This is a genomic window from Halomonas sp. G11 (assembly GCF_001663515.1).
In the GTDB taxonomy this organism is placed as follows: Bacteria; Pseudomonadota; Gammaproteobacteria; order Pseudomonadales; family Halomonadaceae; genus Vreelandella.
The window spans coordinates 1-56,299 of sequence record NZ_LYXG01000015.1 but is presented as its reverse complement, the minus strand read 5'-3'; the positions used below and the strand labels follow the sequence as shown (position 1 = coordinate 56,299).

55 protein-coding genes and 2 pseudogenes (1 of these 57 cut by a window edge) are annotated in these 56,299 nt (G+C 59.1%); 38 read left to right on the top strand and 19 right to left on the bottom strand.

The window, feature by feature from the left end; translation table 11 throughout:
• Positions 1-618, top strand: partial view of an efflux RND transporter periplasmic adaptor subunit gene (locus ADS46_RS08470; RefSeq protein WP_066318801.1) — the 3' portion only. 567 nt of this gene lie to the left of the window's left edge; the window shows 618 of its 1,185 coding nt (coding positions 568-1,185); the start codon falls outside the window, past its left edge; the stop codon is at positions 616-618.
• A gap of 6 nt (positions 619-624) precedes the next feature.
• Positions 625-3,813 (top strand): efflux RND transporter permease subunit, encoded by a 3,189-nt coding sequence (locus ADS46_RS08465; protein WP_066318799.1) that lies wholly within the window; start codon positions 625-627, stop codon positions 3,811-3,813.
• On the opposite strand, the gene ADS46_RS08460 is transcribed toward ADS46_RS08465, so the two are convergent.
• Positions 3,786-4,727 (bottom strand): sodium-dependent bicarbonate transport family permease, encoded by a 942-nt coding sequence (locus tag ADS46_RS08460; RefSeq protein WP_066318798.1) that lies wholly within the window; start codon positions 4,725-4,727, stop codon positions 3,786-3,788. The two genes, ADS46_RS08465 and ADS46_RS08460, sit on opposite strands and share 28 nt — an antisense overlap.
• A 134-nt stretch (positions 4,728-4,861) precedes the next feature.
• Here ADS46_RS08460 and ADS46_RS08455 point away from each other — a divergent pair, with 134 nt between their 5' ends.
• Entirely contained in the window at positions 4,862-5,824 is a 963-nt protein-coding gene (locus ADS46_RS08455; protein ID WP_066318796.1) for a LysR family transcriptional regulator, read from the top strand.
• Positions 5,825-5,829: 5 nt separating this feature from the next.
• Here ADS46_RS08455 and ADS46_RS08450 read toward each other — a convergent pair whose 3' ends face one another.
• Entirely contained in the window at positions 5,830-6,495 is a 666-nt protein-coding gene (locus ADS46_RS08450) for a phosphoribosyltransferase (RefSeq protein ID WP_066318792.1), read from the bottom strand.
• A 172-nt stretch (positions 6,496-6,667) separates the two neighbouring features.
• Between ADS46_RS08450 and ADS46_RS08445 the strand changes: the two genes are divergently transcribed.
• On the top strand, positions 6,668-7,138 hold the full coding sequence (locus ADS46_RS08445) for a GFA family protein (RefSeq protein ID WP_066318787.1): 471 nt from the start codon (positions 6,668-6,670) through the stop codon (positions 7,136-7,138).
• A 16-nt stretch (positions 7,139-7,154) separates the two neighbouring features.
• On the opposite strand, the gene ADS46_RS08440 is transcribed toward ADS46_RS08445, so the two are convergent.
• A complete protein-coding gene (locus tag ADS46_RS08440) occupies positions 7,155-7,880 on the bottom strand; it encodes a CDP-alcohol phosphatidyltransferase family protein (protein WP_066318785.1) in 726 nt (241 codons plus the stop codon).
• Positions 7,881-8,123: 243 nt separating this feature from the next.
• Between ADS46_RS08440 and ADS46_RS08435 the strand changes: the two genes are divergently transcribed.
• From ADS46_RS08435 to ADS46_RS18985, 4 genes and pseudogenes are all read left to right on the top strand, one after another.
• Positions 8,124-9,107, top strand: coding sequence for a zinc-dependent alcohol dehydrogenase (locus tag ADS46_RS08435; protein ID WP_066318782.1), 984 nt, complete (start codon positions 8,124-8,126; stop codon positions 9,105-9,107).
• 23 nt (positions 9,108-9,130) lie between these two features.
• On the top strand, positions 9,131-9,529 hold the full coding sequence (locus ADS46_RS08430; protein ID WP_066318779.1) for a 6-pyruvoyl trahydropterin synthase family protein: 399 nt from the start codon (positions 9,131-9,133) through the stop codon (positions 9,527-9,529).
• Positions 9,526-11,472, top strand: a complete 1,947-nt coding sequence (locus tag ADS46_RS08425) for a glycosyltransferase (RefSeq protein WP_066318776.1) — start codon at positions 9,526-9,528, stop codon at positions 11,470-11,472. The genes ADS46_RS08430 and ADS46_RS08425 overlap by 4 nt, the downstream gene beginning before the upstream one ends.
• Before the next feature lie 4 nt (positions 11,473-11,476).
• Positions 11,477-12,355: pseudogene (locus ADS46_RS18985) on the top strand (lysylphosphatidylglycerol synthase transmembrane domain-containing protein); the annotation flags it as partial.
• Positions 12,356-12,403: 48 nt separating this feature from the next.
• Here the strand turns inward: ADS46_RS18985 and ADS46_RS18865 are convergent.
• The gene (locus tag ADS46_RS18865; protein ID WP_234346794.1) at positions 12,404-13,108 is read right to left on the bottom strand and encodes a RibD family protein; all 705 of its coding nucleotides are present in this window, start codon (positions 13,106-13,108) and stop codon (positions 12,404-12,406) included.
• A 208-nt stretch (positions 13,109-13,316) separates the two neighbouring features.
• On the opposite strand from ADS46_RS18865, the gene ribA reads away from it, so the two are divergent.
• The gene (ribA, locus tag ADS46_RS08415; protein WP_066318769.1) at positions 13,317-14,417 is read left to right on the top strand and encodes a GTP cyclohydrolase II RibA; all 1,101 of its coding nucleotides are present in this window, start codon (positions 13,317-13,319) and stop codon (positions 14,415-14,417) included.
• Between the two features lie 55 nt (positions 14,418-14,472).
• Here the strand turns inward: ribA and ADS46_RS08410 are convergent, their stop codons facing one another.
• Genes ADS46_RS08410 through ADS46_RS08395 form a run of 4 tightly spaced genes read right to left on the bottom strand, consistent with a single transcriptional unit; the run spans position 14,473 to position 19,518 of the window.
• Positions 14,473-15,249 carry a creatininase family protein gene (locus ADS46_RS08410; RefSeq protein ID WP_066318761.1) on the bottom strand — a complete coding sequence of 259 codons (777 nt, stop codon included), beginning with the start codon at positions 15,247-15,249 and terminating at the stop codon, positions 14,473-14,475.
• Positions 15,250-15,261: 12 nt separating this feature from the next.
• Positions 15,262-16,044 (bottom strand): FkbM family methyltransferase, encoded by a 783-nt coding sequence (locus ADS46_RS08405; RefSeq protein ID WP_066318759.1) that lies wholly within the window; start codon positions 16,042-16,044, stop codon positions 15,262-15,264.
• A complete protein-coding gene (mdoH, locus tag ADS46_RS08400) occupies positions 16,044-18,029 on the bottom strand; it encodes a glucans biosynthesis glucosyltransferase MdoH (RefSeq protein WP_066318758.1) in 1,986 nt (661 codons plus the stop codon). Before mdoH ends, ADS46_RS08405 begins: the two co-directional genes overlap by 1 nt.
• On the bottom strand, positions 18,022-19,518 hold the full coding sequence (locus ADS46_RS08395; RefSeq protein ID WP_234346793.1) for a glucan biosynthesis protein: 1,497 nt from the start codon (positions 19,516-19,518) through the stop codon (positions 18,022-18,024). The genes mdoH and ADS46_RS08395 overlap by 8 nt, the downstream gene beginning before the upstream one ends.
• Positions 19,519-19,819: 301 nt before the next feature.
• On the opposite strand from ADS46_RS08395, the gene ADS46_RS08390 reads away from it, so the two are divergent.
• Positions 19,820-21,328, top strand: coding sequence for an alkaline phosphatase (locus tag ADS46_RS08390; protein WP_324611666.1), 1,509 nt, complete (start codon positions 19,820-19,822; stop codon positions 21,326-21,328).
• A 49-nt stretch (positions 21,329-21,377) separates the two neighbouring features.
• Here ADS46_RS08390 and ADS46_RS08385 read toward each other — a convergent pair whose 3' ends face one another.
• The 3 genes from ADS46_RS08385 to ADS46_RS08375 all read right to left on the bottom strand — a co-directional run bounded on the left by ADS46_RS08385 (position 21,378) and on the right by ADS46_RS08375 (position 23,208).
• Positions 21,378-22,313 carry a lysophospholipid acyltransferase family protein gene (locus ADS46_RS08385; RefSeq protein ID WP_066318755.1) on the bottom strand — a complete coding sequence of 312 codons (936 nt, stop codon included), beginning with the start codon at positions 22,311-22,313 and terminating at the stop codon, positions 21,378-21,380.
• Between the two features lie 2 nt (positions 22,314-22,315).
• Positions 22,316-22,723: a DUF4870 family protein gene (locus ADS46_RS08380; RefSeq protein ID WP_066318753.1), complete on the bottom strand. Its 408-nt coding sequence runs from the start codon at positions 22,721-22,723 to the stop codon at positions 22,316-22,318.
• A gap of 101 nt (positions 22,724-22,824) precedes the next feature.
• Complete coding sequence (locus ADS46_RS08375; protein ID WP_066318751.1) at positions 22,825-23,208, bottom strand: glyoxalase/bleomycin resistance/extradiol dioxygenase family protein; 384 nt, start codon at positions 23,206-23,208, stop codon at positions 22,825-22,827.
• A 31-nt stretch (positions 23,209-23,239) separates the two neighbouring features.
• On the opposite strand from ADS46_RS08375, the gene ADS46_RS08370 reads away from it, so the two are divergent.
• The 11 genes from ADS46_RS08370 (at position 23,240) to ADS46_RS08320 (ending at position 36,100) form a co-directional block, all read left to right on the top strand.
• On the top strand, positions 23,240-23,893 hold the full coding sequence (locus ADS46_RS08370; RefSeq protein ID WP_234346792.1) for a class I SAM-dependent methyltransferase: 654 nt from the start codon (positions 23,240-23,242) through the stop codon (positions 23,891-23,893).
• Positions 23,894-24,060: 167 nt separating this feature from the next.
• Entirely contained in the window at positions 24,061-25,434 is a 1,374-nt protein-coding gene (locus ADS46_RS08365; protein ID WP_066318746.1) for an MFS transporter, read from the top strand.
• A 126-nt stretch (positions 25,435-25,560) separates the two neighbouring features.
• Positions 25,561-27,348, top strand: coding sequence for an acyl-CoA dehydrogenase (locus tag ADS46_RS08360; protein ID WP_066318744.1), 1,788 nt, complete (start codon positions 25,561-25,563; stop codon positions 27,346-27,348).
• A 139-nt stretch (positions 27,349-27,487) separates the two neighbouring features.
• Positions 27,488-29,116: an acyl-CoA synthetase gene (locus ADS46_RS08355; protein WP_066318739.1), complete on the top strand. Its 1,629-nt coding sequence runs from the start codon at positions 27,488-27,490 to the stop codon at positions 29,114-29,116.
• A 41-nt stretch (positions 29,117-29,157) separates the two neighbouring features.
• Entirely contained in the window at positions 29,158-30,006 is an 849-nt protein-coding gene (locus ADS46_RS08350; RefSeq protein WP_066318738.1) for a 3-hydroxybutyryl-CoA dehydrogenase, read from the top strand.
• 117 nt (positions 30,007-30,123) lie between these two features.
• Positions 30,124-30,897, top strand: coding sequence for an enoyl-CoA hydratase-related protein (locus ADS46_RS08345; RefSeq protein ID WP_066318736.1), 774 nt, complete (start codon positions 30,124-30,126; stop codon positions 30,895-30,897).
• Between the two features lie 126 nt (positions 30,898-31,023).
• On the top strand, positions 31,024-31,713 hold the full coding sequence (locus ADS46_RS08340) for a glutathione S-transferase family protein (protein ID WP_066318733.1): 690 nt from the start codon (positions 31,024-31,026) through the stop codon (positions 31,711-31,713).
• 55 nt (positions 31,714-31,768) lie between these two features.
• Entirely contained in the window at positions 31,769-32,308 is a 540-nt protein-coding gene (locus ADS46_RS08335; protein WP_066318730.1) for a YaeQ family protein, read from the top strand.
• Between the two features lie 128 nt (positions 32,309-32,436).
• Positions 32,437-33,426, top strand: coding sequence for a lipid A deacylase LpxR family protein (locus tag ADS46_RS08330; RefSeq protein ID WP_066318727.1), 990 nt, complete (start codon positions 32,437-32,439; stop codon positions 33,424-33,426).
• 60 nt (positions 33,427-33,486) lie between these two features.
• Positions 33,487-33,816, top strand: a complete 330-nt coding sequence (locus ADS46_RS08325) for a hypothetical protein (RefSeq protein WP_066318725.1) — start codon at positions 33,487-33,489, stop codon at positions 33,814-33,816.
• A gap of 172 nt (positions 33,817-33,988) precedes the next feature.
• Positions 33,989-36,100, top strand: a complete 2,112-nt coding sequence (locus tag ADS46_RS08320; protein WP_066318723.1) for a TonB-dependent siderophore receptor — start codon at positions 33,989-33,991, stop codon at positions 36,098-36,100.
• 58 nt (positions 36,101-36,158) lie between these two features.
• Here the strand turns inward: ADS46_RS08320 and ADS46_RS08315 are convergent, their stop codons facing one another.
• The 4 genes from ADS46_RS08315 to ADS46_RS08300 form a co-directional block, all read right to left on the bottom strand.
• Positions 36,159-36,392 carry a DUF2798 domain-containing protein gene (locus ADS46_RS08315; RefSeq protein ID WP_066318722.1) on the bottom strand — a complete coding sequence of 78 codons (234 nt, stop codon included), beginning with the start codon at positions 36,390-36,392 and terminating at the stop codon, positions 36,159-36,161.
• 85 nt (positions 36,393-36,477) lie between these two features.
• Complete coding sequence (gene yghU, locus ADS46_RS08310) at positions 36,478-37,338, bottom strand: glutathione-dependent disulfide-bond oxidoreductase (RefSeq protein WP_066318719.1); 861 nt, start codon at positions 37,336-37,338, stop codon at positions 36,478-36,480.
• A gap of 70 nt (positions 37,339-37,408) precedes the next feature.
• Entirely contained in the window at positions 37,409-37,834 is a 426-nt protein-coding gene (locus ADS46_RS08305; protein ID WP_066318718.1) for an organic hydroperoxide resistance protein, read from the bottom strand.
• A 143-nt stretch (positions 37,835-37,977) separates the two neighbouring features.
• On the bottom strand, positions 37,978-38,427 hold the full coding sequence (locus ADS46_RS08300; protein ID WP_066318717.1) for a MarR family winged helix-turn-helix transcriptional regulator: 450 nt from the start codon (positions 38,425-38,427) through the stop codon (positions 37,978-37,980).
• Positions 38,428-38,683: 256 nt separating this feature from the next.
• On the opposite strand from ADS46_RS08300, the gene ADS46_RS08295 reads away from it, so the two are divergent.
• From ADS46_RS08295 to ADS46_RS08270, 6 genes are all read left to right on the top strand, one after another.
• Complete coding sequence (locus ADS46_RS08295; RefSeq protein WP_066318715.1) at positions 38,684-39,757, top strand: TRAP transporter substrate-binding protein; 1,074 nt, start codon at positions 38,684-38,686, stop codon at positions 39,755-39,757.
• Between the two features lie 69 nt (positions 39,758-39,826).
• The gene (locus ADS46_RS08290; protein ID WP_066318714.1) at positions 39,827-40,420 is read left to right on the top strand and encodes a TRAP transporter small permease; all 594 of its coding nucleotides are present in this window, start codon (positions 39,827-39,829) and stop codon (positions 40,418-40,420) included.
• A 3-nt stretch (positions 40,421-40,423) separates the two neighbouring features.
• Positions 40,424-41,704 (top strand): TRAP transporter large permease, encoded by a 1,281-nt coding sequence (locus tag ADS46_RS08285; protein WP_066318705.1) that lies wholly within the window; start codon positions 40,424-40,426, stop codon positions 41,702-41,704.
• A 14-nt stretch (positions 41,705-41,718) separates the two neighbouring features.
• Complete coding sequence (locus ADS46_RS08280; protein WP_066318698.1) at positions 41,719-42,246, top strand: gluconokinase; 528 nt, start codon at positions 41,719-41,721, stop codon at positions 42,244-42,246.
• A 70-nt stretch (positions 42,247-42,316) separates the two neighbouring features.
• Complete coding sequence (gene gntR, locus ADS46_RS08275) at positions 42,317-43,312, top strand: gluconate operon transcriptional repressor GntR (protein ID WP_066318696.1); 996 nt, start codon at positions 42,317-42,319, stop codon at positions 43,310-43,312.
• Positions 43,313-43,379: 67 nt separating this feature from the next.
• On the top strand, positions 43,380-44,228 hold the full coding sequence (locus tag ADS46_RS08270) for an MOSC domain-containing protein (protein WP_066318694.1): 849 nt from the start codon (positions 43,380-43,382) through the stop codon (positions 44,226-44,228).
• Here the strand turns inward: ADS46_RS08270 and ADS46_RS08265 are convergent.
• Positions 44,182-45,087, bottom strand: a complete 906-nt coding sequence (locus ADS46_RS08265) for a DMT family transporter (RefSeq protein WP_066318834.1) — start codon at positions 45,085-45,087, stop codon at positions 44,182-44,184. The two genes, ADS46_RS08270 and ADS46_RS08265, sit on opposite strands and share 47 nt — an antisense overlap.
• Before the next feature lie 172 nt (positions 45,088-45,259).
• Between ADS46_RS08265 and ADS46_RS08260 the strand changes: the two genes are divergently transcribed.
• Entirely contained in the window at positions 45,260-45,682 is a 423-nt protein-coding gene (locus ADS46_RS08260; RefSeq protein ID WP_066318692.1) for an OsmC family protein, read from the top strand.
• Between the two features lie 87 nt (positions 45,683-45,769).
• Here the strand turns inward: ADS46_RS08260 and ADS46_RS08255 are convergent, their stop codons facing one another.
• Together ADS46_RS08255 and ADS46_RS08250 are read right to left on the bottom strand one after the other, a co-directional pair.
• Positions 45,770-46,426 carry a 2OG-Fe(II) oxygenase gene (locus ADS46_RS08255; RefSeq protein ID WP_234346791.1) on the bottom strand — a complete coding sequence of 219 codons (657 nt, stop codon included), beginning with the start codon at positions 46,424-46,426 and terminating at the stop codon, positions 45,770-45,772.
• Between the two features lie 8 nt (positions 46,427-46,434).
• Complete coding sequence (locus ADS46_RS08250; RefSeq protein WP_082926031.1) at positions 46,435-47,103, bottom strand: CoA pyrophosphatase; 669 nt, start codon at positions 47,101-47,103, stop codon at positions 46,435-46,437.
• 52 nt (positions 47,104-47,155) lie between these two features.
• On the opposite strand from ADS46_RS08250, the gene ADS46_RS08245 reads away from it, so the two are divergent.
• The gene (locus ADS46_RS08245; RefSeq protein WP_066318689.1) at positions 47,156-47,713 is read left to right on the top strand and encodes an NUDIX hydrolase; all 558 of its coding nucleotides are present in this window, start codon (positions 47,156-47,158) and stop codon (positions 47,711-47,713) included.
• Positions 47,714-47,719: 6 nt separating this feature from the next.
• Here ADS46_RS08245 and ADS46_RS08240 read toward each other — a convergent pair whose 3' ends face one another.
• A complete protein-coding gene (locus tag ADS46_RS08240) occupies positions 47,720-48,031 on the bottom strand; it encodes a YqfO family protein (protein ID WP_066318688.1) in 312 nt (103 codons plus the stop codon).
• Between the two features lie 128 nt (positions 48,032-48,159).
• On the opposite strand from ADS46_RS08240, the gene ADS46_RS08235 reads away from it, so the two are divergent.
• From ADS46_RS08235 to ADS46_RS08195, 9 genes and pseudogenes are all read left to right on the top strand, one after another.
• Complete coding sequence (locus tag ADS46_RS08235; protein ID WP_066318685.1) at positions 48,160-49,125, top strand: sugar-binding transcriptional regulator; 966 nt, start codon at positions 48,160-48,162, stop codon at positions 49,123-49,125.
• Between the two features lie 179 nt (positions 49,126-49,304).
• Positions 49,305-50,624, top strand: coding sequence for an ABC transporter substrate-binding protein (locus ADS46_RS08230; RefSeq protein ID WP_066318683.1), 1,320 nt, complete (start codon positions 49,305-49,307; stop codon positions 50,622-50,624).
• A gap of 63 nt (positions 50,625-50,687) precedes the next feature.
• Complete coding sequence (locus ADS46_RS08225; protein WP_066318682.1) at positions 50,688-51,578, top strand: carbohydrate ABC transporter permease; 891 nt, start codon at positions 50,688-50,690, stop codon at positions 51,576-51,578.
• A gap of 30 nt (positions 51,579-51,608) precedes the next feature.
• Positions 51,609-52,436 (top strand): carbohydrate ABC transporter permease, encoded by an 828-nt coding sequence (locus tag ADS46_RS08220; protein ID WP_066318680.1) that lies wholly within the window; start codon positions 51,609-51,611, stop codon positions 52,434-52,436.
• Between the two features lie 12 nt (positions 52,437-52,448).
• On the top strand, positions 52,449-53,606 hold the full coding sequence (locus tag ADS46_RS08215; protein WP_066318677.1) for an ABC transporter ATP-binding protein: 1,158 nt from the start codon (positions 52,449-52,451) through the stop codon (positions 53,604-53,606).
• Positions 53,603-54,301, top strand: a complete 699-nt coding sequence (locus ADS46_RS08210; protein WP_066318674.1) for an HAD family hydrolase — start codon at positions 53,603-53,605, stop codon at positions 54,299-54,301. The genes ADS46_RS08215 and ADS46_RS08210 overlap by 4 nt, the downstream gene beginning before the upstream one ends.
• The gene (locus ADS46_RS08205; protein WP_066318668.1) at positions 54,285-55,070 is read left to right on the top strand and encodes an L-iditol 2-dehydrogenase; all 786 of its coding nucleotides are present in this window, start codon (positions 54,285-54,287) and stop codon (positions 55,068-55,070) included. Before ADS46_RS08210 ends, ADS46_RS08205 begins: the two co-directional genes overlap by 17 nt.
• 6 nt (positions 55,071-55,076) lie before the next feature.
• Positions 55,077-55,697 (top strand): hypothetical protein, encoded by a 621-nt coding sequence (locus ADS46_RS08200; protein ID WP_066318665.1) that lies wholly within the window; start codon positions 55,077-55,079, stop codon positions 55,695-55,697.
• Positions 55,698-55,732: 35 nt separating this feature from the next.
• A pseudogene (locus ADS46_RS08195) lies at positions 55,733-56,299 on the top strand (mannitol dehydrogenase family protein); the annotation flags it as partial.

The window sequence follows — 56,299 nt, the reverse complement described above, 5'->3', positions numbered from 1 at the left end:
GCTGGTCGGGCCATGGTGACCCGCGGCAATCTGGCTAACGCCGACCAAAGCCTGCTGACCACTGTCGTCAGCATTGACCCAGTCCATGTCTACTTCGAAGCGGACGAACAGGCCGCCTTCGCCAGCCAGGCACTGATGGTCGATGGCGAAAGCAGTCTGACGATTGAGTTGGGTGGCGACCCACAGCGTCAATACACGGGCACGCTGGACTTTATCGACAATCGCTTGAATCCCAGTACAGGCACCCTGCAGTTCCGGGCGCTGCTGGCCAACCCTGACGGCCGTATCCGGCCGGGAGAATTTGCCCGGGTTGAGGTGCCGATAGCCCGTTTGGAGCAGGCGCTGCTGGTGGAGCGCAAGGCGATCCTGACCGACCAGGACCGGCGCTACGTGTATGTCGTCGATGGTGATAACCGGGCAGAGCGGCGCCAGGTAGCCACCGGTCGGCAGATGGGCGAACAGATGGTGATCACCGAGGGGCTCAGCCCCGGTGACCGGGTGATCGTCAACGGGGTGCAAAAGGTGTTCTTCCCCGGCATGCAGGTAAGCCCGCAAAGCGTCGCTGCCGATGCCCCTGTTTCCGATGACCAGCCCGCTCTTGCGGCCAGGGAGGAGTAGACCGCCATGAATTTCTCCCGTTTCTTCGTCGACCGACCGATCTTTGCGGCGGTGCTGTCGATTATTATCCTGGCGATCGGGCTGATCTCCATCCCCAACCTGCCGATCAGCGAGTACCCGGATGTGGTGCCGCCCTCGGTGGTGGTGCGCACCGTCTATCCGGGAGCCAACCCGAAGGAGATCGCCGAAACGGTGGCGACGCCGCTGGAGGAAGCCATCAATGGCGTTGAGGATTTGATGTACTTCAAGTCCGTCGCAGGCTCTGATGGCGTCCTGCAGATGACCGTCACCTTCCGCCCGGGTACCGATGCCGAAGAGGCTGCCGTTCGGGTGCAGAACCGCGTCAGCCAGGCCGAGGCGCGGTTGCCGGAAGCAGTGCGCCGCCAGGGCGTGACTACCCAGAAGCAGTCGCCTACGTTTCTGATGGTTGTTCACCTCACCTCGCCTGGGGGCGAATACGACACTCTTTATTTGCGCAACTACGTGCGGCTGCATGTCAGGGATCGCCTTGCCCGGCTCGAAGGGGTAGGCGATGCCCAGATATTTGGCGGGGGTGACTACGCCATGCGCGCCTGGCTGGATCCTGATCGCGTCGCCGCCCGTGGCTTGACCGCCAGCGATGTGGTGGCGGCCATGCGGGAGCAGAATGTCCAGGTCTCTGCCGGGCAGTTGGGCGCCGAGCCCATTGAAGAGAGTGATTTCCTGACCCTGATCAATGCCCGCGGGCGGCTGGAAACGGTGGAGGAGTTTGGCGATATCGTCCTCAAGCGCGGTGACAGCGGCGATATCTTGAGGCTCTCGGACGTGGCTCGGCTGGAGATGGGCGCCGGGGACTATACCCTTCGCTCGCAGTTGGACGGCAATGAGGCGGTGGCCATCGGTATTTTCCAGGCGCCGGGCGCCAATGCGCTGGCGATCCGCGAGCAGGTGGTGGCCACCATGGATGAACTGTCTGAACAGTTCCCAGAAGGCGTTGAGTATGAGGCCGTCTATGACACCACCATCTTCGTCAGCGATTCGATCAAGGCCGTGGTGAAAACCCTGCTGGAAGCCGTGCTGCTGGTGGTGCTGGTGGTCACCCTGTTTCTGCAAACCTGGCGCGCTTCGATCATTCCGTTGTTGGCAGTGCCGGTATCGGTGATCGGCACCTTCGGGGCGCTCTATCTGCTGGGCTACTCCATCAACACGCTGACCCTGTTCGGTCTGGTGCTGGCCATTGGCATCGTGGTGGACGACGCCATCGTGGTGGTGGAGAACGTCGAGCGGAACATCGGCGAAGGGCTCAATCCCAAAGCCGCCGCCCACCAGGCAATGAAGGAAGTCTCCGGCCCGATCGTCGCCATCGGCTTGGTGCTGTGCGCCGTTTTTATCCCCATGGCGTTCCTTTCCGGGGTGACCGGGCAGTTTTACCGTCAGTTTGCGGTGACGATTGCCATCTCTACGGTGATCTCCACGATTAATTCGCTGACCCTCTCGCCCGCTTTGGCGGCCATGCTGCTCAAGCCCCATGACGCGCCCAAGGATCGCCTTACCCGTGTCATTGACGGGTTGTTCGGCTGGATTTTCCGCCCCTTCAATCGCTTCTTTAATGCCAGCGCCAACAAGTACCAGGGCGGCGTGGCGCGCTCTTTAAAACGCCGGGGCGCGGTGTTCGTGGTCTACGCCCTGCTACTGGCGGGTACCGGGGTAATGTTCAAGATGGTGCCGCCCGGGTTTATCCCGGTGCAGGACAAGCTTTACCTGATTGCCGGCGTTATCCTGCCGGAAGGTGCCTCCCTGGAGCGAACCGACCAGATGCTCCAGGAGGTCGTGGATATCGCCATGGAGACCGAAGGCGTCGAGCACGCCATCGCCTTTCCTGGCCTGAACGCGCTGCAGTTCACCAATACCTCGAATACGGGGGTCGTATTTCTCACTCTTAGCCCCTTTGGTGAGCGCAGTCTCACGGCCGCGGAGATAAATGCCAGCATCAATCAGGGCATCGGCGGGCTGAAGGAAGGGTTTGCGTTTGCCTTTATGCCACCCCCGATTCTGGGACTCGGCAATGGTTCGGGCTATCAGATGTTTATCGAGGATCGCGGCAACCTTGGCTACGGGGCGTTGCAGCAGGCAGTCAATCAGTTCCAGGGTGCCATTGCTCAGACGCCGGGCATGACCTTCCCGATCAGCAGCTACCAGTCCAACGTCCCGCAACTGGATGCCGAGGTGGACCGGCTCAAGGCCAAGGCCCAGGGGGTACCGCTAACCGAGTTGTTTGATACCCTGCAGACCTACCTTGGTTCGACGTACGTCAATGATTTCAACCGCTTCGGCCGTACCTGGCAGGTGATCGCCCAGGCGGACGCGCCTTACCGGGCCAGCGTGGAAGATATCGCTCGCCTGCGCACCCGCAATGATCAGGGAGAAATGGTGCCAATCGGCACCATGGTCAACATCACCCAAACCTTCGGCCCGGATCCGGTGCTGCGCTACAACGGCTACCCGGCGGCGGATCTGGCCGGGGAGGCTGACCCAAGAGTGCTTTCCTCTGCTCAGGCCATGGATGCCATTAACGCGCTGGCGTTGGACGTGCTGCCGCCGGGTATGGCGTTCGAGTGGACTGACTTGAGCTACCAGCAGTCCACCCAGGGGAACGCGGCGCTGGTGGTCTTCCCGCTGTCGATCCTGCTGGTGTTCCTGGTGCTGGCGGCCCTCTATGAAAGCTGGACGTTGCCCTTGGCGGTGATCCTGATTGTGCCCATGTGCATGCTCTCGGCGCTGATTGGCGTCTGGTTTGGCGATGGTGACAACAATATTTTCGTGCAGGTGGGGCTGGTGGTGCTGATTGGCCTGGCGTGCAAGAACGCCATCCTGATCGTGGAGTTTGCCCGGGAGCTGGAGCTGCAGGGCAGAAGTATCGTGGACGCCGCCCTGGAGGCCTGCCGACTGCGGCTACGCCCCATCATCATGACCTCCATTACCTTCACCGCCGCCGTGCTGCCGCTGGTGATTGCCACCGGCGCGGGTGCCGAGGTGCGGTCAGCGCTGGGCACGGCGGTGTTTGCGGGCATGATCGGGGTGACCCTGTTCGGGCTATTCCTCACCCCGGTGTTCTATGTGGCGCTGCGCAAGCTTTCGGGTTCTCGGCCGCTGGTCAGCCATCACAGCGCCACCTTGGAGGGCACGCCTCAGCCTGCCAGCCATCCCCAAAGCTGATGATAGAGCGGAATACCCATCAGCACATTGAAGGGGAAGGTGAGTCCTAACGACGCCAGCATGGCAAGGCCTATGTTGGCGTCTGGAATCGCGGCGCGAATGGCGACGGGGGCGGCAATGTAGGAGGCGCTGGCGGTAAGACTCGCCAGAATCACCGCGGAGCCAGCAGGCAGCCCAAGCCAGTACGCCATCATCAACCCCAGGCAGGAGAGCGCAACGGGCGCTGCCAGGGCAAAGATGATCAGGCGGCTGTGCCCCCAGCGCAGGCTGCGCAGCGTCTCTGCTGCCACCAGGCCCATTTCCAGCAGGAACAGCGCCAGAATGCCCTGGAAAGCATTGGTGTAAAGGCTGGTCACCGATTCGCCGGCATTCGGCCCGTATAGCCAGCCGATCAAAACGCCGCCGACCAGCAGGATGACGCCGCGATTGGTCAGCGTCTCGTGCCACAGGCTCGACATACTAGTGGCGGAACCTGCTTGGCTAAAGCGACGATAGAGCAAAATCCCGAGCATAATCGCCGGCAGTTCAAGCAGCACCAGATACAGCGTTACCTGCCCGCCGGTCATCAGGCTGTGCGCTTCGGTATACGCCAGGGCAACAGCGAAGGTACCGGCGCTAACCGAACCGTAGTGGGCAGCAAGGCTGGCGCTGTCTGCCAAAGAGAGCCGCACCAGGTAGCGAACAACGGGGAAGATGATCAGCGGGATTAAAATGCCCAGCAGGGTAACCCCGGCAAGCTCGATTAATAGAGCCGTATTCAGGCTCCCGTGCAGCGCCATGCCGCCCTTGAGGCCTATGGTCAGCATCAACAGCAGACTTAGGATGTCATAAGCGGCTTTGGGAATGCTGAGATCGGAGCGCACCACACCGGCGACAACACCTAGTACAAAAAACATGACCACAATATCCGGCACGGCAACTCTCCTTGAAGGACTGGGCTTGAAGGGCTGGGGGTGAATGAACAGGGCAACTACTTTAGCGATTCCAATGGATTGATGAAAACAAATAAGCTTTATATAGTCATAGAGGATTATCTATGGTGTAAGCAATGAAAGTTCGACAACTGACCTTCCGCCTGCTGCAGGTCTACGCCGACGTGGTACGCACAGGCTCGATTACCGCCACCGCCAACCGGCTGCATCTGACCCAGCCGACGGTGTCTCAGCAGTTGAAGCGGCTGCGGGAGATTGTTGGCGAACCCATCGTGCGTCAGGAAGAGGGGCGCGTAGTTCCCACCGAGGTCGGCCAGGCGCTCTATCAGCTAAGTCAGGACTTGCTCAGCCGCACCGATGTGTTCAGCCAGTATCTGGACGAATACAACCGCGGCGGCCGCGGACATTTCAGTATTGGTTTAGTGAATACCGCCCAATACGTATTGCCGCGGCTGTTGGGGCCCTTCAGTCAGGCTAACCCCCAGGTAGACGTCACGGTCGAGATCGGTAACCGCCAGCAGATGCTCAATCGCTTTGAGCGCCACGAAGATGACCTCTACGTATTTAGCCACCCGCCTTCGGACGACGCCGTGATGGCCGCGCCTTTTCTGAGCAATCCGCTGGTGGTGGTAGGGCCCGAAAACAATCGCTGGGCGAATATTACAGATCTCACCATGGAGGCCTTGAAAGACGAGCGTTTCCTGCTGCGTGAACCGGGCTCGGCGACCCGGCATACCTTTGATGCCTGGCTATACAGCGCGGGCATTGAGCTGCGCTCCACCCAGCAGATCGCCAGCAATGAAGCGATTCGCCTCGCCGTGGCCTCCGGGATGGGGTTGGCGGTGCTGTCGCGCCATGTGGTGGCGGATTCGCCCAAGGGCGTTCAAGAGCTGCCCTTGAAGGGTTTTCCGCTGAAAAGCCGCTGGCACTTCGTGGTGCGTCGAGAGCGCCGTCTACCGCCCGCCGCCTATCGTTTCCTGAGTTTTGTACAAGGTCTGCTGGCGCTCGAGTTTAATGAACCGGAAGGAGAACTTGCCGTCGCTGAGCTGCTACGAACCCTGGACATTGAGAGACGGTAGCTTACTTATTCTGCATTTGAGGCGTCTCGTGCCGCCTGCAACAACCCAATAACATCGTCATCGCTGGTCTGGGTAAAATCCCGGTAGTGCTCGCCCACGGCGTTGAAGGGCTCGGGGGTTGCCAGGCAAATCACATCGTCGACATCGCCAGCCAGTTCATCCAGTGTCGAGGTCGGGGCAACGGGCACGGCCAAAGTGACAGTGGCAGCCCCCGCCTGCTGCAGTGCCCTGACGGCTGCCTTGGCCGTGCCGCCGGTGGCGATACCGTCATCTATCAGTAGTACCCGGCGTCCGCTCACGTTTACCGGCGCCCGGTCGCCTCTGTAAGCGTGGCGACGGCGGGTAATCTCGCGCTTTTGTCGTTGTATTTCCTCTTCGATATAGCGCTCGGGTACCTGCAGCATCTCCACCGTCTGCGAATTCATCACCACCTGAGATGGATCGCCATCCACCACCGCGCCGATACCGAACTCGGCATGCCCCGGTGCGCCCAGCTTGCGTACCACCAGGACATCCAGCGGCAGTTGAAGACGCATGGCCACTTCGTAGGCCACGGGCACACCGCCGCGCGGTAGGGAGAGAACGATGTCGTGGTGTTGGCCGGTCAGTGCGTTGGCGAGTTGACGTCCTGCGTCATGTCGATTTTCGAAGCGCTCTTGACGGTTGGGCATGAGTAACTCCTGAACACCCTATCGGTGGGCGCCCGCCACGCTATTGACGGGGCTGGGTGTCATCACACGATGGATTAACGCTCCTTAGACTATAGTAAGAGGTAGTGGCTTATCCAAGCCGGGTCGGTTCTTCATCGACCACTATTGCGGTAACCCTTGTGAAGGAGGCGTAATGCTGCTCAAAGGATCATGCCACTGCCAGGCAGTGACGTTCAGCGTAAAGTCACACCATCCCTATCCTTTTAACCGCTGTTACTGTTCGATATGCCGCAAAACGGCGGGTGGCGGCGGCTATGCGATCAATCTTGGTGCCGATAACAGTACCTTGAGGGTCAGTGGTGAAGAGCATATTGCCATCTACCGAGCCGTGATCGACGGCGAGGAAAGCACTGGCGAGCGGCATTTTTGCCAGCATTGCGCCAGTGCCCTCTGGGTTTACGATCCCGAATGGCCTGAGCTTGTTCACCCTTTCGCCTCGGCGATCGATACACCGTTGCCTTCGCCGCCCAAGAAAACGCACATGATGCTGGGCAGCAAAGCGGAATGGGTCGAAGTCAACGCGCCGATACAGGACAAGTGCTTTTATGCCTACCCGGACGAGAGTCTGGCCGAATGGCATCAACGCCTCGGGCTGGAGCAGTGATGCAGGCAGATAGGCGCTACCGGGCGTGTGCCTGCCGGTATAGCCACCACGCATCTACCCCAAACGAATAGGCTAAAGATAGCAGGGCGCTTAATGCCAGCATTTCCGTAACGCCGGAGGAGGTCAGCGGCGTCAATGCCAGCAGGAGCGCCACCACCTGCCAGACGCATACGGTTTTGCGGCGCATGCTGGCAAACAGCGGTTGGGTCAGCCAGGTGAACCGCCAGCCAGCGGCCACAAACAGGTAGCGCATCCCACCAATCAGCACTACCCACCCGCTTATCGATTCAAGCCACAAACCCACGCAAAGCAGCATGATCAGCAGGGCATCCAGCTCCATATCAAAACGCGCGCCGAACGGTGAAGCGCTTTGCGTGCGGCGTGCTAACCAGCCGTCAACGCCGTCCAGCAATAGAGCGAGTATGGCAATGGCCAGCCAGAGCCATATGGCGGCCATGAACGCCTGGTTGGCCAGTGCCCCTGCCACCAGCGCGACCAGCACCGCCCTGGCCAGTGTCACCCGGTTCGCCCAGCCCAGCAGGCCATGAGGCCAGTAAGTCGTCACTAACCCACCGATTAGCGCATAACAAAAAATGGCAACGCCCCAGTTAAGCGGTCCGGGTAACAAACCAGGCAATAGCCATCCTGAAAGAACCAGTGCGATGCCGCCCAGAAAGACTTCCATGGCCGTTTGCCAGCGCCTGGTGGTTGTAACAGTCGGTGTATTGGTGAACAAATACATGGCACTCCTGCCATCACGATCGTTGCATCGATAAAATAATTCGATGCAAATATTTTTATATGTACCATTCTTGTAGAAGAAGGTAGGGTTGTCTAGTCTGCAACATCGAATATCCGATTGTTTAACGCTACGCTAGAAAGGTGCTGTCAGTGAACACAATTCGACACCAGCTTGATCTAACTGGTTCGTCATTGCACATCGGCATACCCCAGGAGAAGCGAGCGGCACAAGGAAGGAGTGCTGATGAGCAACAGCAATAACGCGACGGCGTTCTGGGTGACCCACCCAGGCCGTGGTGAACTCAGGCATGAGACATTGCCAGCGGCGGGTGAGGATGACGTTCTTGTGCGTACCCTCTATACCGGAATCAGCCGTGGCACCGAATCGCTGGTATTCAATGCCCGCGTGCCGGAAAGCGAGTTTGCCCGCATGCGAGCCCCCTTCCAGGCGGGTGATTTCCCCGCGCCGGTCAAATACGGTTACGCCAATGTGGGCCATGTTCTGCAGGGTCCGCCCAAGCTACTGAACCAGCGCGTATTTTGTTTGTACCCCCATCAAGACCACTTCGTGGTGCCCGCGTCGGCGGTGCTACCGCTTCCAGATGCCTTACCGGCCGAGCGCGCCGTGCTGGCCGCCAACATGGAAACCGCGATCAACGGTGTCTGGGATGCCGAACCTGTACTGGGCGAACGGATCAGTGTCATTGGTGCGGGCGTCGTTGGCGCGCTGGTAGCCTATCTATGCGCCCGGATACCCGGCGTCGAGGTGCAGTTGATCGATATCAACCCCGACCGCGAATCGCTGGCAGCGGCGCTGGGCGTGCCGTTCAGCCTGCCTGAAGCGGCCAGTGCCGAGCAGGACTGCGTGATTCACGCCAGCGGCCACGCAGACGGCCTGCGCCAAGCGCTGAGCCTGGTGGGTAATGAGGGGCGCATCATCGAAATGAGCTGGTTTGGCGAAGGCGAGGTATCGGTGCCCCTTGGCGGTGCTTTTCATTCCCGGCGGCTTACCCTGCGTGCGAGTCAAGTGGGTCAATTGCCGCCTCGCTTGCAGCCACGCTGGGATTATCAGCGGCGGCTCCGCCTGGCATTGAACCTGCTGCTAGACGATCGCCTGGATGCCCTGATCAGCGGGGAAAGCGACTTTACCCGCATGCCTGACCTGGCTCCCGCGCTGTTGGCATCCAGTAGCACCGAGCTGTGCCATCGTCTGCGCTATTCCCACTAACGCTAAATACGACAGGAGTGTCTATGTACCGCTTATGTGTCCGTGATCATTTTATGATTGCCCATAGCTTCAAGGGTGACGTCTTTGGCCCAGCCCAGCGCACCCACGGCGCGACCTACGTGGTGGATGTCATCTTCCAGCGACCTGAGCTTGATGATGATGGTCTGGTCATCGATATCGGCTTGGCGGGTGAGACGCTTAAAGCGGTCCTGGCAGGCTACAACTACCAGAACCTGGATGAGGTGAATGAACTGCAGGGCCACAATACCACCACTGAATTCATGGCCAAGGTGATTTATGACCAGCTTGCTGCCGCGATTAATGCAGGCGAGATGGGCAAGACGGCCCGGGGGCTGACCCATCTCGAGGTTAAACTGCATGAGTCGCACGTGGCGTGGGCGAGCTACGAAGGCGCACTATGAACCAGCGCTTTAGCCTGATAGTGGCTGGCGATCCAGACCAACGCACCGGCGGCTACCTTTACGATGCCCACATCGTTTCGGCGCTGCGGGCACAGGGCTGGGTAATCGAGGTGATCGGGCTGGACGGGGCGTTTCCGGACGCCGACGCTGCCGCGACCCAGGCATTGGCGGGCGCATTGGCGGCCCAGCCCGATGGCGCGACGGTCGTCATCGACGGTCTGGCCATGGGCGCATTGCCCGACGTGGTGAACCGCCACGTGGATCGCCTGGCCATCACGGCACTGGTGCATCACCCGCTGGGCGATGAATTGGGCCTGGACGCGAATGATCAGCAGCGGCTTCATCAAAGCGAGTTGCGCGCCCTGGCGGCGGTCCCGCGGATTATCGTGACCAGCCACTTTACCGCCCGCCGATTATCGGCGCTGGCGGACGAATACAGCCTACCGCTGGTCGCCGCTGTCAGCGTTGTCGAACCCGGCGTTGAGCAGGCGCCGGTGAGCCCTGCCTGCGCGCCGGGTGAGCCACTGAACTTGTTGTGCGTGGCGACCTTGACGCCCCGCAAAGGCCAGGACGTGTTGATTGAAGCCTTGGCCGGGCTCAAGGCAAGCCGCTGGCGCTGCGACTGCTTCGGTGGCGCACGGGATGCTGAGTTCACCCTCCGCTTGCAGTATCTGATTGAATTTCATGGCCTGGAGGGGCAGGCCACCCTGCATGGCGAGTGCGACAGCGATACCCTCGAAGCCGCCTACCATAACGCTCATGCCCTGGTGCTGCCTTCCTGGTACGAAGGTTATGGCATGGTGGTGACCGAGGCGCTGGCCCATGGCCTGCCCGTCATCACCACGACCGGCGGGGCATTGCGCGATACCTTGCCCGCCGGTGCCGGTTTAAGCGTTGAACCCGGCGACGTCGAGGCCTTGCAAAGCGCTATCGAGCGGTTCTGTGACGATGGCGACCTGCGTGCCTCACTGCGCCAGGGAGCCATCGAGGCCCGCCAGACACTCAAGGACTGGCCCGCCGCGGCCGAGGCATTTGCCAGTGCGCTAGCGGCAACACCGGTGCCCCTGGTGTCGGGTAGCGAATTTCCTGCCTCTTGGTTGGCGCTGCGCGAGCCGGTGGATCACGATTCACGCTCCCAACGCCTTGTCACGCTTGCCAATGAGTGGCTGTCTGCCTGTCCCACGCCTCATCGGCTGGTGGACCTGGGCTGTGGCCGGGGCAGCAATGTGGATTACCTGGCACCTCGTCTAGCTGGCCCGCAAACCTGGACCCTGATCGACCACGACGCCACCTTGCTTGGCGACGCCCGGGCGCGGGTGATGACTTTACGGGATGCAAGCGGACAGTCCATCGCTGCCGACACCGAGGCAGCCTCTTTTGCCCGTCTCGACACCCCGGTGTTGAACGGCGCGCACCTCATCACCGCCTCGGCACTGCTCGATCTGGTTTCGAAGTCCTGGATTGATCAACTGGTTGCCCACTGCACTGCGCATCGTCAGGGAGTGCTCATGGCGCTCAGCGTTACCGGTGACTGGTGGTTTACCGACCGCCATAAACGGCCGGTTGCCGATGACGAAGATCAATGGGTGCGCGATCTTTTTCGTGCCCATCAGCAGCGCGATAAAGGCCTTGGCGGTGCCCTTGGTGGTCGCGCGCATGCCACCCTTGCGGCTGCTTTTAAGGTGGTGAATTACCGCGTTGAAGAAGCGGATACGCCGTGGCAGTTATCGGCGGGTAATCCTGTCCATCAGCCGCTGATGGCGTCATTGATCGAGGGCTGGGCGTCGGCGGCCAATGAACACGCGCCCCACGCCACCGGCCGCATTGCCGACTGGGCTGCCCAGCGCCGCCAGGCCGTCGCCAGCGGTGAGCTGGGCATCTGGGTAGGCCACCGTGATCTGCTGGCCTTGCCCCAGGAAGCACAACCCCAGGGGGAGGCGTAACACCATGGTCAATGCGCAGTGGTGGCACTCCCCGTGGCTGCGCCGCGTGGTCGTCAGCGGCTTGCTGCTGGGGGCCGTTGCGCTGTGGGTCGACCCTCGGGCGATTGTCGCGCAAGTGCAGCGATTCTCCCTTGGCTGGGTGCTGTTGGCACTACTGATCAGTGTCGGTCAGGTCGCTCTTAGCGCCTGGCGGTGGCAGCTAACCGCCAGGTTGATCCAGGTGCCCATGCGCTTCGGTTATGCGCTGCGCGAGTATTACCTGGCCTTGCTGGTGAACCAGCTATTGCCGGGCGGCGTCTTGGGTGATGCGGGGCGTGCTCACCGGCATGCCAGCCAATCCGCCTCAAGGGGGCGGGCGTGGCGCGCGGTGATTATCGAGCGGGTCTCCGGCCAGGTGGCCATGGGGTTGCTGACGCTTGTGGCGCTTGCGCTGTCGCCGCTGTGGCATGCAGCGCTTGGCTGGTCGGTGTGGTTATCCATCGGTGTCGCCGGGGCGCTGTGCGTGGGGGGGATCTCGGCGCTTGTCGGTCTGGCACGTAAAGGGTCGGTCAACTTGCCTGGCTGGTGTCTGTCCGTTGGCCGGGATATCCAGCGCGGCCTGTTAACGGCTGGTGTCTGGCCTCTTCAGTTGCTGTCCTCGCTGACCATTGTACTCAGTTATGGCCTGGTCATGGTTTGTGCGGCCCGGGCGATCGGCGTTGAGCTGCCGGTGTCGAGCCTGTTGGCTCTGGCACCGGTGGTGCTACTTGCCATGCTGGTGCCTTTGTCGGTGGCCGGTTGGGGCGTGCGTGAAGGCGCCGCAGCAGGCGTCTGGATGTGGGTGGGCTTGCCCGTCGCCCAGGGCGTGGCGGTGTCGCTGGCCTACGGTGTCGTCGTTCTGCTGGCCAGTTTGCCGGGCCTTTGGGTGGCCATCGGCCGCCGCCATGCGGCACTACCCCCCGAAAGTGGCCGGGCGCAGCAGGACATCGAACAGGGTGTCTTCGCCACAACGGAAGGTTCGCAGCGCGGGGCGCAGCGCAGTGTCCAGCGTTTCAATGGGTGTCATCTGCAATCCAGGGCGCCCCGAGCCGATCAGCAGCGGCGCAACAAGCAAGTGCAGCCGGTCGACCACGCCTGCCTCGATAAACTGAGAGACGGTAATCCCGCCGCCCTCGACCAGGATCCGGCGCAATTGGTGCGCGTCGAGCAGTTCAATGACATCGCGGGGTTCGAATTGGCCTCGGTCATTCAGCGGCAGCACGCAGCGCTTCACGTTGGCAGGCGGGGTGGGAGGCGTGGCATCCGGCCCGATCACATGCAGGGTGGGTGCCACGCGGGTCTGAAACAGTTGCCGGTCCATCGATACGCGGCCACGCGGGTCGAGTACAACGCGAGTGGGGTTAACGCCGCTAACGTGGCGCACGGTCAACTGCGGATCATCCGCATCGGCGGTACCGGCACCGATAACCACGGCATCGGCAAGCCCCCTCAGTCGGTGCAGATGCACAAGGCTCGCCCGCCCGTTGATGTAGTGGGAATGACCGCTCTGGGTGGCGATGCGTCCGTCCAGGCTTTGTCCCAACTGCGCCACCACCCACGACGCCCTCGTTGCCAGGGGGGCCAGGCAGCTTGCCAGCTCGCTGGCCTCAGTGGCCATCGGGTTCCCGTCATCCGGGAGTTGGCCTGCCAGCAGGCGCTGCCAGATGGCGTCCGGGATGACGTCAGTGTCGGGGCTCAATCGATTCGTACGTTCCATGGAGTCGGGCATGACGCCTCCGTTCGGGATCAATCGTTGCATCATGCGGTGCACGGCGACCCGGCGCAAGCGCCACTCGCCCGTCACGCCAGTCAGCCAGGAGGCTTCTATGTATCACATTGAACGCGCCATCTTTGATATTCGACGAGGGCTCCCCGTGGTGGTGAAGGCGGGCGATCAGCAACTGCTGGTTCAGGCCCTGGAGGGCGGCGAGTCGGTGAATGAGCTGACCCGGCTCTCAGGCTCGCGGCCTTCGCTGGTGTTGACGCGCCACCGTCTGGACGCCATGGGGGTGTCGATCACCTCTGATGCTGCCTACCTGCCCCTGGCAGCCCAGATGGACGAGGGTGCCCTGCATACGCTGGCCGTCGCACAGGTAGCGCCAGGTGATGCGCCGACCCTGCTGAGCGGCTTGCAGCCAGCGGGTACTGCCGAGCGGGCTGCCCTGGCGCTGATGCGCAGGGCCCTGCTGATCCCTGCCGCCCTGATTGCCGTGGTGGGCGACAAGGCAGCTGAAGGAATCGCGCAACAGTTGGCGAAGGGGGAACTGCTGGCGGTTGATGCCAGCGATGCCGAGTCCTGCCTGAACGGGGCACCGGGCATGCTCAAGCGGGTCAGCGAAGCTCGCATTCCGTTAGAAGATGCCGCCGAGAGTCGGTTTGTGCTGTTTCGTGAGCCGGATGGCCTGCGTGAGCATGTGGCCGTGGTCATCGGTCGACCCGAGGCGCACACCGAGGCCGTGCCGCTGCGCATGCACTCGGCGTGCCTGACCGGTGACCTGTTTGGCAGCCTGCGGTGTGACTGTGGCGAGCAATTGCGTAACGCCGTCGCCGATATCGAGGCGATGGGGGGCGGCGTGCTGCTGTATCTGGCTCAGGAAGGCCGGGGAATCGGCCTGGCCAACAAGCTTCGCGCCTATACCCTGCAGGACGATGGTCTGGACACCGTCGATGCCGACCAGATGCTGGGCTTTGGCGATGATGAACGCGATTACGCCGTGGCGGTGGATATGCTGCATGCGCTGGATATTTCCCGCGTGCAGCTGCTCACCAATAACCCGTTGAAAATGCAGGCACTCAGCGAAGGCGGGATTGAGGTGGTTGCTCGTCAGGCACTGTACGGCCGCTTGACCGATCAGAACCACCGTTACCTCAATGCCAAGGCCACCCGAGCCGGGCACTTTTTGGAAGAGGTGTTGAGTAGTAAGTGAGAAGCAAGAAGTAAGAGGGAAGAAGTAAGTTGGAAGAAGGTAGAAGCCGCCAGTGTTAGGTTTTTTTAAGTGGTGGCAGGTTGGCGGTTTCGGCCACGACCTTGGCGAGCTGGCGCGCGTAATGGTGGATCAATCGCGCGCCCAGTTCGGCCGTCGCCTGGCGGGCATCGCCCGCTACCCCCTGGTGGCTTAGATCTTCCGCTAGCCAGGCGAAAGCGGCGGCACCCTCTGGCCCTACCAAAGTGTCATCTTGAGCATCAGCCGGTGAGGGCGCTTGATAGCCCTGCAACTGCACCAGCGTGGGCGCCAAATGCAGCATCATGGCGGTTTCCAGCGCGCCACCGTGCAAGCCCTTGCGCAATTCATCGGCGTCAATGGCCCCTTCAAGGGGCGGCAGGCGGGTGTAAGTCGCCTTGACCACACGCATGCCGTGGCGGCGGCGCAGCGTCAGCGCGGCCAGATCCATCACCGCCTTGTTGCCGCCGTGGCTGTTGATCAATACCAGGCGCTTTATCCCCGTGCGGGCTAGGCTATCGCCGTAGGCTTCGAGGGTGGCAATGGCGACGGGGGCGGGCAGGCTTAGTGTGCCGGGATAGCTGGCATGTTCATCGCTTGCGCCAACGCTGATCGGCGGCAGACAGATGACTTCCAGCGATGGCGATAGCTGCTCGAGCGTCGCGCTTTGCAGGCCTTCGCCAATCATAATATCTGTGGCTAACGGGAGGTGGGTGCCGTGCTGTTCAACGGCGCCGAGGACCAATACGGCGACCGGGTCGCGTTGGGCGACTTCGGCTAGCTGGGGGGCGGTAAGTTGCTGCCAGTGGTGGATCATGGGGTAACGTGCCTATGGGGTGTTCAGGAGGTGCGGGTGGTCCGAACGGCAGGCATAAAGGTCGCCAGAGGGCAGGGCGTCTGCCCCCTCGTTCAGCCATTGGCGAATCGCCTCCGGTGTCTGCCATTCTTTCCAGCGAAAATGGCGCTGCTCGCCGACGACGACATTGTAGCGATAATCGCCCAGGTGGCTTAACCGGTCGATGCATTCATGGCTGACCTTGAGAGCGCCGGTTACAAATTCCACCGATAGCGCTGCCACGGGATAGCTTAGCCCGGCCAATACCTCGGCTTCAAAGCCTTCCACATCGATCTTGATGAAACTGGGCTCGCCGTAGTCGGCAATGAGTCGATCGAGCGTGATGACGGGAACGCTCAGGCGTTGCTCCCAGCGCACCTGGCTAAAGCCCGCGTTGTGTTGGCCGATCTGCTCGCGCCACTCGCTGGCGAGGGTCGAGAGCGTGGGGTTGGCGCTGCTGATGGCAATCTCGGCAACGCCCTCGGTGGAGCCTGCCGCTACCGGCAGCAGGGTGACGGAGGGCGTTTTTACCATGCGCTTGAACCACAGCGCGAGAACGGGCTGCGGCTCCAGGGCAATCACCCTGGCGCCCAGCGCGTAAAAGGCGGCGCTTCGGTCACCCAGGTGGGCACCAATATCAAATGCGGGTTTGCCCGGTACAATGAACGGCCGGTAAAGCTGCTTAAGCCCGCGCTGGCGTCCTGGACGCCAGTAGATGAACAGCGAGCGGGCAAGTCCGCTCGCTTGACGTAGCCGTTGTCGATACCCGAACGGCATTAGTGGGGCTCCTTGAAGGTGGCTGACGAAGCGGTGAGCGTCTTTTGAACAAAGTGACTGAAGGACTGGTCAGGCATCTCTCCACAGCGCTCGGCGGGTAACGGCGCCAGCGGCAACGGCTGTTGGGAGGCCGGGTCCAGCGGATAAGGATCGCTATTGGCGACCAGGCTTTCAAAGGCATCCAGTAACGGAGGCTTGAACGTGCTGCTGGGGGTTTTGAGCAGCCCCAGTTGACTGATAAAACCGCCCCAGGTGGCGCTGCTGGAATATTTGACCAAGGGGGCAGCGCCTACCAGCCCAAGCCAGGCAGGCGTCAGCCAGCCAAATGCCGTGGGTGAAAAGGCGGCCATGATGCCTGCCCAGAGCAGCCCGCTCAGGGTCATCCAGCCGGTGTGCTGCCAGGTTTCCCGCCAACTGAGCGAGCGTTCGCCGCGAGTCTGGGTTTGCCACTCGATGGCACGGCCCAGCAGGACGCTGATAATGAACAGGCTATGCCAGGCCATCATCAGTGGGGCGATCAAGGCGGCGAACAACATTTCCAGGCTGGTACTCACCAGCAAACGTAGCCGACCGCCGAAGGCATGGGGTGTTTGACCCAAGGCCAACAGGCAACCCAGCAGCTTGGGGGCTAGCAACATGCCCAGGGTAATCGACAGCAGCCCGAGCGAGAGCGGCTGGGGAAGCGTCCTGGCGGTGACATCGCCAAATACATGATAAGTCACTAATACGCTGGTGCAGATCAACAAGCCCAGCCATACCAGCGAGGATAAAAAGGCAAAGGCACCGTGGAAAAAATGCAGTCGGCTAAGCGGGTGCAGACCTGACCCGCCGAGTAAGCGAAGGTGTTGGAGATTCCCTTGCAGCCAGCGGCGGTCGCGTTTGGCAAAGTCCAGCAAGTTACTCGGCATGGCTTCAAAGCTATTGTGGGAGGCGCTGACGTAAGGGTCGTGCCGCGAAACTGCCGTGGTTACGGTGGTGTCCAGCAACACCTGCCAGCCACCGCGTTTAAGCAGGGCAGCCTCGACAAAATCATGGCTGAGTATCTCGCCGCCCAGCGGCGGCTTGCCGGGCAGCGTGGGCAAGCCCGCATGGTTCATGAACGCTCGGGTGCGGATAATGGCGTTATGTCCCCAGTAGTTGGCCGTATCGCCCTGCCAGAAGCTCTGACCGGCCGCGAGCATGGGGCTATACAGCGCTGAGGCAAACTGGGTGAAGCGGCCGAACAGCGTCTTCTGGCCCACCGGCATTGGCACCGTCTGGATCAGGCCAATGCCGGGCTGGCGCTGCATGCGCTGAACCATGCGTAACAGCGTCGCGCCACTCATCAGGCTATCGGCATCCAGCACGACCATAAAATCATAATGCCGCCCCCAGCGGCGGCAGAATTCGGCAATGTTGCCCGCTTTGCGGCCTTGGTTGTTGAGCCGCCGCCGGTAATGGATGGCAAGCTCACCGGCAAAACGGTGCTGCAAAGCCGCGACGTGAGCCTCCTCTATCTGGGCCTGATCAGCGTCCTGGGTGTCGCTTAGAACAAAAATATCAAAATGCTCGCCGAGTGGGTGTGCCGCCTCGTTGGCGTCTTTATCGTCAAGCGTGTGTTGCATAAGCGAACGGCAGGTGGCTTCCAGGCCAGCAAAGGTAGGCACTGGCGGTTCGGCGTAAATCGGCATGACCACGGCCGTCCGGCTGACCAATAACCGTGCGTTGGGGACTTCGTGATTGAGCCTGCGCAGGCTTAGCGGGTCAAGTCTTAGTGCGCATACCACAAAGCCGCATAGGGCGTTCCAGAATGCCAGCGCGATCCAGGTGAACGTCAGTGCGAATAACACAAGCATCGATACCTGCCAGCCCAATGCAAGGCTCGATGTAACCCGGTACATGGCAACACACCCAGCGACACTCGATGCCAGTACCGCGATGGCCAACAGCACACGGCGTGTTTTCAGCCAGGGAATTGAGGGGGCCAGCGGATCTGTATCAATCATCGGGATACCACACATAGTTCCAGGTCTCGCTGACGGGCTTGCCTTCATGAGTTAGCCGTAGGCGAATATCGCTGGGTCGGTCGCTTGCGGGTAGCCGGAAGCTCGCCCGCCAGCCACCGTTGGGCAGCGCAGTGACCTGGGGCAGTGTCACTTCGCCTTGTTGACGGCTGATGTCCAGTTGGACGGGCTGGTCGGCAGCGATGTCGTCAAGCGCACCGCCCTGGAAATCGACAATGAACTGGCGTTCGCCTTCAGTGATTTCCTCGGTTTGTCCTGGCACTTCGGCGCGGCCATGACGAGTGCGCACCACGCGCCCTAATGTGTGGTTTTCGGGCTGTGAGTTGAGCGTATAGGTCTGGTAATGCAGGTGACGGGAATCGCCAGCTTGCAGTGGTTCCTCGGCGACCCAGTAGGCAACGACATTGTCGTGGGTTTCGTCCGGCGTGGGGATTTCCACCAGCTCAACGTGGCCCTCACCCCAGTCTTCGAGGGGGGCGACCCACTGGCTGGGGCGTCGGTGATATTGCGCTTCCGTATCCAGATAGCGGTTGAAATCACGCTCGCGCTGCATCAGTCCAAACCCTTGGGGGTTGTCATCGAAGAAAGATGAAATGCGCACGCTGTCTGGGTTGCTCAGCGGCCGCCAAATCCACTCGTCGGTGCCGGTCTGTATCAGTAACCCATCGGAGTCGTGAACCTGTGGGCGATAGTCATCCGGGCGTTCGCGACTGGCTTCACCAAAGGTGAACATGCTGGTCAGCGGGGCAACCCCCAGCTTGGCGATGTCGTCACGCGCAAACAGTGCTGCTTCGACCTCTACTTGCGTCCTGTCACCGGGCTGGATCACAAAACGGTAGGCGCCGCTAAGCGAAGGGCTATCCATCAGGGCAAGCACCTCGATCTGGCGGGCGTCCGCGTCGGGTTTGTGTAGCCAGAACTCGCGAAACGCTGGAAACTCTTCGCCATCGCTTGACGCGGTATCAATGGCTAATCCCCGAGACGATAAGCCGTAAACCTGGTCGCGGCCGACCAGCCGGAAATAGCTGGCACCCAGAAATACGGCAAATTCATCGGCATAGTCATCGCTATTCAGGGGGTAATGCAGGCGAAACCCCGCGTGGCCGCTGCCGGTCAGGTCGTGGTCAAGTAACGCACTCGCCTCGCCGTCATAGGAAAAATCATCCGTCGAGAAGGGCAAAGGGGCAACGTTGCCGTTTTCAATGACATTGATACGAACAGGCGTCTCGAACAAAAAACCGCTGTGAAACAGTTGCACACTGAAGGGGCTTTCATCACGCCAGTAGGCGTTTGCAGGGTCAAAGCGAATTTGCCGATAGGTGTCGTAGTCGATGTTGCGCAGCGGTGCGGGGAGCTCAGCCTCTGACGGTTGGTAAGGTGCGTCGGCCAGTTCTCGTGCCTGTTCAACCACGGCCTGATAGTAGTGGGGGTGATCAGCCATGGCGGGCAAGGTGGCCAGCGAGGTGATCATGACGAGCAACCTTCCTTTTTTGTAGCGCATAACGGTGATGTCCTTTCAGCGGCGTGTGCTATCTGCCCTCTACCTCGGTCTATCTTCTACCACTTCGTGCAATTTTTAAACAATAGTTATACATTTAGTCAGTAAAGTACATGTCGAGTTCGTTTACCAGCATTGTCGTGATCGTGCGACGATATGGCGCTCGACCACTTCAATGGCAACGGATGGCAAGCCTGCAATGCGGCGATTATGGATAGGAGCGGTAGCGCTCAATATAGGTTTGGTGGCCCCACTTTGGTGGCGCTATGGCGATATGTCAGGGAACCTGATCGCCTGGGAGGCTTGGCTGGTCATGCCTCTCATGCTGCTCATGCCCCGAGGAAACTTGCGCTTGGGGCTGGGCATTGCATTAGCAAGCTGGCTCATCCTGGCCACGTTGATCAACCTTGGGGATGCGGCGACTTACACCGCCTTTGGTCGACCGTTAAACCTGTATCTCGACATGCCGCTGCTGGGCTCCATTGTCGACTTGCTAGTGGGTAATGTAGGCCAAATCTGGGCAGTTTGCACAATGGTCGTGGCGGCTTCATTGCTTCTGCTATTGGCCTTTGGCGTTTTCAGGCTGCTGTTGCCGGGTGAACGTTACCCGCTGAAGGGAAGGACGAGAGGATGGGCACTGGCATTGCTGGCGTTCTCAAGCCTGGGGGCGGGACTGACCCTGGGTGGCATGCCCATCATTGAGCGCACCAGCCTGCCGGTGGTTAACGCGACCCATGTTCAGTGGGGGCAACTGGTCACGACCCATCAGGCCAAACAGGCTTTTGCGCGAACGCTTGAGGCAGCGCCGATCGAGCAACGCTCGCTCAACGGTTTGGTGGGGCGCCGGGTGTTGATGACGTTTATCGAATCCTATGGTGTTACGGCGCTGGAGGACGATCGCTATCGCTCTGTCCTGGCACCTACCTTGGACGAGATCGAACGGCGGCTCGCCGAGCGGGAGATCAACGTCGTATCGGGTCTGCTCGAGTCGCCGATTCGTGGTGGTCAATCCTGGCTGGCGCACGCCACGGCGTTAAGCGGTTACACCATCGATAACCAGCTGTGGTACCAGCTATTGTTAGACAGCGATGCGACCACGCTGGTGGATGACTTTCGGGCCACCGGGCAGCGCACGCTGGTCGTGATGCCGGCGATTACTCAGCCCTGGCCGGAAGGCGCGGCCTACGGTTTTGATCAATTGGTGGTGGAGAAAGATATTGACTACCGGGGACCAGCGCTTAACTGGGTGACGATGCCGGACCAGTTTACCCTGGCCTATACCCAGCGCGAATTGCTGGATGATTCGCCTGTCTTTGCTCAGTTGGCGCTGATTTCGAGTCACGCACCATGGACGCCGATTTTGCCGGTACTGGATGACTGGTCCAGCATTGGTGATGGCAGGATTTTTGCGCCTTGGGAAGACGCAGGGGATCCACCGGAAGTCTTGTGGCAGGACATCGAACGTATTCGCGATCACTATGCCTGGTCGGTCGACTACTCGATCAAAACGGTCGGCCGCTGGGCCGAGCGCGTGGCGGACGACAATACGTTGCTGATTGTGCTGGGCGACCACCAACCGGCCCCGTTGATTACCGGCGACGACGCCAGCGGTGCCGTCCCCGTCCATATTATCAGCGGCGACCCGGACTTGCTGGTGCCGTTTCAGGCCCGAGGCTTTGTACCCGGCATGTGGCCGACGCCGGAAAGCCAGGCACCCGCGGCTGAACTACGCCAGTTGCGACGCTGGCTGCACGCTGATTTTACCTCGGACGCTACCCGCTGACACCACGAAGCCGCCGGTGTTATGGCATACGCTTGCGACGGCAGGGGAACTAGTAAATCCGGTAATCGTGGAAATTGGCCAGCTTCTGCTGTTCTTGAATGGTTTTGCGGTAGCGCTTGTATTCCCACTGATACTGGGCCGGGGCAAGGGCAATGGCGGCTTCGACGCTGGCATTGACGCCGGTGGCTGACTGCACGTCGTCTGGGTCGTAGACGCGCTCGTCGGCGTCGAGGAAGTGAATCTCAAACCCTTTCCCGGGCACGCGCAGGGCGACTCCCGTCACCACGCGGGCCTGGGTGCGTGCTACCAGTTTAGGCAGCAGCGTGGCCGTGTAGGCATCGCGGCCAAAGAACGGTGCAAAGACACCGCTGCCCCAATCCGGCTCCTGGTCGGGCAGGATACCGATGGCTTCGCTGCGTTTGAGGGCCTTGAGCAGTGCCGCAACCCCGCGAGGGTTGGTAGGCACCAGCTGCGCGCCCATGCGCTCGCGGCCCTGCCGGATAACCGGGTCAAGTGCGGCCATCTTGGGTGGCTCATACATGGCAGTGAATGGAAAATGGCTCGACAGCCAGAAATTCAGCACTTCCCAGTTGCCAAAATGCGGCGCCAGTACAATCACGCCGCGTCCTTCCGCCCTGGCGTTGTCCAGTTTGTCGCGGCCATGCACCGCTAAAATGCTGGCTTCCACTTTATGAGGTTCCGCCATCCATGCATGGCCAAGTTCCAGCATGGTGGCGGTTGAGTGACGTAAACTGTGTTGGGCAAGTGTTTTGCGTTTTAAAGCAGACAGGCGAGGATACACAACGTCCAGGTTGCGCTCCGTCACCTCGCGCTCTCGCTTGTTAAAGCGGTAAACCAGTGGACCCAGGCGAGAAGAGAGTCGCCACAGTCGCACGAGTGGCCAGCTTGATAACGTACGCCATAACCAACTGATCGCACTGGCTTTGAAGCGCTGCACGCTGGCTTCACCCCGGTGTTGAGCCATGCTTAAAACAGCCAGGTGTCTACATTAGAAGGTGCACGTTGCTCCTGCAGCCCTTTAAAGCCTTTGACACAGCGCACAATGAGCCACACGGCCAGTGCCAGCATGAGCAGGAATCCAATGCCGATGACGGCCAGGACCAGGCACAGGAGCCCGTAAACCATGCCCATCCAGAAAGTGCGAATCTGGTAGCGGTAGTGTTCGTCCAGCCACTCAGGGCCTTTGCCTTTGTAGACGTAGGCAATGACGACGCCGACAACCGACGTGAAGCCGAGGATAAAGCTGGCGAGATAGAGCGCATAGACCACCATCGCCATGGTGGTGTCGGGTTTGCGCTGGTTTTCAGCCGCGCGCTCGGGCTCTCCGTTGACAACCGTTCCTTCAGTCGGCATGTCCTGGCTGCTGTCTTGCATAACGTTTCCCTTTACGTGTTTTCGGAGTGATACTGTAACAATAAGGATTCTCTATCGTATTTCAGCGACCGCTATTATAGCGTGCCTGATCAGCCTTGGCATTAACGTGCCGCGGGGCGGCAAATCTCGAGCAGGTTGCCGTCCGGGTCGCGTAAGTAAATCGACTCGATGGGCCCGTTGGCGCCCTGACGTGCCACCGGGCCCAGTTCGATATCAATACCCAGAACGTCCAGATGCTGTTTGAACTCGTCCAGCGGCAGCTGGCAGCGCAGGCAGAGGTCCAGACTGCCAGGGGTGGGCGTTGCGGAAATGGGGGCGATATCGGTGTCGGTCTGATGCAGACGCAACGCGGTATCACCGAGCAGTAAATCCACCCGTTGAGCGTCTCGGTAGCGTACCTCCAGTCCCAGAACACGTGAGTAAAAATCCACCGCGCGACCCATGTCGGTCACAGTCACAACCAGATGGTCCAGACCTGAGAGCATGCCACTTTCCTTAATACAAAACAGTGAGCCAATGAAGACGACGACGCGGCGTTGCCCGCTATGTGATGAGGACGATGCCACCTTCTACCATCAAGATCGTCGCCGAGACTATTTCCAGTGTGCCACCTGTGCACTGGTCTTCGTGCCGCCAGAGCAGCATTTGAGCGCAGCCGCCGAAAAGGCGGAATACGACAAGCACCGGAACTCGCCGTATGATACGGGATATCGACGCTTTTTAGGGCGTTTATTTACCCCGCTGATCGCTAAACTGACCGCCCAGGCCCGTGGGCTTGATTTTGGCTCTGGCCCTGGGCCCACGCTGTCGGTAATGTTCGCAGAGCAGGGCTACCCCATGTCAATTTATGATCCCTTTTATGCGCCAGAACAGCGGGTGCTTACTCACGAGTACGATTTTATCACCGCGACAGAAGTGGTCGAGCACCTCGCGAAGCCCGGCCCGGTGCTGGCTCAACTGGCTGGAATGCTCACGCCCGGTGGCTACCTTGGGTTGATGACCAAGCGGGTCACTTCCCCGGAAGCGTTTGCCTGCTGGCACTATATTAGCGACCCTACGCATATCAGCTTTTTTAGTGAGAAGACCTTTCGCTGGTGGGCGCAAAAGAATAATTTAGTAGTGGAATTTCCTGGGCCAGACGTGGTTCTTCTATACAAACCGCTAACGTGAATAATTGTAACGTTAGAAAAGCATTGACTTTGCTCCCTTGAGGGTAATAATTGCGCGCCGCTATCCCGGCCTGACTCGATGCGCCAGGTGAGATAACGGTTTCTGTGAACCCATTTATTTGCGCTTTCACGCCTGTTTTTCACCCCTTTAGGCAAGACGAGGTTTTCATGTCGCGGCAATTGCTGGCCATGGCGCTGGCCCCCCTGTTAGGGCTATTCATTCTCGGGATCGGTAACGGTTTTCTCGCTACCTTGATCACCATCCGCCTGGATGCAGCGGGTGAGTCGGCCACGTTAATCGGTATTGTCTCGTCTGCCTACTTTATTGGCCTGGCACTGGGTGCCATGGTGAATGATCGCCTGTTGCTGCGTATCGGTCATATCCGTGCCTACGGGAGCTTTGCCTCGCTGGTGGCCGTGACGGTACTCCTACAGGGGCTATTCTTTGATCCCTGGGCCTGGTTCGTGCTGCGCTTGATCGGTGGCTGGGCCACGGTGGGCGTGTATCTGGTCATTGAAAGCTGGCTGTTGACCTCTGGCGACCAGAAGGTACGCGGTCGTCTGCTCGCGCTATATATGATCTCGCTGTATGCCGCTGGCGTGTTGGGCCAATTGCTGCTGGGCGTGACCGATGCCATGGGCATGACGGCACCGTTCATGGTGATCGGGCTTCTGGCGTCACTCTCGGTACTGCCGATGGCCATGATTCCCCGCGTATCACCGCTTATCGAGCATGCCGAACCACTGCCTCCTCTTCGTCTGATCACCATGACGCCTACCGGTGTCATGGGCAGTCTGGGGTCGGGCATGGTGGTCGCGGCGGCGTATACGCTGCTGCCGCTCTATTTACAGCGAATTGGCATGACGGTCAGCCAGGTCGGCCAGATGATGGCCGTGGTGATTATGGGCGCCATGCTGCTGCAGTACCCCATTGGTCGCTGGTCGGACCGCCACGACCGCCAGATGGTGTTGATCGCGATCAGCGCCTTCTGCGTGCTGATCTCGGCGGCCATGCTGTGGCTGCCGCTCTCCACGCCAATGCTGGCGGTGCTGCTCTTCCTGCTGGGTGGCGGGGTATTTGCGCTTTATCCGGTAGCAGTCAGCCATGCGGCTGACCGTGCCCCGGCCGGTGCCCTGGTGCGCATGAGTCAGGGACTGCTGTTGATCAACTCCATCGGGGCGACGATCAGCCCCTTGATGATCTCCCCGGTGATGACCGCCCTGGGTGATGCCGGGCTGTTCTGGGCTTTCGGGGCGCTGAGCCTGTTTTTTGTGGTGTTCTTCAGCTGGCGTCGACGTGTCCGCCCCGCGCCCGTGCCGGTGGCACCGTTTACCGCCACGACGCCGATGAGCTCTGCGGGTGCCGAGCTGGTGGTCACCGAAGAGTTGATGCAGGGAGCGCTGGAGCACGAGCATCTGGAGGATCTGTCGGACCTGGTGCCCGATGTGGACGTGGCAGCACCTATTGTCGGGCCACCGCCTGAAGATGAAAGCCACATCGTTTATTACGATGATACCGAGCAGGCTGGCGAGCGGCATTGAAGGGCCTCCATTGCCTGGATGCCGCCTTGTTGAGACCTTGGGCTAATGGTGTGTAGTGGCGAGGATTACTAGTATCCACTGTAGACTTTCAAACAATTGTTTAAAATCTCAGCCCGAGGTCTCGTTATGAACTATTACGCCGCGCCGGTACGCGATTTGCGCTTTGTGCTTGAAGAACTGCTAGCGCACCGTTCGCTGAACCTGCCGGGCTTTAAAGACGCCACCCCTGACCTGGTCGAGGCTGTGCTTGAAGAAGCAGCCAAGCTGGCCGGTGATGTCTGGGGGCCGCTGAACGATGTTGGCGACAAGCAGGGGGCGATGCGCCATGCGGATGGCAGTGTAACGACGCCGGATGGCTTCGCGGCGGCTTACCAGGCGTACGTGGAAGGTGGCTGGAACGGCATTGGCGTCTCTGAATCCCTGGGCGGACAAAATCTGCCGGAAGTGGTGGCCAGCGCCGTTCAGGAAATGCTCCACGGCGCCAATATGGCGCTGGGCCTGTGCCCCATGCTGACCGCCGGTGCCATCGAGGCCTTGGCCCACCATGGTAACGACGACCAGAAAGCGGTCTATCTCCCCAAGCTGGTAGAAGGCACCTGGACCGGCACCATGAACCTGACCGAGCCCCAGGCTGGCTCGGATCTTTCGAAAGTCCGTACCAAAGCCATTCCCGAAGGCCGTCATTACCGCATCAGCGGCCAGAAAATCTACATTACCTGGGGCGAGCACGACGCCGCCGAGAACATTATTCACCTGGTACTGGCCCGCAAACCCGACGCCCCGGAAGGCAACAAGGGCATTTCGCTGTTTCTGGTGCCCAAGTTTCTGGTCAACGAGGACGGTTCCCTGGGGGAGCGCAACGACGTTACCTGCGCCTCCATTGAGCACAAGCTGGGTATTCATGGTTCGCCCACCTGCACCCTGAGCTTTGGCGAAAATGGTGGCGCGGTTGGCTATCTGGTCGGCGAGGAGGGGCGTGGTCTCAACCATATGTTCACCATGATGAACGAGGCGCGCCACAAGGTTGGTATTCAGGGCATTGGCGTGGCCGAGCGCGCCTGTCAGCACGCCTTTGCTTATGCGTTGGAGCGCACCCAGGGGCGCTCCCCTAAAGCCCGGGGCGGTAAGGACTGCACCATCAGCGACCACCTAGATGTGCGCCGCATGCTGCTCTCCATGCGTTCACGTACCGATGCGCTGCGCGCGCTGGCACTTTACTGCGCCGCCGAACTGGACACCGCTCGCCATGGGGAAAACAGCGATGCCCGCCAAACCGCCCAGGCTCGCGCCGATATTTTGATTCCCGTCATCAAGAGCTTCTCCACGGATCAGGCCGTGGATATTGCCTCCATGGGCATTCAGGTACACGGCGGCATGGGCTATGTGGAAGAGACTGGCGCCGCCCAGCTGCTGCGCGATGCCCGCATTGCACCGATTTACGAAGGCACCAACGGTATCCAGGCGCTCGATCTGGCGGGGCGGAAGCTCCAGCGTGACAACGGCGAAGCGCTCACCGCGCTCTTGAAAGAGGTCGCCGCGACGGTGGAGCATCTCAATGCCGACCCCGCCTTGGCAGCATTGGGCCGCGGCTTGGCCGCCGGGCTTGACGATTTAAAGGCCGCCCAGGCCATTGTGCTGGCAGAAGGTAAAGACCCCGATAGCGGCGCAGACGCCGTTCAGGCTTACGCGACACCGTTCCTGAATCTAGCGGGGCATGTACTGTGCGCGTGGCAGATGGGCCAGTCGGCGTTGAGTGCCAAAGCCGCCATTGATAATGGCAGCAATGATCCCTTCTATACTGCCAAGATGCGCAGCGCTGAATTTGCCATCACCCAGTGGCTGCCGGTAGGCAGGGCCCAGCGGGCGGTGATCGAGGCAGGCGTTCAGTGTTTAAGCGACTTTGAGGTTCATTAACGCGAACCTTTTCAGTCAGCACCGCCGCCCTTTGAGGCGGCGGTGCTGTTTCTAAGCAATCAAAACAACTATTTAAAACGAACGCTTTTAGTAATACCGACTTCAACAACACGCTTAATAACAAGCCCAGGAGCCGACCATGACCGCTATCTTTGAGCAAGGCTTGCCCAAGACCGTTGCCAACCACGTGCCGCTTTCACCGCTGACCTTTATCGAGCGCTCCGCGTCGATCTACCCTGACTATACGGCGGTGGTGCATGGAAGCACGCGGCGCAACTGGGGCGAGACCTGGTCGCGCTGCCGCCAGCTTGCCTCTGCCCTTCAGCAACGGGGCATTCAGCCGGGCCAAACCGTGGCGGCGATGCTGCCCAATGTGCCCGCGATGTTTGAAGCACACTTTGGCGTGCCGCTGGCGGGGTGTGTCTTGAACACGCTCAACATTCGCCTGGATGCGGAGGCGATCCGTTATATGCTGGAACACGGCGAGGCCAAAGCCATTCTGGTCGACCCCGAGTTTGCCGACGTCATCCAGCAAGCGGTGGCCAAGCTTGAACATAAACCGCTGATCATTGACGTCGCCGATGTTGAATTTCTCGGCGACACCCAGGGCATTGGCGAGATCGAGTACGAAGCGCTGCTTCAAGAGGGCGACGCGGATTTCGCCTATCAGCTGCCTGCGGATGAGTGGGATGCGATCTCGCTCAACTACACCTCCGGCACCACCGGCAAGCCCAAGGGGGTGGTTTATCACCACCGCGGCGCTTACCTTAACGCGGTGAGCAATATCATGGAGTGGGCGATGCCCCACCACCCGATCTACCTGTGGACACTGCCCATGTTCCACTGCAACGGCTGGTGTTTCCCATGGACGATTGCCGCCAACGCCGGGGTCAATATTTGCCTGCGTAAAGTCGACCCTCAAAAGATCATGCAGCTCATTACCGCCGAGAAGGTCACGCACTTCAGCGGAGCGCCGATTATTCTCAATGGCCTGGTGAACCTGCCTGCCGAAGACAAATGCGAGTTTGACCACCCGGTGAAAGTCACTACCGCCGGTGCAGCGCCGCCAGCCTCGGTGATTGCCGGGGTAGAGAAGCTGGGCATTGACGTCACCCACGTCTATGGCCTGACAGAAGTGTATGGGCCGGTGACCGTGTGCGCCTGGCGCGAGGCCTGGGATGAGTTGCCGCTGGAAGCGCGGGCCAAGATCAAAGCCCGTCAGGGGGTGCGCTACCACATGCTCGAAGCATTGTGCGTTGCAGACCCCATAAGCCTTGAGCCGGTACCCAAGGATGGCCAGACCATCGGCGAGATTCTGATGCGCGGCAACAACGTCATGAAGGGGTATTTAAAGAACGTCGAAGCCACCGAGCAGGCGCTGGAAGGCGGCTGGTACCATACCGGCGACCTGGCCGTGTGGCACCCGGATGGCTATATCGAGATCAAGGATCGCTCCAAGGACATTATTATTTCCGGCGGTGAGAATATCTCCACCATTGAAGTGGAAGACGCCATTTACGGCCATCCCGCCGTGGAAGAGGCCGCGGTGGTGGCCAAGCCCGACGAGAAGTGGGGCGAAACCCCCTGTGCCTTTGTGAAGCTCAAAGTCGGTTATGGCGAAGTCACCGAGGCCGATATTATCGCCCACTGCCGTGAACACCTGGCGGGCTACAAAGTCCCTAAAACCGTCATTTTCAGCGAGCTGCCGAAAACCTCGACGGGCAAGATCCAGAAATTTGTACTGCGGGAAGAAGCCAAACAGCATTAATAATCGCCAACAGCATTAGTCATCGACAGGGGAGAGAGTGCATGAGTAATCAGGATATCGGCGTCGTCGGCGCAGGCACCATGGGGCAGGGGATCGCCCAAGTGGCGGTTGCCAGTGGCTTTAATGTGCACCTTTACGATGTGGCCGAGGAGCCGCTTGGCCGTGCCAAGGCGAATATCGATAAAGGTTTGGGCAAGCTGGTCACGAAAGAAAAAATCAGCGAGGCGGATAAAGACGCCGCGCTGGCGCGCCTTTCTACCACGACTACACTGGACGCGCTAAGCAACTGCGCGGTGATTATCGAAGCCGCTCCTGAACAGCCTGAACTGAAAGAGAAGCTGTTCCGCGACCTCAGCCAGCTGAGCAGCACTGCGATACTGGCCTCCAACACCTCGTCGCTATCGCTCACCCGTCTGGCAGCGGTGTGCGAGCGGCCCGAGCGCGTGGTGGGCATGCACTTCTTCAACCCGGTGCCGGTGCTCAAGCTGGTGGAAGTGATTCGCGCCGAGCAGACCGCCGATGCCACTGTGGCCGAGATTGAAAAACTCGCCAAGGCCCTTGGCAAAACCGCCGTGCCGGTAGGTGACGCGCCTGGCTTTGCGGTCAACCGCTTACTCGTACCGATGATCAACGAAGCGGCCTTTATCGTCCAGGAAGGCACTGCAACGCCTGAAGCCGTGGACGACGCCATGAAGCTAGGCGCGGCTCATCCCATGGGGCCGCTAGCGCTGGCGGACCTGATTGGCCTGGATGTCTGTCTGGCGATTATGGATGTGCTCCAGGAGGGCTTTGGCGACCCCAAATACCGTCCCTGTCCGCTGCTCAAGCGCATGGTCGCAGCGGGCTATCTAGGCCGTAAGAGCGGCCGCGGTTTTTATCATTACGATTAGCTTGTACTGACCTGAAGAGCGCGGCATAAATAAGTGATTGCCACTCAACCAAGCGTTCGCTAGGGTTGATGGGTATTCATTTTAAAATTCCATAACAAATCAAATAAGGAGCCCATCATGAGCGAAGCAGTGATCGAAAAGGTTGATAACGATGGGATGGTACGCCTCACCATCAATCGTCCCAAAGCGCTGAATGCGTTGAATAGCGATGTACTACTAGCGCTGGAAACGCATTTGGTGGAGCTTGAAGCCCACCCGAATTTGCGCGGCGTACTGCTTACCGGTGCCGGGGAGAAAGCCTTCGTGGCCGGTGCCGATATCACCGAAATGCGTGATAAAACACCTGAGGAAGCGCGGGACTTTGCCAGTCAAGCGCTGCGTACCATTAAACGCCTGGAGACGTTACCCGTGCCGGTGGTCGCGCTGGTGAACGGGTTTTGCCTTGGCGGCGGCTGCGAACTGGCACTGGCCTGCGACTGGGCGGTAGCCAGCGACAACGCCGTGTTCGGCCAACCGGAAGTGCTGCTGGGGGTCATTCCCGGCTTTGGCGGTACTCAGCGCCTGCCACGCCGCGTTGGCCCCGCCATGGCGATTGATCTGGTCACCACCGGGCGCAAGATCGACGCCCAGGAGGCGCTGCGTATCGGCCTGGTGAACCGGATCATGCCGCAAGCCGAGCTTGAGAACTATGTTGAAGAGCTCACCAAACAGCTTAAAGGTAATGGCGCACAGGCGGTGCGCGGTGCCAAGCAGGCGGTCCACGACGGCTTGGATCAAGACCTGGACAGCGCCCTGGCGCTGGAAACCAGCCTGTTCGCCTTCTGCTTTGCCGGTAGTGAGCAGAAAGAGGGTATGTCCGCCTTTGTCGAGAAGCGCAAACCGAACTTTTAAGCGTTTGCTCATTCAATATTTGCTGATTTAGGGGGTGGCGCTTGCGTCACCCCCGTTTTATGCTCGAAGCAACATGGTGAAGCATTTCGTTCGATTAACGTCTCTGTTATCAACAAGGAGCGCTGCATGTTTGAGTTGTATATTGCCAACAAGAATTACTCTTCCTGGTCGCTGCGTCCTTGGGTGCTGATGAAAGCGCTGGAAATTCCGTTTAACGAACATCTCATGCCGTTCGAGGGTGGCTTTGGTGCTAGTCATGAGGCGTTTAGGCGTTTTTCCCCTTCGGGGTTGGTTCCTTGCTTGGTGGATGGCGAGCTGGCCGTGTGGGATTCTCTGGCGATCGTCGAGTACCTGGCCGAGCAACACACCAACGTATGGCCTGCAGATAAGGCAGCCCGTGCCTGGGCACGCTCAGCCACTGCCGAAATGCACAGTGGCTTTGGCGCCTTACGGGACGAGTGCTCAATGAACTGCGGCGTGCGGGTTGAGTTAAACGGTTTGTCGGATAAGTTGAAGGCTGATGTGTACCGTCTGGATGCCCTATGGCAGCAGGGAGTTGAGCGCTTCGGCGGGCCGTTCCTGGCAGGCAAGCACGTCAGCGCTGTCGATGCGTTTTATGCGCCCGTGGCGTTCCGTGCGCAGACGTTCAACCTACCGCTCAGTGCACCCTCTCAGGCTTATGTGGAGCGCCTGCTGGCGCTGCCTGCCATGCAGGCCTGGTATCAAGCCGCCCTCGAAGAGCCGTGGCGCGAGCCGATGCACGAGGCCGAAACGCTAAAGAACGGCACCCTTAAAGCGGATCTCCGCCTGTCATGACCTGTCTATACCCTGCATCAGGTACACTGGCGTAAATTTTCGTTTGGAAACTGCCATGGCCCTTAGTGCAACGCCCTACAAAGTGGATATCAATCTGACCGATCTGGATCGCGGGGTGTATGAGACGCTGCGTTTTACCGTGGCACGTCATCCGTCAGAGACCGAAGAGCGCATGACCGCGCGCTTGCTTGCCTATGTGCTTTGGTATGACGAAGCCCTTGCCTTCGGGCGTGGCCTTTCCGACGTCGATGAGCCCGCTTTGTGGGAAAAGAGCCTGGATGGCCGTGTGCTGCACTGGATTGAAGTCGGCCTGCCGGATGCTGAGCGCCTTACCTGGTGTTCCAGGCGGGCTGAGCGCGTATCGCTACTTGCCTACGGCCGCGTCGATATGTGGGAGAGCAAGGTACTGCCGAATGTGGCATCGTTGAAAAATGTGCATGTGGCGGGGCTGCCACAGGAAGCACTTGCGACCATTGCCAAGGATCTGCCAAGGGCGATTAACTGGGCCGTGATGATCAGCGAAGGATCGATGTTCATTACCGATGAAAACGGCCAACATGAGATTACCCCGCAATGGCTACTGCGCGACCGGTAACCTTTTTCTGTCTTAGGCCAATCCCCAGGCTTGCCATCATTCTGCACAATTACATACAATCAACAATGTTTGTTGGTGATTGATTCTTGATGACCTGCTCCTCCCCTCCTCAACTCAAGGAATGAGCGATGAAAGGATATTTCTCTTTGCGCTGGTCACTTGCCAGCTTGTTGGCCTGTGTCAGCCTGCTGCCGGGGTTGGCCAATGCCGCCGATGATGCATTATCAGTCAAGTTTGAAAACGACAGTCTGGCCAGCAGTGACGATGGGCACTTCACCAGCGGTTTTCAGCTTGACTGGGCATATGAACCCGACGCGGACAGCTGGACCCAGCGCCTGGCCACCGCACTGCCCGATAGTCTGATCGGTAGGGCTGATAAAGCCGCCTATCGGTTGGTGCATCAGATATATACGCCAAATAACATCGAAAGAAGCGAACTGATTGAAGACGATCGCCCCTATGCGGGTCTTGTCTACGGCGGCATATCGCTTTACGAAGATGTGCCGATGGGCAACTGGCAGCAGTCGACGGACCTGCATCTGGACGTTGGCCTGGTAGGGCCGTCCTCGCTTGCCGATAGCATCCAGCGTGAAGTACATCGCTTCACCGATAGCGAACGTCCCAACGGCTGGAGTAACCAGTTAGGCGATGAGCCCATTGTCAATGTTGCGGTGCGCCGTCAGTGGTGGCACAGCACGCCGTTGGGTGGCAAGCAGTTTGCCCATGGCCCCAGCGTAAGCGGTGCCCTGGGTAACCTCTATACCTACGCCAGCGCGGGTTACAGCGTGCGCTGGGGCGATGAAGCCTCAGGCATTCCCACGCTGACGCCTAGTCCGGGCAGCCGTCATCACCTAACCGGCAAGGAGGGCTGGCAGTGGTACCTGTTTGCCAGCGTGGACGGCTATTACATGGCCCAAAACCTGACCCTGGATGGCAATAGTTTCCGTAACAGCCATTCGGTCGACCGCAAGGAGTGGGTGGGCGATATCTCGGGTGGCCTGGCGCTGGCTTGGGAAGATTGGCAGGTAACCTACGCTGCCGTGGCGCGCTCGCGGGAATTTGATGGCCAGGAAGAGCAGGATAAATTCGGCGCGTTGACGCTCTCGAAACGTTTTTGATGGCAAAACGCGCTAGGCTTGTTGCCGAGACAGATCGACTGATAGCCGAGGAGAGCGTTAATGGCCAGGAAAGTGTATCCCCGCACGCCTGATGGCCGCTATTTCGTGGCTAAAGACCGACTTTGGCGCTGCACCGATCCATGCTTGAGTGAGGATGAAAAGCGCAAGCATATCAAAGCACTGATGAAAGCGCGCCGTGCGGTAAGAACCTCTCAGCAGCAGGAAGATGAAAACGCGCTGCGCGAGGCCCGCGACGCGGTGCAAGCTGCCAAGGAAGCGCTGGGGGAGCGCGGTCCGGTGTGGTGGGATGACGATGCACCTGATGAAGGCGGCTTAGCGCCCCGCAATAGCTCTTATGCCAAGTGGTGGGAGAGTCACGACCCTTCTTGAAAGAATAGATTTTTTGAGTTCCGAGCCAGTAGTCGTCTACCCAGACGCTGCTGGCTTTTTTGTTTTGCCCCTCACCTTAGCCGTATTGACAGGCCATGTGCTGGTCGTTATTTTAATAACAAATAAAAATCACTATCATTGTTATTAAAATTAGCTCCAGGATCAAATTCTCATGCATTACTCAGCATTTCACCTGCGCAAGCTATCCAGCGCAGTTGCGCTTGCGTCTGTTTTCGGTTCACCCACGATTGCCTTTGCTCAGCAAACCGACGCCACCAGTGACGTCGAGCTGGAGGCCATGCAGGTTGTGGGCACCGCCATGGATGCAATGGGCTATATCGAAGCCGAAAGGCAGCCCGATGTGGGCAAGCTGGACGTGCCGCTAAACGAGCAGCCATTCTCCATGTCGGTAGTCGATGAGCAGTTTATGCAGGATACCGGCAGTAAAACGATTCAGGATGCTCTATTGTACACCCCCGGCGTTTACGCCGGTAACTTCGGCTTCGATACGCGTATAGACGGTGCCTCGGTACGTGGTATTTCGGCGGGCCGATATCTGGATGGCCTGCGCCAGCTATATGGCTCTTACAATTCAGTGCGCACCAACCCCTATGCGTTAGAAAGCCTGGAAGTGCTGAAAGGGCCGTCTTCCATGTTGTACGGCCAGGCAGATTTAGGTGGCATTATCAATGGCGTTTCCAAGCTGCCAGAGGAGGAGCGTAGCGGCGAGGTTTGGGCGCAATATGGCTCCCATAACCGCAAGCAACTGGCAGTGGATGTTACGGGGGCTGCTGACGAGGACGGTGAGCTACTCTACCGTCTGGTAGCCCTGAAGCGCGATAGCGATACCCAGGTGGACCACGTCGAGGACGATGGCTATGTGGTATCACCCTCGCTGACATGGCGGCCAAGTAATGACACCGAGATAACCCTCCTGGTTAACCGCCAAGAGAATAAAGGCCAGGTATCCGCGCAGTTCCTGCCCCAGGCGGGTACATTAGAACCGGGTTCCCAGGGCTTTATCGGTTCGGAGCGTTTTGTCGGCGAGCCGGGCTGGGATCGTTACGACCGCGAGAAAACCGAAACGACGTTGTTTTTCGACCATCAGATCAATCACGACTGGGCATTTTCTGCCACGGCGCGCTACACCGACTCAAGCACCGAAACCCGCGAGCACTGGGTCACTATTCCCAGCCAGCCGGATGCCAACGGCGAGGTACCACGGACGATCTTTACCGCCGATGCCGCCACGCAAATATTTAATGTTGACGCCCGTTTGGAAGGGGAGTTTGCACTGGGCAATACCCAACATTCCCTGATTGCCGGTATCGACCGTCAGGATGCCCATTGGGAGCAGGATAATTACTACTACGGGTACGGGGAGGGTGGCACGATTGATGTCTACGACCCTGAATACGGTAATCTACAACTCGACTCGCTGAACCCTACAGACCAGCCCGATAATGAAATCGAGCAGGTGGGTATTTACCTCGCTGATCACATTGAAGTTGGCCCGGTGGTAGTTTCCGCCGGGTTGCGCCATGACTGGGCAGAAAATCGAGAGTTAGCCGTTAATGGGGCTGATACGGTCAGTGATGAAGAAGCGACGACGGGTCGTTTGGGGCTGATGTATCGGTTTGATAACGGCATCTCGCCTTATGTCAGCTATTCAGAAGCCTTCAGCATGAACTTAGGCACCGACGGCACCGCAAGTCAAAGTACACTAAAGCCCACTACCGGCGAGCAGGAAGAGGCAGGGATCAAGTATCTGTCGCCGGATAAATCGCTGGCGATTAGCGCAGCGTATTTTGATATTACCCAGGAAAACCGGGTTAACGATGGATCTACGCCAGGCGGTGTTGAGCAAACCGGTGCGGTCATCGATGGCTGGGAATTGCAGGTCAACAAGCGTTGGCAGGACTTTGAAACCCAGTTGGGCTATACCCACATGAATGCCGATGATGCAAGCTCTGGCGAGCGGCTACCCTACGTTGCGGAAAAACAGGCCTCCTGGTGGAACAAGCTTTATCTGGGGAATAACTGGCGATTTGGTGCCGGGGTTCGCTACATCGGTGACAACGTAGGCTCGGGTGGTGCGCCCAAGGTGCCGTCCGAGACCCTGGTTGACGCCATGATCGGGTATACCGTCGGACAGTGGGATCTAAGCCTGGATGCCAAAAACCTGACTGACGAAGAGTTTATCTCCTGGTGCCGTTATGAAGGCGGCGACTGTGGCTATGGCGAGAGACGCAACGTGACGGCCAACGTACGTTATCAATTTTAATTCCTGACGTTCAGCGCATTGAAAGGACAAAAGGGACGGCGTAGCCGTCCCTTTTGCGTTAGCCATGAGGCTTTTTAACCAGAATGGCCACCAACCTGCGCACAATGGGTAACACCAGGTTAATGACCGGCAGCGCGACGGCAAAGGCAAACAGCCACGCTTTGAGCCAGATCATCACAATCCCGTCAATAAAGCCGATGTTGTATAGCGTAATCACCAGCGACATCACACATGACATGAACAGTGCCATCAAAAAGGTAAACAGCAACTGGCTATATTTTGGGTCAATCATCGTGCGCCCCTTCACACTGCGTATCAGGCTAGGACTCAACTCAAAACGGCCCGTATGGGCCGTTCGTGATTATGGTGGAGCACTATTATTGCTTGTCTTGGGTACGCAGTTCAAAGTCGCTGGCGTCGTGGCGCTCATGTAACTGCTCATGGGGTTCGCCCCAGGTGCGGTTGACCATGCGGCCCCGTTTGACGGCCGGGCGCTCATCGATCTCTTCGGTCCAGCGAATGACATTTTTGTAGGTGTGGGCTTCAAGGAACTCAGCCGCCTCGTAAACCCGGTTTTTGACCAGTGCGCCGTACCAGGGGTATATCGCCATGTCGGCAATGGTGTATTCATCGCCTGCCATGAAGCGGTTTTCGGCCAGGTGGCGGTCGAGTACATCAAGCTGGCGCTTGACTTCCATGGTGTAGCGATCGATCGGATACTGATAGCTCTCCGGCGCGTACGCGTAAAAGTGGCCGAAGCCGCCACCGAGTAGCGGCGCGCTGCCCATTTGCCAGAATAACCAGGACAAGCACTCGGTGCGTTTTGCCGGGTCAGTGGGCAGGAAGGCGTTAAATTTCTCGGCCAGATAAAGCAGGATGGCGCCGGATTCAAATACGCGCTGGGGCGGGTTAACGCTGTGATCCATCAGCGCGGGAATTTTCGAGTTGGGATTCACTTCGACAAAACCGCTGCTGAATTGGTCGCCTTCACCAATCTGGATCAGGTGGGCATCATACTCAGCGCCCTCAATGCCTTTCTCCAGCAACTCTTCGAGCATCACGGTGACTTTCACCCCGTTGGGGGTGGCCAGTGAATAAAGCTGTAGGGGATGTTTACCAACCGGCAACGGTTTGTCATGCGTTGCGCCCGCGACAGGGCGGTTAATGTTGGCAAATTTGCCGCCGTTGCCGGGTTCCCATTGCCATACGCGTGGTTGGGTGTAGGTGTCTTCGCTCATCGTTCCCTCCTGTTAAAGGAAGCCACCGCACCAAATGATGCGGTGGCTGATGGTTCGCTGACTATCGACCTTATACCACTGTCAGTGTGACGTCGATATTACCGCGCGTTGCATTGGAGTAGGGGCAGACAACGTGGGCCTTATCGACCAGCATTTGCGCCACGTCTTTTTCAAGGCCGGGCAGGCTGATTTCGAGTTCCACTTCAATGCCAAAACCGGTCGGAATAGCCCCAATGCCAACGTGGCCGTTAATTTGGGTATCGTCTGGCAGCTTGACTTTTTCTTGGCTGGCAACGTGTTTAAGGGCGCCTAAAAAGCAGGCTGAGTAACCTGCTGCAAAAAGCTGTTCGGGATTGGTGCCGTCGCCGCCGGGGCCGCCCAGTTCTTTGGGCGTGCTTAGCTTGACGCTCAACGCGCCGTCCGACGATTTAGCATGACCCTCGCGACCGCCGGTGGCGGTGGCGTGGGCACGGTAGGCAATGGTTTCAATCGACATCGTCAATACTCCCTGAATAATTCGATAAGTAGGGTTTACCCAGCTTGTACACATCATGGACGTGATCAATAGGTTAGTGCAGCTTTAGTTTGTGCGCAAGGTAAATGAGGGAGCGCTGTGTAGCCGGACTGGCGATAGGCTGATTACTGGGACTGCTGCAGTTTATCTCGAAGTTTGACCAGGTCGTCCTTGAGCTGGGTGAGTGCCTCAATGGACTGCTCGCTAGCATTGACCACGCAGCTGGGGATGTGGCGCGCCTGCTCGCGCATTGCGCGTCCTCGATCGGTTAGAAAAAGCTCCACGACCCGCTCATCCTGGCAGCTACGCTGCCTGATCAGTAGCTGATCGGCTTCAAGCCGTTTAAGCAGCGGCGTGACCGAGCCAGGGTCAGTGAGTAAGCGCTTGCTCAATGTGCTGACGGTAATGCCGTCTTCCTGCCAGAGCACCAGCATTGCAAGGTATTGGGGGTAGGTAAGCCCCAGTTCTTTAAGCAGCGGCTTATAGACCTTGGTCATCATCAGGGACGTGGAGTAGAGCGCGAAACAAAGCTGGTTATCGAGTTCCAGTTCGCTACAGGTCGGGGCGTCGGCCATGAAGGCTCCGTAACAAAATGCGTGACCTTAATGTAGCGTGATCCACCGTGGAGTGGCTAGCGCTCTATACCTTGGTCGCAATTTACCTGTTTCGCTTTGACACCGTGATGGCAGATGGCTAGCCTTCGCTTAACCAATGTTACCGGTAACAAAGCGTCGATAATCGTCGTGGCCGGCAACGTTCACTCGGTGGCGATGCCATTCATCCGCTATCAATCATCATTATCAACAACAATGATCTGTATGGAGATACGTCATGACTGCAATTTGGCGCAACACACTGACTCTGGTTGGCGCAACAACCCTGACGCTGGGCATGGCCCATGCCCAAAGCCCCGAACTTTCCGATCCGCCTGAAATTGATGGCGATAAGGTGGGCGACCACGGCTCCCATACGCTGCGTATGGGTATCGGCCTATCGGAAAACTCGCCGCAGTACATTTCCAGCCAGTATTTTGGTGAGATTCTCGAAAAGCGCACAGATGGGCGTATCACCGTCAATGTCTTCCCCAACAGCCAGTTGGGTGACGACGTCCAGATGCTCGAAATGCTGCAAACCGGCACGCTGGACATGACCTACCCGTCCAGCTCGGCAGCCACGGGCTATGTTGAAGAACTCGCCGTGTTTGACCTGCCGTTTTTGCTGCCCAGCCGTGAAGCGGCGATTGAGGTCCTGCAAAGCGATGTGGCACTGGAACTGCTGGAAGGCTTTGAAGGTTCTGGCCTGAAGCCGCTGGCTTTTTCTGAGAATGGCTATCGCCAGCTTTCCAACAGCGCTCGTCCGGTTGAAACGCCGGAAGATGTTGCTGGCCTTGATGTGCGTGGCCTGAGCGTACGCACCATGGAAAACCCGGTGCATCTGGACATCTGGGAAACGCTGGGCGCCAACCCTACGCCCATGGCGTTTGGCGAGCTTTTCTCGGCGATGGAGCAAGGCGTTGTCGATGGTCAGGAAAACCCCTGGAGCACCATCCTGACGTCCAACTTTCACGAAGTGCAGGATTACGGTACCGAAACCCGTCACGTTTACACGCCGTTTATCATGATGCTTTCCGAACGCACCTGGGACAGCATGGCACCTGAGTACCAGGAACTGGTGATGGAAGCGGCGCGTCAATCGGCCGAGTACGAAATTCAGCTGTCGGCGGAGTACGATACGTGGTCGCGGGAGCAGCTTGAAGAGCGTGGTATGCAAATCACTCGCCTCAATGACGAGCAGCTGGAAGCCTTCCAGGAAGCGGTTCAGCCGGTGTACGAAGAGTGGTCGCCGCGCATTGGCGAAGAGCTGATTCAAGACATTCAAGCGATTGTCGACGACAGCACCGAATAACCCTCGCCTTTGTTGGTGATCGGGCAGGCCCATTGGCCTGCCCGAGTTGTCAGTATCTCCGGAGTTATCATGACCACTTCCCAGACGACTACGCTTGACGATCCCGTGATCGAAGATCCTTCGGTGTATCTGGATGATCCCAATCGCAAACAGTTAGAACTTCACACTGACACCGCCCAAGGCCCCGCTGTGTTTCGCTGGCTAACCCTGGGCATGGAGTATCTGATCGGCGCTATTCTGGCCGCGCTGATTGCGTCTGTTTCCTGCAATGTGGTGGGTCGTGCGGTGTTTAATCATTCGCTGCCCTGGGCGGATGAACTGGCGCGTATGCTCTTTATCTGGTTGGTGTTCATCGGGGCCGCAGCCGCCTTTGCGCGCTATGAACATATTGCGGTAGACGCCTTGGTACGCCGTCTGCCCATGCGTTTTGCCCATCTGCTTTATTTTATTCAGCATTTGATTATTACCGCCTTGATGGGCGTGATGTTAGTTGGCGGGTACCAAGTCATCGCGAACTCCAGTGGCCGCTCGGCGATTTTGAATGTGCCATTGAGTCTGTTGAGTTTGTCACTGGTGCTGTGTGTTTTATTTATCGCCGTGGTGTCGCTATGGCGGATGTGGGTGAGTCTTTGCATCATTCGCCAGCCAGAAAAGGGGGCCTGAGCCATGTTGTGGATTTTTCTGGGTATCTTATTGATTTCTATTGTGCTGGGCCTGCCGATTGCCTTTGGCTTAGGGGTTGCCGCGGTGGTAATGGCGGTGCTCTCGGATATTCCCCTGTCGATCATGATCGAGCAGTCGATTCGAGGGGTGAACAGCTTTCCGTTGCTGGCGATTCCCTTCTTCATTCTGGTGGGGGAGGTGATGAGCCAGGGGGGCATCGCACGTCGCCTGATGGAACTGGCCGGTGCGCTGGTCGGCTTTATGCGCGGTGGCCTGGGCCAGGTCGCGATCACCGGCTCGATGTTCTTTGGCGGTATCAGCGGTTCGGCAGTGGCCGATACGGCCGCCACAGGGGCCATGATGATCCCGTCGATGAAACAGCAGGGCTACACTGCCGCTAACGCCACGGCGATTAACACCGTGTCATCGGTAATCGGCATTATTATTCCGCCTTCCATTCCGCTGATTCTCTACGGCATTGTGACCGAAACCTCGATCAGCCGTCTGTTCATTGCCGGTATTGTCCCGGGGATGATGATCGGCTTTGCACTGATGGTGACCACTTTCATTCTGGCGAGTAAGCAGGGCGGTGGGGTGCGCAAGTTCCGTTGGGATGCCCTCTGGAAAGCCTTTAAAGATGCCTGGCTGGCGCTGGTACTTCCGGTCATTGTGATTGGCGGTATTATTGGCGGTATCTTTACGGCCACTGAAGCAGCCGTTGCCGCATTACTCTACGCGCTGGCGATTTCCCTGCTGGTGTATCGTGAGTTCAGCATCAAGGCATTGGGCGGCATGTTGATCCGCACGGCTCGTCTTACCGGCATGGTGATGATGCTGCTGGCGTTTGCCACCGTGATTGCCTGGTTCCTGACCATCAACATGGTCCCGCAAACCCTGGTGTCTCAAGTGCAGTCGATCACCCAGGATCCTTTCTTGCTATTGTTGATTGTGGCTGCTTTGCTGTTGGTGGTGGGCTTTGTGATGGATCTGACGCCTGCCATGGTGATCATGGCGCCGATGCTGGCACCCATTGTCACCTCCGTAGGGGTGGATGAGGTCTACTTCGGCGTGCTGATGGCCTTTATTCTCGGGGTTGGCCTGCTGACACCGCCGGTTGGCACCTGTCTGTATGTAGGGTGCGGGGTTGGTAAGGTCTCCATGGAGTCATTAGTGCGTGCGATGCTGCCGTATTATGCCGCGCTACTGGTGGTGCTGGTAATATTGATCGCCTTCCCGGGCGTGGTCACCTGGTTACCGGATCTCACCGCTGTGCGCGGCAATTAAACAGGAGCGTCAGTATGGAAAGTGCTTCTCAGCGCATTCTGGTGATGGGCGTGTCCGGTTCGGGTAAGTCTCATATTGGACAGGCGTTGGCGGCCTCCCTGGGGGCGACCTTCATAGACGGCGATGATCATCATTCACCCGCCAATGTGGCCAAGATGGCCAGCGGAACCCCGCTTGACGATGATGATCGCCGGGAATGGCTGGACACGCTTGCTGGCCTGTTTGCCGAGTACTACCGAGCGGACCGCTCGGTAGTGATTGCCTGTTCGGGCCTTAAAAAACGCTACCGTGACCGCCTGCGCGTGGGAGATCCGGGGCTGCGTATACTCTACCTGGAAGGCAGCCGTGATCTTCTGCATGAGCGGCTCACTACACGGGCGGGTCACTTTTTCAAGGGCGATACAATGCTGGCAAGCCAGTTGGCCGACCTGGAACCTCCGGATCCGTCAGAGGCGGTTAGCCTCTCGATTGCGTTAAACCCTCATCAGATTGTGCACGAATTTATCGCGACACTGTCTGCATCGGCCAGGCCCCCCTACTAAGCGGGCATCGTCTTCGGGTCAAGGTTTCGTTAGGCTAAGGTCCCTGACATCTGTTGTAGAAGGCCTTCGATTGAAAAAAAAGCGACCCACCTTGCAGGATATCGCGGATCGCGTTGGCGCCACCAAGATGACGGTGAGCCGCTGCCTGCGCGACCCTGAAACGGTGTCTGAAGGCTTGCGCGAGCGCATCTTTTCGACGGCGGAAGACATCGGCTATATTCCCAACCGTGCGCCCGACTTGCTCTCCAGGGCCACTAGCCACTCGATAGGCGTGCTGGTGCCATCGCTCACCAACCAGGTGTTTGCCGACGTTATCGTCGGCATCGAAACCCTGACGGAACCCGCCGGCTACCATCTGATGCTGTCCCACTATGGCTATAGCCCCGAGCTTGAAGAGCGCAGCCTGGCGTCGTTGCTTTCCTACAATGTCGACGGTGTGATTCTCTCCGACCGGGATCATACCGACCGCAGCCTGCGGATGCTGGAAACCGCAGGCATTCCGATTGTTGAAATCATGGACACTCACCGTGCGCCACTTCAGCAGGCGGTGGGCTATGACAACGTCCGTGCGGCTTTTGACATGGTCAGCGAGATGATTCGCCGCGGTCGGCGGCAGGTCATTTACCTGGCGGTGCGGCTTGACGAGCGTACCCGGCAGCGCGAGCAGGGCTATCGCGATGCCATGGAGGCCCATGGCCTGCCGCCCGTGACGCTGTACAGCACTCTGCGCTCTTCGTATACCGTGGGGGCGTCGCTGCTAGAACAGATCATGTGCGAGTATTCCGGCGCCGATGGGGTCTTCTGTACCAATGATGACGTGGCAGTAGGGGCCTTTTTTGAATGCCAGCGGCGTGGCATCAAGGTTCCCGAACAAATGGCGATTGCGGGTTTTCACGGTCACGACGTTGGCCAGGCAATGACCCCTCGGCTCGCCAGTGTGATCACACCCCGCCAAGCTATCGGCAAGGCGGCCGCCCAGGCGCTGCTGGCACGTATCGAAGGCGCCCCGGTAACGCACAAGGTGGTCGATCTGGGCTACGCCATTGAAGCAGGTAGCACCCTGTGAACCCTTCACGTCTGGCGAAGCGGCAGGCAACTGGCTAAAGTAAGCGTTTTCTTTAAAGGGGGCCGCCATGAAGATTGTCCAGCTGAACGTTTACCCGGTTAAATCACTGCAGGGAATCACCCTGGAGCAAACCCGGCTACATGCGCATGGGCTTGCCTGGGATCGCCGCTGGATGCTGGTCGACGACCGGCAGCGGTTTGTGACCCAGCGCCAGTTGCCCGCCCTGGCGACGATTGGCGTTGCACTGACCGACGACCACCTGGTGCTCTCACATCCCGACGTCGAGCCACTGAGCGTACCGCTGGCAGAGCCGGAAGGTAATCTACGCCTGGTTACCGTCTGGGATGACCACTGCAAAGCGCTTCCGGAAGGCCCAGAGGTCACACAATGGCTCGAAGCCGCGCTCGGCGAGCAGGCCCGGGGGATGAGCCTGGTGCGCTTTGCCACCGAGTTTACCCGTGCCGTTGAGGATGATTTTCTCGACGGCGGGGCGGCACATACCTATTTTTCCGACGGCTACCCCTTTTTGTTGACCACCACCGGCTCGCTCGACGCCTTGAACGACGCCTTGACAGCGGGTGGCCATGCGCCGGTGCCCATGAGCCGCTTTCGCCCCAACGTGGTGATCGAGTGTGATACCCCCTGGGCGGAAGACCGCTGGGCCACGTTAAGTGATTCAACGGGGACGTTTCAGTTTACGCTGCGTAAACCCTGCCAGCGCTGCAAGATCACCACCATTGACCAGCAGACAGCGTCGGTTCCCGAGCCGGGCGAGCCGTTGAAAACGCTGCTGGCGCTGAATACCCAGCCTGCCTTGAAAGGCGCCCACTTTGGGCAGAATGCCACCTTGACCAGCGGCGACGGTGCGATTATCCGGGTGGGGGCGGCGCTTGAGGCAAGCGAGCGCGACGCCTGAAACGTAACAGGCGCGTGGCAATCGCGGTGCCCAGTAGCGTGATCAGCATCCCCGCGATAATTTGCAGGCTGAGCGTCTCGCCCAGCAGCAGGTAGCCCCAAAGCAAGGCGCTGACCGGTACCAGAAACGTGACGGTGGATGTTGCGGTGGCGCCTGCGCTGGCAAGCAAACCAAAGTAAAGCAAAAACGCCAGCGTGGTGCTTAGTACCGCCAGGGCCAGCGCGTTACCCCATGCCAGCGGTGAAATAGGCTCGCCAGGCCACAGTACAATACCGGGTATCAACAGCACGGTGGCCGACATTGCACAGCTGCCGGCCGCCAGTACGCGGCTGGGTAGATGGCTCAAGCGGGTTTTTGAATAGTTACCGGCGATGCCATAGCAGAATGTCGCCCCCAGCACCGCCAGGATAAACCAGCCGTCACCGCCTACCGCGAAGTCGAGGCGATTGGCCGACAGTACGTAAACGCCCACCAGTGCGAGTGCCAGTCCCAGGTATTGCTGGCGAATGATCGGCGTGGCAAAAAATAATGCCCCGATAAGCGCGGTAAAAATCGGTGTGGTGGCATTGATCAGCGAGGTGAACCCCGCTTCCAGGCGCGTCGTCGCCAGGGCCAGCAGCGAGAAGGGCAGGACGTGGTTGATAATGCCAAGCAGCAGAAGCGGCCCCTTGTGCTGCCATATCAGATGCAAGTAGCGGGCGCTGAGCAGAAACGGCAGTAACAGTAATGCGCCTATCCCCATACGCACCAATATCAGCGGAATCGGACCAAACTCGGGCACGGCGACGCGCATGAAAATAAACGATAATCCCCAGAGGGAGGAAAGCAGCATTAATTTCAGCGCATCTGCCGACGACATGGTGAGTCCTTGCACAAAAGGGTGGGCATTGAGCCGACAGCTTACGACCGTCTTGGCGCCAATGGAACCTGGGCTGTCGGCAGGGCGATAAAAATCAGCTACGCTGGTGAGGTAGCTGTCGTTATCGACGGCTCCATCAGTAACCTGACATTTGACGCGAAAGGAGCTATCCATGGATCGTAAAGCAAGCGCACGTTGGGAAGGTGGACTGAAAGATGGCCGTGGCCATGTTGCCACGGAAAGCGGTGTCCTCGACGCCAGCTATTCCTTCAAGAAGCGCTTTGAAGACGAGAAAGGCACCAACCCTGAAGAACTGATCGGCGCCGCCCACGCCAGCTGTTTTTCGATGGCCCTGTCGATGGTGCTGGGTGAAAAAGATCTAACCGCCACCTCTATCGAGACCAGTGCCAATGTGACGCTCTCCCAGAGCGACGCCGGGTTCGATATCTCGAAAATTCATCTGGACGTTGAAGCGCAGGTGGACGGTGCCGATGATGCAACCTTCAAGGAAGCGGCAGAAACGGCCAAGGCCAATTGCCCCGTCTCCAAGGTGCTTAATGCCGAGATCAGCATGACGGCCAAGCTCAAGCACTAAGCCTTCGCTGACCAAGCTCGAACAACGAGCTGTCTAAGTTGTTGACGCCTTGGCATTTGCCAGGGCGTTTTTGGATTCGTGCATTGCCTAGCGCGCAGGGTCCAATATGCCGCCCAGCGAGGCATTGCGCCGGAACCAGCCGGCGATACTGGCCCGTGCATATCGGGTGGGGAGCACTTCGTGGGGGATGCTTTCGGACATGAAGCAGGCAAAGGTACCCGCTTCCGGTATCACGCGGGCGGTTTCCTGATTCGGTGCGTCGGGATTGTAAAGCACCATTTCGCCGCCGCCATCGGCGGGCCAGTCAGGGTTCAGGTAGCCCACCGTTGAGATCACACGGTTGGCACGACCGCGAAAGCTGTCCAGGTGGCGTTGATAAAATGCCCCCGGCGGGTAGTGGGCAAAATGGGCTTCGTACTCGAATAGCCCAAGGAATAGCGCCTGGTTGAGCACCTGCTGTAACTCTTCCATTGCCATTAAATAGCGCCGCTGGGCTTCGCTTTCGCGGTCGAGCCAATGGATGGCGTCGCCACGCACGTCCTTGCGCAGGTGGTGTTGCTGACCACGGCCGATACCCGCTTCATCCAGCGTATTATGAGCGGCCATATGATGCAGCTCCTGATGAAGGGAATGGCACAGATCAAGGTCGATAACGCCTTGGCCGACATACCAGCCTTGTTCAACCAGTGCATCCACCAGCTCGACCTGGGTGGCGGCTGACAGCAGGGAGGTCGATAAACGCATGCTTGGAATCATTCGTTGGGTCTCAGGAAACGGGAGGACGCGCTGTTGCTGGCCGACGATGGGGTGCTTCTGCGTTCTGGGTAATGGCGCAGGGCACCCGCCGGACGCTGGTAAAGGTCTATCGGCATGGCAAACCCCTCGGCCAGCAGTTCCACCAGCATCATGGCGGACAGGCCCCAAATTACATGGCCGTCGACCTGGTAGCTGGGCACGTAGTGGGCGACGCCATCGACGGTAATCACATCGGTATGCGTGCGCCGGTCATCCAGAAAGTGGCTTAGCGGCACCTCAAAAATGGCGTCCAGCTCACCGGGGTCGGCCACCAGCGGCAGGTCGGGCGGAATAATGCCCACCCAGGGGGTTACCCGGATGCCGTGCAGCGATATCACATCGGATAAACGCCCCAGTGCCGTGACGTGCCCCGGGTCGAGGGCAACCTCTTCCTGGGCCTCACGCAGCGCCGTGGCATAGAGATCGCGGTCGTACGGCTCGCGCATGCCGCCGGGGAAGGCCACCTGACCACTATGGGTGCTGAGGTGGCGGGCGCGCCGGGTAAACAGCAGGGTCGGGTCCGGGCGCTCGACGATGGGCAGCAAGACAGCCGCCTCGGGCAACCCAGCGTGGTCTAGCCGTTGAGGGGAGAGTTGTTGCAGCCGGTTGCGAAGTGTCTCTAACATGTGGCATCCATAAGCATTGTTACCTTTTCCCAGCAGCCGTAGAGAAATCGCGATGAACTTTTGCAGCCAGTGTGGCAATACCGTCCGTTTTGCCGTTCCTGAAGGCGATGATCGCCCGCGCTATCTGTGCGATGCCTGCGGCACCATCCATTATCAGAACCCCCGCATTGTGGCGGGCACCTTGCCCGTCAGCGGTACCAAGATATTGCTATGCAAGCGCGCCATTTCGCCGCGAAGAGGGTACTGGACCCTGCCGGCCGGCTATATGGAAAATGCCGAAACCACCGAACAGGCCGCTACTCGCGAAACCCGTGAAGAAGCCTGCGCTGAGGTGGCGTTGGCCAATCTCTACACGCTGATCGATTTACCGCATATCAACCAAGTTTATATGATTTTTCGGGCAGAGCTGACCGGCGGCTTCAACGCCGGACCGGAAAGCCTCGAGGTGGCGCTATTCGAGGAAGATGAAATTCCCTGGGACGAGCTTGCGTTTCCTACCATTGAGCAAACGCTCCGACACTTCTATGCCGACCGCGTCCGTCATGAATACCCGCTGCATATCAGCGCCATCAACCCAGAAGACCGTGAGCGCTACGCCGGTAGTGCCTGAGAGGCCCTAGAGATCGGCCAGTGCCCAGACATCATAGGCAACTTCTTCATAGGGGTGCGCCAGTTTCAACGCGGCAATAGCGGCTTGAATATGGTCGTCGTCGCAAACCAGCTCAACCTTCAGTTCGTCCACGAACTCAAGCGCGCCTACCTTGCCAATATGCGGGTCTGCTCCGTCAAGCGGGCGGAACTGACCCGTCCCTGGCGTTTGGAAACAGCAGGCCTCGTAGTCGCCAATGCGCCCTGCGCCGGTTTCAAATACCGCTTCCTTGACAGTTTCCGCGTCTTCAACGGGGACAAAAAATGCCAGCTTATACATAGGTTAACGCCTCCAGGTTCCACCATGGTGTAGGGTTGCGCTATCGTCATATTAGCGAATAGGCGACTTCTGGTCTTCCCGTTGACTTTGTATGATGCAATTTAACCACCTGGGTAGCGAGCCGGTGAATGGATAAATTTGAGGTAAAAATAGATCAGGCGGCCAGGGCTGCCTGGATGTCTTACGTCGGCGGTATGACGCAGGATGACATTGCCACTCAACTGGGCGTCTCAAGGCCCGGGGTGCAACGGCTGCTGGCCCTGGCCCGGCAGGAAGGCCTGGTAAAGGTACATATCGATCACCCGATCTCCACCTGCATGGCGCTGGGCAATGCATTGCGCGAGCGCTTTGGGTTGGCTTACTGCGATGTGGTACCCGCTGACAGCCAGGCCCCTGAAAGTGCTGCTTATTATCTGGCCGTGGCTGGGGCGGAACGGCTTTCCCGGCTCGTTGAGCGTAGCGAACCGCTGACGTTGTCATTGGGTACAGGCCGCTCGGTTCGCGCGGCGGTAGAAGCGCTGAGCCGCGTTGAGCGCCCTCAGCACCGATTCGTTTCGCTGGTGGGCAATGTGGCCCGGGATGGCTCGGCAAACCGCTACGACGCGGTGATGGTGCTGGCGGATAAAACCGGCGGCGAACGCTTCTTGCTGCCTGCCCCGGTAGTGGCCGAGTCTCTTGATGAGAAAAAGGCCATGCTGTCGCAGCGCCTGTTCAAGGCGATTGCCGATGTGGCCAGAGAGTCCGAGGCAGCCTTCATTGGTGTGGGGCGCATCGATCGTCAGGCGACGTTGTTCCAGGATCATTTCATCAGCGAAGAAGAGCTCGATGAGCTGCTTGGCTTGGAGGCCGTGGGCGAGCTGCTGGGCTGGCCGCTCAATCGACAGGGGGAAGTGATCGACTGCTCGATTACCCGCCGCGTCACAAGCCTGCCCCTTGAGCGCTTTGGCAAACACATGATGGTGGCGATAGCGGGGGGAAGTGACAAAGCCCCCGCCATTCATGCGGCATTGAAAGGTGGCTGGCTGAAGGGCTTGATCACCGATGAGATGGCTGCCCGGCACATTGTCAATACGGAAGAACTGGGAGCGCTCTGAGACAATTATATGGCAGCGCAACATGCTGTTTTGCTGATTAATTAGCGTAAAGTCTTAGTGGCGGGGCTTTGCTTTTTTTTGGCTTTCGTACGATCATTTGTTCGAAAGATGATCAATGAGATCAAATTGAAAGATGCATCTGGCGATAACAATGCCAATCAAGCCCACAGGAGTGCCTTATGCGACTTGCACGTCACTTACCCCTTACCAGCCTAGCGGCGGCCATCGCCTTCGCTGGTCAGGCCCAAGCAGAAACCGAACTGACCGTTGCAACGGTCAACAATAATGACATGGTCATCATGCAAAGCCTCACGGATGTCTTTGAGGAGGCGCATCCCGACATTACTCTGGACTGGGTGGTGTTAGAGGAAAATGTGCTGCGCCAGCGCATGACGACCGATATCGCCACCGGTGGTGGCCAGTTCGATGTGATGACCATTGGTACCTATGAAGTGCCGATCTGGGCAGAGCGTGGCTGGCTGTCACCACTGGATAACCTGCCCGAGGATTATAACGAAGACGATTTGCTGGCCTCGGTCCGCGATGGCTTGAGTCATGACGATACGCTTCACGCGCTACCGTTTTATGCCGAAAGCTCGATGATGTACTACCGCACTGACCTGTTCGAGGAAGCGGGCATCGAGATGACCGAGCAGCCCACCTGGGAAGAAGTGCGCGAATGGGCTGGTGAACTGCACGGCATGAAAGAGGACCTGGCGGGTATCTGCCTGCGCGGCAAGCCCGGTTGGGGTGAGAACATGGCATTTGTCTCCACCCTGGTCAACACCTTTGGCGGGCGCTGGTTTGACGAAGACTGGAACCCTGAGCTGAATTCCGAGGAATGGACGACCGCCGTCCAGTTCTACGTTGACCTGCTCAATGATTATGGCCCTGCCGGTGCAAGCTCCAACGGTTTTAACGAAAACCTGGCGCTGTTCTCACGCGGCAACTGCGGCATGTGGGTGGATGCCACTTCAGCGGCGGGTAAGCTGTACGATGAAGACGAGTCTGACGTCGCTGATAGCTTAGGCTTCGCACCTGCCCCAGTTGCCGAAACGCCGAAAGGCTCGCACTGGTTGTGGTCCTGGGCGCTAGCCATCCCAGCCTCGTCCGAAAACCAGGATGCCGCTCGTGAGTTTATTACCTGGGCGACCTCGCAAGAATACGTTGAGCTGGTCGGTGAAACCGAAGGCTGGACGAGCGTACCTCCCGGCACGCGTGAATCCACCTACGAAGACGAGCGTTATACCGACGCGGCCCCGTTTGCCAACTTCGTGCTCCAGGCGATTCAGGATGCCGACCCCACCGACTCGACGCTCGAACCCAACCCCTATGTAGGCGTTCAGTTCGTGGGCATTCCCGAGTTCCAGTCGATTGGTACCCGGGTCGGCCAAAGCATTGCAGCGGCGCTAACCGGTGATAGCACGGTGGAAGAGGCGCTGGACAACGCTCAGCGCGCCACTGAGCGCACCATGCAGCGGGCAGGTTACTTAGACTAACGAGGCTAACGCCTGAGCCCTCGCGCTCAGGCGTTTTTCTTGCGCATTCTGGTAGGTACTTCCATGAATAAAACACGTGCTTCCGGCCGCACCGTCGGCGGGCTAAGAACGCTGTCGCTTCAAGCTCCCGCTGTGACGCTATTGCTGCTGTGGATGATCGTGCCACTGGGCATGACCATCTGGTTTTCACTGCAGCGCTATAACCTGTTAATGCCGGAAATGACCGGTTTCGCCGGGTTTGAAAACTACCAATACTTGTTAACCGACCGGGCGCTATGGGCGGCGATGGGCAATACCCTGCTGCTGGTCGGCTGGGTGCTGGTGATTACCGTAGTGGGCGGCACGCTGCTGGCTGTGCTGTTTCAGCAGGAGTTTGCCGGGCGGGGCATTGCCCGCGTGCTGGCCATTTCACCGTTTTTTGTGATGCCCACCGTCAGTGCTTTGGTGTGGAAAAACATGATGATGCACCCGTCCAATGGGGTGCTGGCCTGGCTGGCCGAGTCGTTTGGCCTGCCCGCACTGGATTGGTTTTCGTCGCTACCGCTGACCTCCATCGTGATTATCGTGGCCTGGCAGTGGACACCGTTCGCGCTCTTGATCCTGCTGACGGCCATGCAGTCGCTGGATGAGGATCAGGTCGAAGCCGCCCGCATGGATGGCGCGGGGCCGGTCGCCATTTTCTTCTTCATCACGCTGCCGCACCTCAAGCGTGCCATCAGCGTGGTGATCATGATCGAGATGATTTTTCTGCTGACCATCTTTGCAGAAATTTTTGTCACCACCTCCGGCGGGCCAGGTCTTGCCACGACGAACCTGGCCTATCTGATTTATATCCGTGCGCTGTTGGATTTCGATGTCGGCACGGCCTCCGCCGGTGGGGTGATCGCGATCATTCTCGCCAATATCGTCGCCATTTTCCTGGTCCGCATGGTCGCCAAAAACCTGGAAGAGTAACCGGCACGTAAGTGTCCTGGGAGTGTTGTGATGACAAGCTTACGTTCCACTAACAGCAAAAAACTACTGCTGACGGTCTTTGGCTGGTCGGTGGCCTTGGTGATTTTCTTCCCCATCCTGTGGATGGTCCTGACCGGCTTTAAGACCGAGACGGCGGCGATTGCCGACCCGTCGTTTATTTTTTCGCCGACCCTGGAAAGCTATCAAGCGGTTCAGGAACGTTCGGGCTATGTACGGTTTGCCCTCAATAGCGTCGCGGTGGCCTTTGGCTCGACACTGCTGGCGCTGTTGATCGCCATCCCCTCGGCCTATGCGATGGCGTTTTTGCCGACCAAACGAACCAAAGGCACTTTGCTGTGGATGCTGTCCACCAAGATGCTGCCACCGGTCGGCGTGCTGGTGCCGATCTATCTCATCTTCCGCGATGTGGGGCTGCTGGATACCCGCACCGGTCTGATCATCATCTACACGCTGATGAACCTGCCAATCGTGGTATGGATGCTTTACACCTTCTTCAAGGACATGCCCAAGGACATCCTCGAAGCCGGCCGCATGGACGGCGCCACGACGTTTCAGGAAGTGTTCTTTCTGCTCTTGCCACTGACGCTGCCGGGGATTGCCTCGACGGGCTTGCTGTCGGTCATTCTGAGCTGGAATGAAGCGTTCTGGAGTCTCAACCTCACGTCGTCCAAAGCGGCGCCGCTAACCGCTTACATCGCCTCGTTCTCAAGCCCCGAAGGGCTATTTTGGGCCAAGCTGTCGGCGGCCTCCACGATGGCCATTGCGCCCATCCTGATCTTTGGCTGGATGACCCAAAAGCAAATGGTGCGCGGCCTGACCTTTGGTGCCGTCAAGTAAAGGAGTTTTTCCATGGCAACCTTACAACTTAATAATATTACCAAGCAGTTTGGCGACACCGAGGTCATCAAGGGCATTGATCTTGACGTAGAAGATCGGGAATTTGTGGTCTTCGTCGGCCCTTCAGGCTGCGGCAAATCCACCCTGATGCGCATGATCGCCGGGCTGGAAAGCGCCACAGGCGGCGATATCCTGATTGACGGCCAACGGATGAACGACGTCGGTCCGGCCGATCGCGGTCTCGCCATGGTTTTCCAGAGCTACGCGCTTTACCCGCACATGACGGTGGAAGGCAACATGGGCTTCAGCATGCGGTTGGCAGGCGTTTCCAAAGAGGAACGGCGTGCCAAGGTGTTGGAAGCGGCCAAGATTCTGCAGCTCGAACCGCTGCTGGACCGCAAGCCCAAGGCACTGTCCGGTGGCCAGCGTCAACGCGTCGCCATTGGCCGCGCGATTGTCCGCAACCCGAGTATTTTCCTGTTTGATGAACCGCTTTCCAACCTGGACGCCGCGCTGCGCGTTCAGATGCGAATCGAGCTGGCGCGGCTTCACGACGAGCTCGATGCCACCATGATCTACGTCACCCACGACCAGATCGAGGCCATGACCATGGCGGATAAGATCGTCGTGCTGCGCGATGGCGTGGTCGAGCAGGTGGGCTCGCCGATGGCGCTGTATCACCATCCCCAAAACCGTTTTGTCGCCGGGTTTATTGGCTCGCCGAAGATGAATTTTTTCGACGTGACGCTGGTGGGCGTCAAGCCTGACGGAGTAAGTATTCGGATGCCAGGGGGCGGCGAGCGCCATGTGCCGGTGGACGGTCAGCACCTGGGCGCCAACGCAACGCTGGAGCTGGGTATTCGGCCCGAGCACCTGGTGCTTGAAGAGCAGGGACCGCTGGTCGGGAAAATACAGGTGCTGGAACGTCTTGGCGGCCAAACCTCGCTCTACGTGCAGATGGCCGACCAACTCGTCACCATCATGGCCGACGGCGATGTGGCCTATCGGGTTAACGATACGGTGCATTTTGGGTTTGCCCCTGAGCGGGCTCACCTGTTTGATGCTGACGGTCAGGCCCTACCGAGTTTGCAGCAGCACCCGCTGGCGGGGCTCACACGCGAGGACAATCGCGCCAACGGGGACAATGCGTCTTCCGAGGCGTCGGTATGACGGCGCTTATTTTCGACTGTGACGGTGTTCTCGTCGATAGCGAAGCCTTGGCCGAAGGCACCCTGGCCGAACACCTTGGCCGCTGGCTGCCGGACATTGATATTGAACAATCGCTTGGACAGGCGTTGGGCATGACCACGGCCAACATTCTGCGTCACGCCGAGCAGTTAAGCGTCTATCCGTTACCCCCGAATGCGGCGGAGCGGGTCGATACCGCCATCGAGGCGAGGTTGGCCCGCGAGCTCATCGCCATCGATGGTGCTGAAGCCGCTGTGCGCGCGGTGTCACTGCCCAAGGCGGTGGTTTCCAACAGCCGCCGCTGTCGAGTATTGGCATCACTTGCGGGTACCGGGCTGGATGCCGTCCTCGGCGATGTGCCGATTTTTACCGCCGAACAAGTGGCGCGTCCCAAGCCAGATCCCGCGCTCTATCAACTGGCGGCCGCGACCCTTGGAGAAGCCCCCAGTGACTGTCTGGTAGTGGAGGACAGTGTGGCCGGTGTCACGGCGGCCACTGCCGCGGGTATGTGGGTGATTGGCTTTGTGGGGGCCAGCCATGTCGATGAAGGCCAATCGGAGCGACTTCGTCAGGCGGGTGCCTGGCGCATCTTGCCGCATATGCAGGGGCTAAATGATCTGGTTGACGAATGGCAGGGGATCATCAGCCTGGGAGGAGCCAATGAAGCTAACCAATAAAGTGGCCGTGGTGACCGGTGGTGCCAAGGGGATTGGGCTGGCGATTGCCAAGCGCTACCTGGCTGAAGGAGCCAGCGTGGTGGTGGCCGATATCGACGCGGCGGCGATTGACGAGGCTGTCAGCCAACTGCGTCAGGGGGTGGGTGCCGAGCGGGTGCTGGGCGTTGAGCTCAACGTCTGCGAGTCGGCGTCCATCGACGCCATGGTGGCCCAAGTGCAGGCGCGCTTCGAACGCATCGATATCCTGGTCAATAACGCCGCCGTCTTCGACCTGGCCCCGGTGCTTGAGGTGACCGAGGCAAGCTTTGACCAGCAGTTTGCGGTCAATACCAAGGGGCTGTTCTTTACCCTGCAGGCGGTCTCCAAGGCCATGGTGGACCAGGGGCAGGGTGGCAAGATCATCAATATGGCGTCCCAGGCGGGGCGCCGTGGTGAAGCGCTGGTGAGCGTTTACTGCGCAAGCAAGGCAGCGGTCATCAGCCTTACCCAGTCCTGTGGACTGGACCTGATCAAGCACGGCATCAATGTGAATGGCATTGCCCCCGGCGTGGTGGATACGCCGATGTGGGAAACCGTGGATGCGCTGTTCGCCCGCTATGAAAACCGCCCCTTGGGCGAGAAAAAACGCCTGGTCGGTGAAGCCGTGCCGTTTGGTCGCATGGGCACGCCGGAAGACCATACCGGGGCGGCGGTCTTCCTGGCCAGCCAGGACAGTGACTATGTGGTCGCCCAGACGCTCAACGTCGACGGCGGCAATTGGATGAGCTGATTTGCCATGACACCGGATATCGACCATATCAGCCGTCAGATCATCCAGGCGGCAACCGGCATTCCCCGCTATATCGTCGCTTTGGCGGGGCCGCCCGGTGCAGGCAAGTCCTACCGCAGCGAACAGCTGTGTACCGCAATCAACGAACAACTGCCCGGTCAGGCGGGTGTGGTGCCGATGGATGGCTACCACTTCGATAATGCCGTGCTTGGCGAAGCGCAACTGCCGCTCAAGGGCGCACCGCATACCTTCGATGTGGAGGGGTTGCGTGTCGACCTGGAGCGCCTTCGCCGCGCCGACCAACCGGTCGCTGTCCCCGTGTTCGACCGTCCGCTGGACCTGGCGCGCGCCGGTGGGCGACTCATCAGCCTTGAGCAACGCATCGTGATTGTCGAGGGCAACTATTTGCTGCTCGACCGACCGGTATGGCGCGACCTGCGGTCCTTGTTTGACTGGTCGCTGATGCTAGATGTCGATGATGACGTCTTGGCGCAGCGCCTGGTGGCCCGCTGGCTAGCCATGGGCCAGGACCGCACCGGCGCGCTCGAGCGTACCCATCAAAAAGACATGCTCAACGCCCAACTGGTGAAAACAGCCAGTTTTTCACCGGATCAGTACTGGCGTTAGCCCGTCATACCCCACGACTAACCTGGAGAGCGATAATGACCCAGCTCAATAATCACAATGTGGGCAAACTAGGCTCCCCCATTGCGACCCCGCAATATGACCGCAGCGCCTTCACTCCTGGCATCGTGCATATCGGCGTAGGCGGTTTTCACCGCGCCCATCAAGCGATGTATCTGGACGCCCTGATGAACCGCGGCGAAGCGCTGGATTGGGGTATTGTCGGAGTGGGGGTGATGTCGGGTGATAAACGCATGGAGCAGGCGTTAGCCGCTCAGGACCACCTTTACACCCTGGTCGTCAAACACCCGGATGGCCGCTTTGAGCCGCGGGTCATCGGCAGCATGGTGGATTATCTTTTTGCACCGGAGGCGACTGAAGCGGTGATCGAACAGATGGCCGATCCGGCGATTCGCATCGTGTCGTTGACGGTCACCGAAGGCGGTTACAACTTCCACCCGGTGACTGGCGAGTTCGATCTGGATAATCCACAAATACGCGACGACCTGGCCCACCCCACCCAGCCCTCATCCAGCTTCGGTCTGGTGGTGGAGGCGCTGGTACGCCGCCGCGAGCGCGGTATCGCCCCTTTTACGGTCATGTCC

Bases quoted from the DNA above. Each gene is read 5' to 3' on its own strand.
- ADS46_RS08430 (WP_066318779.1), top strand. From the start codon at position 9,131: ATGTACCGCTTATGTGTCCGTGATCATTTTATGATTGCCCATAGCTTC.
- ADS46_RS08240 (WP_066318688.1), bottom strand. From the start codon at position 48,031: ATGTATAAGCTGGCATTTTTTGTCCCCGTTGAAGACGCGGAAACTGTC.
- ADS46_RS08290 (WP_066318714.1), top strand. From the start codon at position 39,827: ATGACCACTTCCCAGACGACTACGCTTGACGATCCCGTGATCGAAGAT.
- ADS46_RS08335 (WP_066318730.1), top strand. From the start codon at position 31,769: ATGGCCCTTAGTGCAACGCCCTACAAAGTGGATATCAATCTGACCGAT.
- ADS46_RS08200 (WP_066318665.1), top strand. From the start codon at position 55,077: ATGACACCGGATATCGACCATATCAGCCGTCAGATCATCCAGGCGGCA.
- ADS46_RS08385 (WP_066318755.1), bottom strand. From the start codon at position 22,313: ATGGCTCAACACCGGGGTGAAGCCAGCGTGCAGCGCTTCAAAGCCAGT.
- ADS46_RS08370 (WP_234346792.1), top strand. From the start codon at position 23,240: ATGAAGACGACGACGCGGCGTTGCCCGCTATGTGATGAGGACGATGCC.
- mdoH (WP_066318758.1), bottom strand. From the start codon at position 18,029: ATGATTGATACAGATCCGCTGGCCCCCTCAATTCCCTGGCTGAAAACA.
- ADS46_RS08210 (WP_066318674.1), top strand. From the start codon at position 53,603: ATGACGGCGCTTATTTTCGACTGTGACGGTGTTCTCGTCGATAGCGAA.
- ADS46_RS18865 (WP_234346794.1), bottom strand. From the start codon at position 13,108: ATGGCCACTGAGGCCAGCGAGCTGGCAAGCTGCCTGGCCCCCCTGGCA.
- ADS46_RS08325 (WP_066318725.1), top strand. From the start codon at position 33,487: ATGGCCAGGAAAGTGTATCCCCGCACGCCTGATGGCCGCTATTTCGTG.
- ADS46_RS08235 (WP_066318685.1), top strand. From the start codon at position 48,160: ATGGATAAATTTGAGGTAAAAATAGATCAGGCGGCCAGGGCTGCCTGG.
- ADS46_RS08215 (WP_066318677.1), top strand. From the start codon at position 52,449: ATGGCAACCTTACAACTTAATAATATTACCAAGCAGTTTGGCGACACC.
- ADS46_RS08265 (WP_066318834.1), bottom strand. From the start codon at position 45,087: ATGTCGTCGGCAGATGCGCTGAAATTAATGCTGCTTTCCTCCCTCTGG.
- ADS46_RS08250 (WP_082926031.1), bottom strand. From the start codon at position 47,103: ATGTTAGAGACACTTCGCAACCGGCTGCAACAACTCTCCCCTCAACGG.
- ADS46_RS08300 (WP_066318717.1), bottom strand. From the start codon at position 38,427: ATGGCCGACGCCCCGACCTGTAGCGAACTGGAACTCGATAACCAGCTT.
- ADS46_RS08375 (WP_066318751.1), bottom strand. From the start codon at position 23,208: ATGCTCTCAGGTCTGGACCATCTGGTTGTGACTGTGACCGACATGGGT.
- ADS46_RS08320 (WP_066318723.1), top strand. From the start codon at position 33,989: ATGCATTACTCAGCATTTCACCTGCGCAAGCTATCCAGCGCAGTTGCG.
- ADS46_RS08260 (WP_066318692.1), top strand. From the start codon at position 45,260: ATGGATCGTAAAGCAAGCGCACGTTGGGAAGGTGGACTGAAAGATGGC.
- ADS46_RS08305 (WP_066318718.1), bottom strand. From the start codon at position 37,834: ATGTCGATTGAAACCATTGCCTACCGTGCCCACGCCACCGCCACCGGC.
- ADS46_RS08340 (WP_066318733.1), top strand. From the start codon at position 31,024: ATGTTTGAGTTGTATATTGCCAACAAGAATTACTCTTCCTGGTCGCTG.
- ADS46_RS08315 (WP_066318722.1), bottom strand. From the start codon at position 36,392: ATGATTGACCCAAAATATAGCCAGTTGCTGTTTACCTTTTTGATGGCA.
- ADS46_RS08255 (WP_234346791.1), bottom strand. From the start codon at position 46,426: ATGCGTTTATCGACCTCCCTGCTGTCAGCCGCCACCCAGGTCGAGCTG.
- ADS46_RS08245 (WP_066318689.1), top strand. From the start codon at position 47,156: ATGAACTTTTGCAGCCAGTGTGGCAATACCGTCCGTTTTGCCGTTCCT.
- ADS46_RS08330 (WP_066318727.1), top strand. From the start codon at position 32,437: ATGAAAGGATATTTCTCTTTGCGCTGGTCACTTGCCAGCTTGTTGGCC.
- ADS46_RS08350 (WP_066318738.1), top strand. From the start codon at position 29,158: ATGAGTAATCAGGATATCGGCGTCGTCGGCGCAGGCACCATGGGGCAG.
- ADS46_RS08220 (WP_066318680.1), top strand. From the start codon at position 51,609: ATGACAAGCTTACGTTCCACTAACAGCAAAAAACTACTGCTGACGGTC.
- ADS46_RS08425 (WP_066318776.1), top strand. From the start codon at position 9,526: ATGAACCAGCGCTTTAGCCTGATAGTGGCTGGCGATCCAGACCAACGC.
- ADS46_RS08405 (WP_066318759.1), bottom strand. From the start codon at position 16,044: ATGCCGTTCGGGTATCGACAACGGCTACGTCAAGCGAGCGGACTTGCC.
- ADS46_RS08380 (WP_066318753.1), bottom strand. From the start codon at position 22,723: ATGCAAGACAGCAGCCAGGACATGCCGACTGAAGGAACGGTTGTCAAC.
- ADS46_RS08225 (WP_066318682.1), top strand. From the start codon at position 50,688: ATGAATAAAACACGTGCTTCCGGCCGCACCGTCGGCGGGCTAAGAACG.
- ADS46_RS08285 (WP_066318705.1), top strand. From the start codon at position 40,424: ATGTTGTGGATTTTTCTGGGTATCTTATTGATTTCTATTGTGCTGGGC.
- ADS46_RS08450 (WP_066318792.1), bottom strand. From the start codon at position 6,495: ATGCCCAACCGTCAAGAGCGCTTCGAAAATCGACATGACGCAGGACGT.
- ADS46_RS08270 (WP_066318694.1), top strand. From the start codon at position 43,380: ATGAAGATTGTCCAGCTGAACGTTTACCCGGTTAAATCACTGCAGGGA.
- ADS46_RS08465 (WP_066318799.1), top strand. From the start codon at position 625: ATGAATTTCTCCCGTTTCTTCGTCGACCGACCGATCTTTGCGGCGGTG.
- ADS46_RS08355 (WP_066318739.1), top strand. From the start codon at position 27,488: ATGACCGCTATCTTTGAGCAAGGCTTGCCCAAGACCGTTGCCAACCAC.
- ADS46_RS08445 (WP_066318787.1), top strand. From the start codon at position 6,668: ATGCTGCTCAAAGGATCATGCCACTGCCAGGCAGTGACGTTCAGCGTA.
- ADS46_RS08395 (WP_234346793.1), bottom strand. From the start codon at position 19,518: ATGATCACCTCGCTGGCCACCTTGCCCGCCATGGCTGATCACCCCCAC.
- ADS46_RS08390 (WP_324611666.1), top strand. From the start codon at position 19,820: ATGTCAGGGAACCTGATCGCCTGGGAGGCTTGGCTGGTCATGCCTCTC.
- ADS46_RS08455 (WP_066318796.1), top strand. From the start codon at position 4,862: ATGAAAGTTCGACAACTGACCTTCCGCCTGCTGCAGGTCTACGCCGAC.
- ADS46_RS08360 (WP_066318744.1), top strand. From the start codon at position 25,561: ATGAACTATTACGCCGCGCCGGTACGCGATTTGCGCTTTGTGCTTGAA.
- ADS46_RS08440 (WP_066318785.1), bottom strand. From the start codon at position 7,880: ATGTATTTGTTCACCAATACACCGACTGTTACAACCACCAGGCGCTGG.
- ADS46_RS08295 (WP_066318715.1), top strand. From the start codon at position 38,684: ATGACTGCAATTTGGCGCAACACACTGACTCTGGTTGGCGCAACAACC.
- ADS46_RS08345 (WP_066318736.1), top strand. From the start codon at position 30,124: ATGAGCGAAGCAGTGATCGAAAAGGTTGATAACGATGGGATGGTACGC.
- ADS46_RS08230 (WP_066318683.1), top strand. From the start codon at position 49,305: ATGCGACTTGCACGTCACTTACCCCTTACCAGCCTAGCGGCGGCCATC.
- ADS46_RS08365 (WP_066318746.1), top strand. From the start codon at position 24,061: ATGTCGCGGCAATTGCTGGCCATGGCGCTGGCCCCCCTGTTAGGGCTA.
- ADS46_RS08280 (WP_066318698.1), top strand. From the start codon at position 41,719: ATGGAAAGTGCTTCTCAGCGCATTCTGGTGATGGGCGTGTCCGGTTCG.
- ADS46_RS08435 (WP_066318782.1), top strand. From the start codon at position 8,124: ATGAGCAACAGCAATAACGCGACGGCGTTCTGGGTGACCCACCCAGGC.
- ADS46_RS08410 (WP_066318761.1), bottom strand. From the start codon at position 15,249: ATGATCCACCACTGGCAGCAACTTACCGCCCCCCAGCTAGCCGAAGTC.
- yghU (WP_066318719.1), bottom strand. From the start codon at position 37,338: ATGAGCGAAGACACCTACACCCAACCACGCGTATGGCAATGGGAACCC.
- ADS46_RS08205 (WP_066318668.1), top strand. From the start codon at position 54,285: ATGAAGCTAACCAATAAAGTGGCCGTGGTGACCGGTGGTGCCAAGGGG.
- ribA (WP_066318769.1), top strand. From the start codon at position 13,317: ATGTATCACATTGAACGCGCCATCTTTGATATTCGACGAGGGCTCCCC.